Source organism: Neorhizobium sp. JUb45, assembly GCF_004343585.1.
Classification (GTDB): Bacteria; Pseudomonadota; Alphaproteobacteria; order Rhizobiales; family Rhizobiaceae; genus Neorhizobium.
Genome location: NZ_SLYW01000003.1, coordinates 115,343 through 173,013 on the forward strand (window position 1 = coordinate 115,343; position 57,671 = coordinate 173,013).

Annotated in this window: 42 protein-coding genes (2 of these 42 running past the window's edge); 13 read left to right on the top strand and 29 right to left on the bottom strand. The window is 60.7% G+C overall.

Annotated features, from left to right (window positions below; genetic code table 11):
* The 7 genes from EDF70_RS13265 to EDF70_RS13295 form a co-directional block, all read left to right on the top strand.
* Positions 1-16, top strand: the end of a protein-coding gene (locus EDF70_RS13265; protein ID WP_132274069.1) for an ABC transporter permease. The gene continues 875 nt to the left of window position 1, outside the view; 16 of the gene's 891 nt are visible here — the last part of the coding sequence; its start codon lies off the left edge, out of view; the stop codon is at positions 14-16.
* Positions 16-1,668 carry an ABC transporter ATP-binding protein gene (locus tag EDF70_RS13270; RefSeq protein ID WP_132274072.1) on the top strand — a complete coding sequence of 551 codons (1,653 nt, stop codon included), beginning with the start codon at positions 16-18 and terminating at the stop codon, positions 1,666-1,668. The genes EDF70_RS13265 and EDF70_RS13270 overlap by 1 nt, the downstream gene beginning before the upstream one ends.
* Complete coding sequence (locus EDF70_RS13275; RefSeq protein WP_132274075.1) at positions 1,665-2,702, top strand: putative FMN-dependent luciferase-like monooxygenase; 1,038 nt, start codon at positions 1,665-1,667, stop codon at positions 2,700-2,702. Before EDF70_RS13270 ends, EDF70_RS13275 begins: the two co-directional genes overlap by 4 nt.
* Before the next feature lie 16 nt (positions 2,703-2,718).
* Positions 2,719-3,315: a CMD domain protein gene (locus tag EDF70_RS13280; protein ID WP_132274078.1), complete on the top strand. Its 597-nt coding sequence runs from the start codon at positions 2,719-2,721 to the stop codon at positions 3,313-3,315.
* 14 nt (positions 3,316-3,329) lie between these two features.
* Positions 3,330-3,932, top strand: a complete 603-nt coding sequence (locus tag EDF70_RS13285) for an alkylhydroperoxidase domain protein (RefSeq protein WP_132274080.1) — start codon at positions 3,330-3,332, stop codon at positions 3,930-3,932.
* 19 nt (positions 3,933-3,951) lie between these two features.
* The gene (locus EDF70_RS13290) at positions 3,952-4,815 is read left to right on the top strand and encodes a VOC family protein (RefSeq protein ID WP_132274083.1); all 864 of its coding nucleotides are present in this window, start codon (positions 3,952-3,954) and stop codon (positions 4,813-4,815) included.
* 63 nt (positions 4,816-4,878) lie between these two features.
* On the top strand, positions 4,879-5,817 hold the full coding sequence (locus tag EDF70_RS13295) for an aldo/keto reductase (protein ID WP_132274086.1): 939 nt from the start codon (positions 4,879-4,881) through the stop codon (positions 5,815-5,817).
* A gap of 142 nt (positions 5,818-5,959) precedes the next feature.
* Here EDF70_RS13295 and EDF70_RS13300 read toward each other — a convergent pair whose 3' ends face one another.
* The 12 genes from EDF70_RS13300 to EDF70_RS13355 all read right to left on the bottom strand — a co-directional run bounded on the left by EDF70_RS13300 (position 5,960) and on the right by EDF70_RS13355 (position 19,861).
* The gene (locus EDF70_RS13300) at positions 5,960-6,901 is read right to left on the bottom strand and encodes an ABC transporter substrate-binding protein (RefSeq protein ID WP_132274089.1); all 942 of its coding nucleotides are present in this window, start codon (positions 6,899-6,901) and stop codon (positions 5,960-5,962) included.
* A gap of 91 nt (positions 6,902-6,992) precedes the next feature.
* Positions 6,993-7,931 carry an ABC transporter substrate-binding protein gene (locus EDF70_RS13305; protein ID WP_132274092.1) on the bottom strand — a complete coding sequence of 313 codons (939 nt, stop codon included), beginning with the start codon at positions 7,929-7,931 and terminating at the stop codon, positions 6,993-6,995.
* A 24-nt stretch (positions 7,932-7,955) separates the two neighbouring features.
* On the bottom strand, positions 7,956-9,746 hold the full coding sequence (locus EDF70_RS30645; protein ID WP_132274095.1) for an amino acid ABC transporter permease/ATP-binding protein: 1,791 nt from the start codon (positions 9,744-9,746) through the stop codon (positions 7,956-7,958).
* Positions 9,747-9,757: 11 nt separating this feature from the next.
* Positions 9,758-10,297: a GNAT family N-acetyltransferase gene (locus EDF70_RS13315; RefSeq protein WP_132274098.1), complete on the bottom strand. Its 540-nt coding sequence runs from the start codon at positions 10,295-10,297 to the stop codon at positions 9,758-9,760.
* Positions 10,298-10,336: 39 nt separating this feature from the next.
* Positions 10,337-11,524: a M20 aminoacylase family protein gene (locus tag EDF70_RS13320; RefSeq protein WP_132274100.1), complete on the bottom strand. Its 1,188-nt coding sequence runs from the start codon at positions 11,522-11,524 to the stop codon at positions 10,337-10,339.
* A gap of 64 nt (positions 11,525-11,588) precedes the next feature.
* Positions 11,589-12,926 carry an LLM class flavin-dependent oxidoreductase gene (locus EDF70_RS13325; protein WP_165932022.1) on the bottom strand — a complete coding sequence of 446 codons (1,338 nt, stop codon included), beginning with the start codon at positions 12,924-12,926 and terminating at the stop codon, positions 11,589-11,591.
* Positions 12,927-12,946: 20 nt separating this feature from the next.
* Positions 12,947-13,942 (bottom strand): MsnO8 family LLM class oxidoreductase, encoded by a 996-nt coding sequence (locus tag EDF70_RS13330; protein WP_132275792.1) that lies wholly within the window; start codon positions 13,940-13,942, stop codon positions 12,947-12,949.
* Between the two features lie 224 nt (positions 13,943-14,166).
* The gene (locus EDF70_RS13335) at positions 14,167-16,251 is read right to left on the bottom strand and encodes a carboxy terminal-processing peptidase (protein ID WP_132274106.1); all 2,085 of its coding nucleotides are present in this window, start codon (positions 16,249-16,251) and stop codon (positions 14,167-14,169) included.
* Between the two features lie 134 nt (positions 16,252-16,385).
* On the bottom strand, positions 16,386-16,907 hold the full coding sequence (locus EDF70_RS13340; protein ID WP_132274109.1) for a winged helix DNA-binding protein: 522 nt from the start codon (positions 16,905-16,907) through the stop codon (positions 16,386-16,388).
* Positions 16,908-16,960: 53 nt separating this feature from the next.
* Positions 16,961-17,941 (bottom strand): TRAP transporter substrate-binding protein, encoded by a 981-nt coding sequence (locus EDF70_RS13345; RefSeq protein WP_132274112.1) that lies wholly within the window; start codon positions 17,939-17,941, stop codon positions 16,961-16,963.
* A 20-nt stretch (positions 17,942-17,961) separates the two neighbouring features.
* Positions 17,962-19,275 carry a TRAP transporter large permease subunit gene (locus EDF70_RS13350; RefSeq protein WP_132274114.1) on the bottom strand — a complete coding sequence of 438 codons (1,314 nt, stop codon included), beginning with the start codon at positions 19,273-19,275 and terminating at the stop codon, positions 17,962-17,964.
* A 1-nt stretch (position 19,276) separates the two neighbouring features.
* Entirely contained in the window at positions 19,277-19,861 is a 585-nt protein-coding gene (locus tag EDF70_RS13355) for a TRAP transporter small permease (protein WP_132274117.1), read from the bottom strand.
* Positions 19,862-20,059: 198 nt separating this feature from the next.
* Here EDF70_RS13355 and EDF70_RS13360 point away from each other — a divergent pair, with 198 nt between their 5' ends.
* Positions 20,060-23,695: a hydantoinase B/oxoprolinase family protein gene (locus EDF70_RS13360; RefSeq protein ID WP_132274119.1), complete on the top strand. Its 3,636-nt coding sequence runs from the start codon at positions 20,060-20,062 to the stop codon at positions 23,693-23,695.
* Positions 23,696-23,817: 122 nt separating this feature from the next.
* On the opposite strand, the gene EDF70_RS13365 is transcribed toward EDF70_RS13360, so the two are convergent.
* A complete protein-coding gene (locus EDF70_RS13365; protein WP_132274122.1) occupies positions 23,818-26,607 on the bottom strand; it encodes a bifunctional aconitate hydratase 2/2-methylisocitrate dehydratase in 2,790 nt (929 codons plus the stop codon).
* Positions 26,608-27,331: 724 nt separating this feature from the next.
* On the opposite strand from EDF70_RS13365, the gene EDF70_RS13370 reads away from it, so the two are divergent.
* From EDF70_RS13370 to EDF70_RS13380, 3 genes are all read left to right on the top strand, one after another.
* The gene (locus EDF70_RS13370) at positions 27,332-36,205 is read left to right on the top strand and encodes a BapA prefix-like domain-containing protein (RefSeq protein ID WP_132274124.1); all 8,874 of its coding nucleotides are present in this window, start codon (positions 27,332-27,334) and stop codon (positions 36,203-36,205) included.
* A gap of 132 nt (positions 36,206-36,337) precedes the next feature.
* Positions 36,338-36,922, top strand: a complete 585-nt coding sequence (locus EDF70_RS13375; protein WP_132274127.1) for a TetR/AcrR family transcriptional regulator — start codon at positions 36,338-36,340, stop codon at positions 36,920-36,922.
* Between the two features lie 27 nt (positions 36,923-36,949).
* A complete protein-coding gene (locus EDF70_RS13380) occupies positions 36,950-37,981 on the top strand; it encodes an NAD-dependent epimerase/dehydratase family protein (protein ID WP_132274130.1) in 1,032 nt (343 codons plus the stop codon).
* Here EDF70_RS13380 and EDF70_RS13385 read toward each other — a convergent pair.
* The gene (locus tag EDF70_RS13385) at positions 37,969-38,364 is read right to left on the bottom strand and encodes a MerR family transcriptional regulator (RefSeq protein WP_132274133.1); all 396 of its coding nucleotides are present in this window, start codon (positions 38,362-38,364) and stop codon (positions 37,969-37,971) included. The genes EDF70_RS13380 and EDF70_RS13385 overlap by 13 nt on opposite strands.
* A 70-nt stretch (positions 38,365-38,434) precedes the next feature.
* Here EDF70_RS13385 and EDF70_RS13390 point away from each other — a divergent pair, with 70 nt between their 5' ends.
* Positions 38,435-39,418 (top strand): aldo/keto reductase, encoded by a 984-nt coding sequence (locus EDF70_RS13390; protein ID WP_132274136.1) that lies wholly within the window; start codon positions 38,435-38,437, stop codon positions 39,416-39,418.
* A 27-nt stretch (positions 39,419-39,445) separates the two neighbouring features.
* Here EDF70_RS13390 and EDF70_RS13395 read toward each other — a convergent pair whose 3' ends face one another.
* Entirely contained in the window at positions 39,446-40,324 is an 879-nt protein-coding gene (locus tag EDF70_RS13395; RefSeq protein WP_132274139.1) for a LysR substrate-binding domain-containing protein, read from the bottom strand.
* A gap of 120 nt (positions 40,325-40,444) precedes the next feature.
* Here EDF70_RS13395 and EDF70_RS13400 point away from each other — a divergent pair, with 120 nt between their 5' ends.
* Complete coding sequence (locus tag EDF70_RS13400; RefSeq protein WP_132274142.1) at positions 40,445-41,149, top strand: SDR family oxidoreductase; 705 nt, start codon at positions 40,445-40,447, stop codon at positions 41,147-41,149.
* 68 nt (positions 41,150-41,217) lie between these two features.
* On the opposite strand, the gene EDF70_RS13405 is transcribed toward EDF70_RS13400, so the two are convergent.
* The 14 genes from EDF70_RS13405 to EDF70_RS13470 all read right to left on the bottom strand — a co-directional run.
* Entirely contained in the window at positions 41,218-41,697 is a 480-nt protein-coding gene (locus EDF70_RS13405) for a ribonuclease H (protein WP_245519162.1), read from the bottom strand.
* Positions 41,698-41,867: 170 nt separating this feature from the next.
* Positions 41,868-42,071 (bottom strand): cold-shock protein, encoded by a 204-nt coding sequence (locus tag EDF70_RS13410; RefSeq protein ID WP_132274145.1) that lies wholly within the window; start codon positions 42,069-42,071, stop codon positions 41,868-41,870.
* Positions 42,072-42,308: 237 nt separating this feature from the next.
* Positions 42,309-43,235 (bottom strand): ABC transporter substrate-binding protein, encoded by a 927-nt coding sequence (locus EDF70_RS13415; protein WP_132274148.1) that lies wholly within the window; start codon positions 43,233-43,235, stop codon positions 42,309-42,311.
* Between the two features lie 10 nt (positions 43,236-43,245).
* Positions 43,246-44,298, bottom strand: a complete 1,053-nt coding sequence (locus EDF70_RS13420; protein WP_132274151.1) for an iron ABC transporter permease — start codon at positions 44,296-44,298, stop codon at positions 43,246-43,248.
* On the bottom strand, positions 44,298-45,293 hold the full coding sequence (locus EDF70_RS13425; RefSeq protein ID WP_132274153.1) for an iron ABC transporter permease: 996 nt from the start codon (positions 45,291-45,293) through the stop codon (positions 44,298-44,300). The genes EDF70_RS13420 and EDF70_RS13425 overlap by 1 nt, the downstream gene beginning before the upstream one ends.
* Positions 45,290-46,129 carry an ABC transporter ATP-binding protein gene (locus EDF70_RS13430; protein WP_165932023.1) on the bottom strand — a complete coding sequence of 280 codons (840 nt, stop codon included), beginning with the start codon at positions 46,127-46,129 and terminating at the stop codon, positions 45,290-45,292. The genes EDF70_RS13425 and EDF70_RS13430 overlap by 4 nt, the downstream gene beginning before the upstream one ends.
* 2 nt (positions 46,130-46,131) lie before the next feature.
* A complete protein-coding gene (locus EDF70_RS13435) occupies positions 46,132-48,507 on the bottom strand; it encodes a TonB-dependent siderophore receptor (RefSeq protein ID WP_132274158.1) in 2,376 nt (791 codons plus the stop codon).
* Positions 48,508-48,671: 164 nt separating this feature from the next.
* Complete coding sequence (locus tag EDF70_RS13440; protein WP_132274161.1) at positions 48,672-49,139, bottom strand: Rrf2 family transcriptional regulator; 468 nt, start codon at positions 49,137-49,139, stop codon at positions 48,672-48,674.
* 35 nt (positions 49,140-49,174) lie between these two features.
* The gene (locus tag EDF70_RS13445) at positions 49,175-50,152 is read right to left on the bottom strand and encodes an AraC family transcriptional regulator (RefSeq protein WP_165932024.1); all 978 of its coding nucleotides are present in this window, start codon (positions 50,150-50,152) and stop codon (positions 49,175-49,177) included.
* Positions 50,153-50,219: 67 nt separating this feature from the next.
* Complete coding sequence (locus tag EDF70_RS13450; protein ID WP_132274167.1) at positions 50,220-51,482, bottom strand: MFS transporter; 1,263 nt, start codon at positions 51,480-51,482, stop codon at positions 50,220-50,222.
* 69 nt (positions 51,483-51,551) lie between these two features.
* Positions 51,552-53,828: a TonB-dependent receptor gene (locus EDF70_RS13455; protein WP_132274170.1), complete on the bottom strand. Its 2,277-nt coding sequence runs from the start codon at positions 53,826-53,828 to the stop codon at positions 51,552-51,554.
* A gap of 158 nt (positions 53,829-53,986) precedes the next feature.
* Positions 53,987-54,973 (bottom strand): AraC family transcriptional regulator, encoded by a 987-nt coding sequence (locus EDF70_RS13460; protein ID WP_132274173.1) that lies wholly within the window; start codon positions 54,971-54,973, stop codon positions 53,987-53,989.
* Positions 54,974-55,178: 205 nt separating this feature from the next.
* Complete coding sequence (locus EDF70_RS13465) at positions 55,179-56,978, bottom strand: ABC transporter ATP-binding protein (protein ID WP_132274175.1); 1,800 nt, start codon at positions 56,976-56,978, stop codon at positions 55,179-55,181.
* Positions 56,975-57,671, bottom strand: partial view of an ABC transporter ATP-binding protein gene (locus tag EDF70_RS13470; protein WP_132275798.1) — the final stretch only. The gene runs 1,145 nt beyond the window's last position; the window shows 697 of its 1,842 coding nt (coding positions 1,146-1,842); its start codon lies off the right edge, out of view; it ends in the stop codon at positions 56,975-56,977. The genes EDF70_RS13465 and EDF70_RS13470 overlap by 4 nt, the downstream gene beginning before the upstream one ends.

Sequence of the window (57,671 nt, forward strand, 5' to 3'; positions counted from 1 at the left end):
TGGAAGGAGCGCATGATGAGCGCATCCGACAAACCCGTTCTCGAGGTCCGCGACCTCAACGTCTCCTACAGCCAGAGAGACATCCGCTCCACCGTGGTGCATGGCGTCTCCTTCTCCGTCAATGCCGGCGAAGTGGTCGCCCTGGTCGGTGAAAGCGGCTCAGGCAAAACCTCAACCGCGCAGGCCGTCATCGGTCTTCTGGCCGAAAACGGCCGCATCGAAAGCGGAGCGATCGTTCTCAACGGCGAGGATATTTCGCGCTGGAGCAATGCGCGGCTGCGCAACATTCGCGGCGCCGTCGTCAGCCTCGTGCCGCAGGACCCCGGCAATTCGCTCAATCCGGTCGCGACGATCGGCGAGCAGGTGCGGGAAATCCTCAGCATCCACGGTCGCATCAGCCGACGCGAGGCCGATCGCCGTGTCATCGAACTGTTGACGCATGTCGGCCTGTCCGAACCCGAATTGCGCGCCAAACAATATCCGCACGAGCTTTCCGGCGGCATGAAACAGCGCGTGCTGATTGCCATCGCCATTGCGCTGCGGCCGGCGCTGATTATCGCCGACGAGCCCACTTCGGCGCTCGACGTTACCGTGCAGCGCCGCATCCTCGATCTGATCGACGATTTGCGCCGGCAATACGGCACCGCGGTCCTCCTCGTCACCCACGATCTCGGTGTTGCAGCCGACCGCTCCGACAAAATCATCGTGCTGCAGGGCGGACGCATTCAGGAACAGGGCAAGACCGCCGATGTGCTGGCGGCCCCGCAAAGCGCCTATACCAGAAAGCTGCTGTCCGATGCCCCGTCTCTGGCAGCGGCGAAACCGCGCGCACCGATCGAGCCGGGCCGTCCGGCGGCGCTGACCATCAGCAATCTGGTGCAGGATTTCAATCTGCCGTCGGGCAAGACGTTTCGCGCCGTCGACGATATCTCCTTCACCGTGCCGCGCGGCACCACCCACGCGGTCGTCGGCGAATCCGGTTCCGGCAAGACCACGACGATCCGCGCGATTGCCGGTTTCCAGAAACCGACAGGCGGCCAGATCCGCATCGGCGATTTCGATGTCGGCAGCCTGAATTCGAAGGATCTGCGGCAGTTCCGTCGCAAGGTACAGCTCGTCTACCAGAACCCGTGGGCATCGCTCGATCCACGCCAGACGGTGCGGGCCATCATCGAGGAACCGCTTTTGAATTTCGAGCCGGTTGCCCGCGAGGAACGTGACCGTCGTGTGGCTGCGATCGCCGATCGCGTCGGCCTGCCGACGACCCTTCTGTCACGACTGCCGCACGCGCTTTCCGGCGGCCAGCGGCAGCGCGTGGCAATCGCCCGCGCTCTGGTTCTGGAACCGGAAGTGGTCGTTCTCGACGAAGCGGTTTCGGCCCTCGATGTCACCGTGCAGGCGCAGATCCTCGATCTTCTCGCCGAACTGCAGCGCGACCTTGGCCTCACTTACGTGTTCGTTTCGCACGACCTCGCCGTGGTGCGCCAGATCGCCGACACCGTCTCCGTGCTGCACAACGGCCGTCAGGTCGATTACGGCACGGTCGAGCAGGTCTTTTCAGCCGCCTCCAGCGACTACACGCGCGAGCTTATCGACGCCATTCCCGGCGCGAAATTTCCGCATGCCGACATTTCGCGACATGCTTTTTCAGCAGGACCATTGTCATGACAAACACCATTGCCAAAAAACGCCTGGGCTTTTTCACACGCCTTCTCGATGACGTGCCGGCCGGCGAACGCTATCGCCTCGCGGCTGAACAGATCATCCATGCCGAAGAAAACGGTTTCGACAGCGCCTGGATTGCCCAACACCATTTTCACGCCGACGAAGGCGGCCTCCCCGCGCCCGCGGTTTTCCTCGCGCATGTGGCGGCTCGCACCTCCAGAATTCGCCTCGGTACCGGTGTCATCACGCTGCCGATGGAAAATGCCATTCGCGCCGCCGAAGACACCGCCGTGCTCGACCTTTTGTCGAACGGACGTCTCGAAGTTGGCTTCGGCACCGGCGGCACACGCGAATCCTTTGACGCTTTTGGCATCGATTCCGATCGGCGCGGCGAGGTTTATGCCGAAAATCTGGCGATCGTGCGCGATGCCTGGGCCGGCAAGGCCTTCAAGGCTGGCAACGTGCTTTATCCAGATGCCCCGCACCTGCTCGACCGCGTCTGGCTGGCCACCTTCTCCGCCAATGGTGCCCGCCTGGCAGGCCTCAGCGGCGACGGACTGATGCTCTCGCGCACCCAGCCCCGCCCCGCCGACAAGCCGGATGCGACACTGGACGAAATCCAGAACCCGATCATCGACGCCTATCTTTCAGGGCTGCCGGAAGGCCGTGCTCCCCGTATTCTCGGTTCGCGCAGCCTGTTCGTCGCCGACGACCGCAAGCGCGCGCTGGCCTTTGCCGAAACCGGCCTGCGTCGCGTTGCCGACCGTTTTGCGGCAGCAGGCCACCGTATTCCGGGCGAGACCGTCGAGGATCTCATTAAGGCGCTCGATAGCCATGTCGGCACGCCGGACGACGTGATCGCCTCGCTGAAGGCCGACACCGCGCTCGCCCGCTCCACCGACATCGTTTTCCAGGTCCATTCCATCGATCCGCCGCATGCGGAAATCCTCCGCTCGATAGAGCTGATCGCGGCCGAAGTCGCCCCCAAGCTCGGCTGGGATCGCTCTTCCGAACCCCGCCTTGTCGCTGCCCAGTAACAGAGAAAAGACTGTCATGACCGATACGATCGACATCATCGACCATCTGGTCGGCGTTACGCCGGATTCGAAGGCCGAAGGCCTGCGCGCCCGCCGCCCCATCACTCGCGAACATGCCCAGAAAAGCTGGCTTGCCTTGTTCGAGCCGGCCGATGTGAGCCAGGTCTCTCTTGCGGAGCGCTTTGCGGTTGCGACATTCGTCGCTCTTCTGCATGGGCAGACGGACATCGCCGACTTCTACGCAGGAAAACTGGCAAGCCTGGACAATGGCACCACGCTCCTCTCAACCGTCAAGGGACTGGCCGAGCTGAACGGCGCCAACGGCCCTTATGGCCATTATCCGGCAGGCCCGCTGAGCTCCGAAAACAAAGATGGCCCGGCTCTGAACATCACCCCTGCCGATCGTGATGTGCTTGGCGAGAAGCTGGCGGCGGCACTTTACCATGCGCACCTGCTGGTGTTCCGTCCGCGCGAGGCAAGCCCGGCCGCGTTGCAGGCACTGCTTTCCGCCGGCTGGAGCACGACCGGCATCGTCACGCTGTCGCAGCTCGTGTCCTTCCTTGCCTTCCAGATCCGCGTCGTCGCGGGCCTGAAGACGCTCGCCGCAGCCTGACGGAGTTTCTTGACATGACCGATACCGTTATTGAACCAACCATCGAAAATCCGCCCGTCGCCTTCACGCAGGAGCATATTGGCTGGACCGCGTGGCTACCGCCACTTACCGAAGACGAGCTGACCGACCGCCACTATGAAGCGCTGGTCGACAAGGCGCGCGCCAAGAACGGCTATTTCGCATTGCTGGTGCGCGATCCAGACATTCTGGAAGCGCGCACCAAGACCGACAACGACATCTTCTACAACACCAAGGACGGCCTGCCGCGTGCCGAACGCGAACTGGCGGCCACCGCCGCCTCGCGCCTTAACGGCTGCATTCTGTGCGCGTCAGTGCATTCCCGTTTCGCCTCGCAATATTCGAAGCGCACCGAAGACGTTCAGAAACTTCTGGACGACGGCGTTTCAACAGATCTGGGCGAACGCTGGAACGCAATCGTTGCGGCCTCGGTCGCGCTCAGCGCCACCCCGCCTGCTTTCGGAAGCGAGCATGTGAAACGCCTGCGTGACGCAGGTCTTGCCGACGAGGAGATTTCCGACGTCGTTCACGGCGCCTCCTTCTTCAACTGGGCGAACCGCCTGATGCTTTCGCTCGGCGAGCCGACACCTGCCGCCTGACCGACCGAGGAAAACACCCATGACGCATCCCGTTCTTGGCGTGGATCACACCTATCTTCTGGTCCATGATCTCGATGCCAGCGCCGAACTCTATCGACGGCTCGGCTTCACGCTGTCTCCACGCGGGCTGCACAGCCCGCAAAAGGGAACGGCCAATTACACGATCATCTTCACCGATGATTATCTCGAACTGCTCGGGGTGGTGAGCGAAACCGAGTTCAACATCCCGCAGCGGCAAAGTCTGGCAAGCCACGGCGAAGGACTGCAGGCGATCGCCAACCGCACAGCAAGCGCGGATGCCGCCAAACCGGCGCTGGATGCACTTGGGCTCAAAACGGGCGATGTCAGCGCCTTTTCCCGCCCGCTCCCCTTGCCCGGTGGTGGCGAAGGCATAGCCAGTTTCCGGACACTGACCTTTGATCCGCAGGAAGTGCCGCTGGGGCATTTCTTCCTCTGCCAGCACGAAACCCGCGACATGGTGTGGCGACCTGAACTGCAGCAGCATGCCAATGGTGCGGTAGCACTTGGCGGCATCGTCGGTATCAGCGAGACACCACGAAAGACCGCAGAAACCTATGCGCGGTTCTATGCGGCAGGTGAGGTGAGCGAGGCAGAAGGTGGTTATCGCGTGATAACCGGCGAAAACTCGGCACCGCTTCTGTTCCTCGACAGGGCGGCTGCGCAGAAACTCTTTCCGGGCATCGATATTTCAGGCACGCCGGCCAACGGTTTTGCCGGACTTCGCATCAAGGTCCGCGACCTCACGCGAACGAAGGACGTGCTCCTCAATCACGGTGTTCCGTTCGAGACGACACCGCGCGGCGGCATTGCCGTGAAACCGCATGATGCCAGCGGCACGATCATAGAGTTTTCCGAAAACTAGGGAGATAGCCACGGCGGTGACGGATGCGCTCGCCGGCGCGCCGTCACCGTTTGGCTGCATCGCATGACATCCATACGCAAAAGAAAACACCCGCGTCACGAGGCCTGGTTCAGCGAACTATCTCTCGGCAATTCCAGCTGGAGTGGGCTCGCAGGACGTGAAGGGGACAAGCAGTCAGAAGACATCCTGCAAAAGGCATGGGATGCCGGTATCCGTTATTTCGATACCGCACCCTATTACGGCAGCGGTCTGTGCGAGCGTCGCCTCGGTCATGGTCTCGTCTGGCAACAGCGTGAAGATTATCTTCTCTCCACCAAGGTCGGCGTCAATCTCGACCCATTTTCGCGCAAGCCGGGCGTGACACGCCATTACCCGCATCATGCAGGTTTCACACCTGTTTGCGACTACAGTGCAGACGGCATCGCCGCGTCTTTCGAAACATCGCTGCACCGGCTTGGCATTCCGTCAGCCGACATCGCTTACATGCACGGACTTTCGATCTGTGACGGCGGCATGGAGGCGGCGCTTGAAACCGGCATGCCGGCATTGCTCGACCTGCGCGAAGATGGTCGTGTCAGGATGATGGGTGTCGGGGCCAACACGCCGGAAATCGCCATGGCATTTCTGGAGCGCTACGATATCGATCTTCTGCTGTTTGCCGGCGGCTTTTCCTTGGCCGATCATGCAGGAGCAGAAGCCGTCATCTCGCTTTGCCAGGAGCGTGGCACGGGCGTGATCGCCGCCTCTCCTTTTGGCAGCGGCCGTTATTTCACGCCCGAAAACGAACCGTTTCGCCAGAAACTCCAGGCCCGATGCGCCGAGTTTGGCATATCGGAGAACGCCGCCGTCCTGCAGTTTGGAATGCGATACCCTTCCGTGCTGTCCGTTCTGTGGTCGACCAAGACGCTTGCCAAGGTGGAGCCGACAATAGAGGCAAGCCGGCAGCACATTCCGGACGGTTTCTGGGATGCACTCGTGCAGGATGGCATCATCAAGTTTTGAGCATCATCATTGCGCCTATGTGATCAATTGCCCCTTTTGTAGAATTGTCCGCATCCGATCAGATCGAGACGGCAGCCTGCTTGACTGCCGTCTTGTTGGCGATTTTGTCTCTAGGAAAGCTTACTGTTTCCCGAGACGCGGCTCAGCTTTTAGGCAGGCCCGGAGGGTTAGTGCGTGACTCCGGCAAAGCTTCTTCCGCGAGCTGCCAGCGATCGAGAATTTTGGCATAAACACCATTCCTGATCAGATTGTTGGTCGCCAGCGTCAGCGCATCCGCAAGCCCTGATCCCTTGCGGGTGGCGATGGCGACATCCGAGCGCTCCGGCCAACCGGCCGATAGCGTGCCGACCCGTTTGATGCTCTTGTCGCGCGCGGCGATGTAGACCAGCTGCGCATGCGGCTGCACGATCACGTCGACACGCCCCGCCTGCAACGCAATCACACGTGCTGCCTCGTCGTCATGATATTGCAGTTCGATCGGCTTCAGGCCGGCCGCAACATCTTCCTCACTCCATTTGAGCAGGATGCGCTCCTGATTGGTGCTGGCGCCAACGGTGATGCGCAGGCCGGCGGCATCCTTCGGCTCATTGATTTCTTTGATGGCGCTATCCGCTTTCACGAAAAAACCGTGCAGGCCTTGCCGATAGGTGGAGAAATCGAATTTTTCCTTGCGCAACTCGGTCACGCCGACATTGGAAATGACCGCATCATATTTGCCGGATGCAAGGCCGAGCGGCCAATCTGCCCAGGCCACCGGCAGCAATTCCAGTTCGAGGCCAAGGCTGTCGGCAATGGCGAGCGCATAGTCCGGGTCTGCCCCGACGACCGTTTTTGCGTCCGTGGCATAGGTCGCAAGCGGCGGGCCGCCCGGCGAGACGGCGACCGTCAGCCTGCCCGGGTTGACGAACTTGAAATCGGCGGCAATCGCGGCGATCGCCGCCGGGTCTTTTTCCGCGCGCACCCGCCCGGCCTGGGTCGGCGAGAGATCGAAAATGTCGCCCGCGGCCAAGGCGCCATGGGCCAGAAGCGGCAGCGTGAGGAGGCCGGCGACAATCGCCCGGCCAATATTCCTGTGAAGCGTCATGATTGTTCATCCGATTAAAGGATTGGGGCGCCGGCCGAAAGAGAGCCCGCACCCCGTCAGGCCGTGTCCCCCGACCCGGACATTGTCGGCATCAGCTCTTGGGCAGACCCTGCGGGTTGGTGCGCGACTGCTTGATCGCTTCGGCCGACAGGTTCCAGCGGGCCAGAACCTTGGCGTAATTGCCATTCTCGATCTGGGCATTCAGCGCGGTGGTGATCGCCTCTGCAATGCCGCCATCCTTCTTGGTGGCGACGGCGATTTCTGCGGTTTCCGGCCAGCCGCCGGAGAAGGTGCCGACCTGCCTCGTCTTCTGTTCCTGTGCCGCCTTGAAGGCCGAGGTGGCGTTCGGGCCGAGATAGGCATCGGCGCGGCCGGACTGCAGCGCCACGTCGAGCACGGCCTCATCGTCGTAATACTGCACTTCGCTCGGAGCGAGGCCCTTGGCCTTGTTGGCTTCGATCCAGCGCAGCAGAATCTGTTCCTGGTTGGTGCCGGACGAGACGATCACCTTCAGGCCGGCGACATCTTCCGGCTTGGAAATGCTCTGAACCTTGCTGTTGAGCGGCACGTAAAAGCCGATCAGATCGGTGCGGTAGGTCGAGAAATCGAATTTCTGCTTGCGCTCCTCGGTAACGGTGATGTTGTGGATCGCCGCATCGAAACGGCCCGAGGTGACGCCGAGCGGCCAGTCGGCCCAGGCGATCGGCACCAGTTCCAGCTCCAGCCCAAGACTGTCGGCAACCAGCTGGGCGATGTCCGGCTCGCTGCCGACCGGGGTCTTGTTGTCATCCGCATAAACCGCGAACGGCAGGCGACCGGGGATGGAGGCGACGGTCAGTTTTCCGGGCGTCACGAATTTGAAATCGGCGGGGACCAGCTTGGCTGCGGCCTCGACCTTTTCGGCGCGGACGCGGTCTTTCTGTTCAGGAGAAAGATCGGGGCCTTGCGCATGTGCGGTCGTGGCAAGCGCCGCCGAAAGCGACAGGAGGCCGCCGGCGGCAATGCTGAGAAGTCGTGTTCTGTATGACATCCTGAGTGTTTCCTATTGTTTTGATTAAAGGACTTTGGCGAGGAAGGCGGCCGTGCGCGGATGATCCGGCTGGCCAAAAACCTTGTCCGGCGTGCCGGTTTCAAGGATACGGCCCTGTTCCATGAAGACGACCTGATCGGAGACTTCACGGGCAAAGCCGATTTCGTGGGTGACGATGACAAGCGTGGCACCGGAACGGGCGAGTTCCTTGATGACGTCGAGCACTTCGCCGACCAGTTCCGGGTCAAGCGCCGATGTCGGCTCGTCGAACAGCAGCACTTTTGGCTTGAGCGCGAGCGCGCGGGCGATGGCAACACGCTGCTGCTGGCCGCCCGACAGCTGACGCGGATAGGCATGAGCCTTGTCGGCCAACCCGACGCGGGCCAGCAGATCGAGCGCCTCAGTCTCCGCCTGCCGGCGCGGCAGGCCGCGCACCGTGACCGGCGCCTCGACGATGTTTTCCAGCGCCGTCAGGTGCGGGAAGAGATTGAAATTCTGGAACACCATGCCGACTTCGACGCGGCGTTTCAGGATGTCCTTCTCCTTCAGCTCATAAAGCGTTTCGCCATCCTGCCGGTAACCGATCAGCTCGCCATCGATGGCGATGAAACCTTCATCGACGCGTTCCAGATGGTTGATCGAGCGCAGCAGGGTGGATTTGCCCGAACCGGACTGGCCAAGAATGGTGGTGACGCTGCCGACAGGGATGCGCAAAGACACGTCGTCGAGCACTTTCAGCGGCCCAAAGCTTTTGGAAACGCCATGGATCGTCACCTCGCCGCCATTGGCATGCAGCGGGTTGCGGCCGACAGGTTTTGTTGCTGCCCGTACCACCGGTTCGTCGCTGGCCGTTACGGCAGCGCGTGCCGGGATGAAGCGGCGGGACAGCGCCGAAAAAATCGATGGCGGTGGGTTGCGCAGCGCACCGCGCGAATAATGCCGCTCGATATAATGCTGGATGATCGACAGGACTGTGAGGATCACCAGATACCAGACGGTGGCCACCATCAGCAGCGGAATGACTTCCAGATTGCGGCGGTAGATGATCTGGATCGTATAGAACAGTTCCGGCAAAGCGAGGATGTAGACCTGCGACGTGCCCTTGGCGAGGCCGATGATATCGTTGAAGGCGGTGGGCAGAATGGAGCGCATGGCCTGCGGCAGGATGATGCGCGATGCCTGCCGGTGGCGCGGCAGACCGAGCGCCGAGGCCGCCTCCAGTTGGCCCTGATCCACCGACAGAATGCCGCCGCGGATGATTTCCGATGCGAATGCCGCCTGATTGAGCGTGAGGCCGAGAACAGCGGCGGCAAACGGCGTGATCAGCTGCGTGGTGTTCCAGCTGATGAAGTTGATGCCGGTATAGGGCACGCCGACGGTGATCGTCTCGTAGAGATAACCGAGATTGTTGAGGATCAGCAGCAGCACGATCAGCGGGATCGAGCGAAAGATCCAGATATAGGTCCATGACACGCCGGCCAGAAGCGGCGAGCGCGAGACACGCGCCAGCGCCAGCCCGGTGCCGAGCACGAAACCGAACAGGGCGCCCAGCGCCGTCAGCAGCAGCGTGCGGCCGAGGCCGACCAGAACCGGTTCGGCAAAAAACCACTCGGCAAACACGTCCCAGCCCCAGCGCGGATTGCCGAGAACGGAATGCACGGTTGCGGCGATGACCAGAAGCGCAAAAACGGTTCCAATCGTGCGGGCCGGATAACGGGCAGGCACAACGCGGTAATGGGAATAATCGCCGCGTTTGACCGCCGCCTTGCGGTTTTCATCCACCGGGATGTCGTTGAAATCCGTCGTGATCGTCATCGTGGGTTTCCTTAAGCGCCGTGCAGGGCGGATACCCGGCCGGTCGGCGCGGCGGCAAAATTGCCGGCTGTCAGATGCTTTTCGAAAGGAAGCTGGCGAACTGTCTCGGGATCGGCGGTGGTGTCGTAGAGCGCCGTGTAGCCATTGGTGAGATAGAGGCCGACCGCTTCCGGTTGGCGAAAGCCGGTCGTCAGGTAGATGCGGTTATAGCCTTGCCGAGCAGCCTGCTCTTCCAGTTCCACCAGCACGCGTTTGGCCAGCCCCTGGCGACGAAAACCGGAATGGGTCCAGACACGTTTGACCTCAGTCGTGCCCTCATCCTGGTGGCGCATGAAGGCACCACCGGCGATCGCCTGACCATCGCGCAGCAGCAGCACGAAATTACCGTGCGGTGGCGCAAAAACCTCCGGTCCGTAACGGTTCATCTCCTTGGTCGCGCCTTCGGCATGGAAGAACGTGCCGTAACGGCTGTCATATTCGAAGGTCAGTTCCTCGATCAGCGGCCGCGCCAGCGGATCGATCAGCGTCGTGTAATAAAAGCGATCACTCACAGGTCGCACTCCCATGTTTCGAGCGATGGTTTCGGGCGCTCACGCCAGAAAGGTCTCGGCCAGCCGCGCCCAGTAGCGGGCGGCGGGCGCGATGATGTCGTCGTTGAAATCGTAAAGCGGGCTGTGCAGCGGCGCGCTGTCGCCATTGCCGACGAAGAGATAGGAGCCAGGGCGCGCCTGCAGCATGTAGGCAAAGTCTTCGCTCGCCGTGCGCGGCCGGAAATCGACCGCCACCTGATCCGCCGGAAACGCATCCTCTGCGACGCGGCGGGCGAACCGGGTTTCCTCGACATGGTTGATCACGGGCGGAAAACCCCGGCGGTATTTGACATCCGCCTCCGCCCCAAAACTTTCGGCCTGGGCGCGGGCAAGCGCAGGCACCCGCTCTTCCAGCCGGTCACGAACGGCCGGCGAATAGGCGCGCGCCGTCAGCTTCAGCTCGACGCTGTCGGGAATGACATTGGAGGCCGATCCGCCATGGATCGATCCGACCGTCAGCACCGCCATTTCCAGCGGATCGACATTGCGGGCGACGATGCTCTGCAGGGCGGTGATGAAGGAGGCCGAGGCGAGAACCGGGTCCACCGTTTCATGCGGCGAAGCGCCGTGGCCGCCTTTGCCGATGATACGGATCAGCGCCTGATCGACCGATGCCATGGCCGGGCCCTCGACAAATCCGAACTGCCCTGCCGTCACGCCCGGCCAGTTGTGCAGTCCGAAGACTGCATCGACCGGAAACCGCTCGAACAGCCGGTCCTCGATCATCTTTTTCGCGCCGGCTCCCACCTCTTCCGCCGGCTGAAAGATCAGCGTCAGCGTGCCGGAAAAACGGCCGTGTTCGGCAAGGTAGCGGGCAGCCCCCAGCAGGATGGTCGTATGACCGTCGTGTCCACAGGCATGCATGACGCGCGGATTGTGACTGGCATAGGGAAGATCCGTCGCCTCTTCGATCGGCAGCGCGTCGATATCGGCGCGAATGCCAAGCCGCTTGTCGCCATTGCCGCGCCGCAGCGTGGCGACGACACCGTAACCGCCCACACCCTCCGTCACCTCGTAGCCGTAGGAGAGCAGATATTTGGCGATGACCTTTGCAGTGCGCCCCTCGTGAAAGGAGAGTTCCGGGTACTGGTGCAGATCACGCCGGATCGCCACCAGTTCATCGATGAAGGCAAGGATCGACCGTTCGGCGTCGTCGCTATGACGCGCGCCGTCAATATGGATATTCATGATTTTCGCTTTCCGAAGGTTGGTGCCGACGGTTTGCCGCCGGCTGGTTCACCTTTTCAGAGTGTTATGCGCGGGCTTTTTCGACCTCGCCGCCGGCTCCCGCATAGACGCTCTGGCGGTATGGAAGGCCGAGGTTTTCACGCAGCGTGCTGCCCTTCAGTTGTGGGTCGAAATAACCGCGCTCCTCCAGGATCGGCAGAACGAAACGGGCAAAATCGTCGAGCCCCTCGGCAATCACCGGGAAACCGAGGATGAAGCCATCGGCCGCGCCGTTTTCGAACCATTCGATGAGTTTCGAGGCGACCGCATCCGGCGTGCCGACAAAACCTTCGCGCGGCGTGGCGGCTGCCAGCGCGGCTTCCCGCAGCGTTTGCCCCTGCTCTTTCGCCACCTGCTTGATGCGGTCGGTCGTCGAGCGAAAGCTGTTTTTGCCGATATCACCGAGTTCCGGGAACGGCGCATCGAGATCGTAGACGCTGAAATCGTGGTGATCGAAGAAACGGCCAAGATAGGCGAGTGCCTCGTCGATCGAGATCAGGTTGCGGATGACCTCGTATTTTTCTTCCGCCTCGGCCTGCGTCCGGCCGATGATCGGGCCTATGCCAGGGAAAATCTTGACGTCATCGGCAGAGCGCCCCTGCGCCACCGCCGACTGTTTGACCCGGCGTGAAAAACTTTGGTTGTCTTCCAGCGAAACGCCGTTGGTGAACACCGCATCGGCGTGTTTGCCGGCAAGTCCCACACCTGCATCCGAAGACCCGGCCTGAAAGATGACCGGCTGGCCCTGCGGCGAACGCTGGATATTGAGCGGGCCTTCCACCTGGAAGAACCGGCCCTTGTGACCCAGTGTGTGCAGTTTCTCCCGGTCGAAGAACTTTCCGCTGTCGCGGTCACGGGTAAAGGCATCGTCATCCCAACTGTCCCACAGGCCACGAACGACTTCCAGATATTCGTCGGCGATCTCGTAACGCAACGCATGTTCCGGGTGGTTGCGGCTGTAGTTTTTCGCGGTCCCTTCCAGCGGCGTCGTCACCGCGTTCCAGCCGCCGCGTCCGCCGCTGATCAAATCCAGAGAGGCGAACTGTCGGGCGATGGTGAAAGGGTCGCTATAGGAGGTGGAGACCGTGCCGGCGAGGCCGATCCTGCTTGTCACTGTTGCCAGCGCCGAGAGGATGGTGAGCGGCTCGAAACGGTTGAGGAAATGCGGGATCGACTTTTCGTTGATGTAGAGCCCATCGGCAACGAATGCAAAGGCAATACCCGCCGCTTCCGCCTTCAGGGCGTTCGTCTTGAAGAAATCGAGGTTGACGCTGGCATCGACCGGGCTTTTGGGGTGACGCCACGCATTCATATGGCCGCCCGCGCCCTGCAGCATGATGCCGAAAGTGATCTTCTTGGTCATCAGATGTCTCCTTTTGGAAGTCAGGCTGCAGCAGACAGAGGCTTGCGCGCCAGAAGCTCGATGGATGCCAGTCGCCGGTCGGTGCCGACGGCCGGCGGTTCGAGGATGAATTCCTTGATGCCGTGGAGTGAGGAAAGGCGTGAAAGTTCGGCGTGGATGCTGTCCGGCGTGCCGTGCAGCACGCTCGGCTTGCGCTCCTCGATGCGGAAATCCTTGGCTCCGGCCTGCCGCGCAAACTCTTCCGCCTGCTCACGACGGCCGAGGCTGACCGATTGGCCGTTGTCGAGAAACACCTTGAAGATTTTCAGTTCCGACACCCGCGCTGCCGCATCCTCGGCACTTTCTGAGGCGTAGGCCGCCAAAGCCAGGATCGGCGACCTGCCGCCGCTCTGTTCACGGTAGGTCTTGAGGCTGAGCGCCAGATTTTCCGGGTCGCCATTAAGGTGCCCGGCAAAAACGAAATCCCAGCCATGCGTCGCTGCCAGTCGTGCGCTGTCCGGGCTGGCACCCAGCAGAAAACGCTCGGCCGCCACCAGCGGCTGCGGGCCGGAAAAGGCACGCTCTGCCGACCGCTGCGCATCCAGCGCATGCGCGAGATATGCCTGCAACTCGGCAAGCTGCGCCGCGAAATCCGGTTTTTCGGCGCGATAGGCCTGCAGCGCCGAGGTCGATTGCGGCAGCCCTCCGGGCGCCTTGCCGACACCGAGATCGACGCGCCCCGGCGCCAGCGAAGACAGCACGTTAAAAACCTCGGCCACCTTGTAGGGACTGTAATGTTGCAGCATGACGCCGCCGGAACCGACGCGGATGCGCGAGGTGTGCGACAGGATCCAGGCGATCAGCACTTCCGGCGCGGAGCTGGCCAGTTCGGTACTACCGTGATGCTCGGCCACCCAGAAACGGTGATAACCGAGTTCTTCCGCCCGCTTTGCCAGCTTGACCGTGTTGGCCAATGCCACGACCGCGCTTTCTCCGGAAAATATCGGGCTCTTGTCGAGCAGGCTCAATGCATACATCGTCGCCTCGTTGGCAGTTTCGATCATGCATCTATTTGTCTACTGATTTAGTGTAATATGAAGGGCGTTAATTCCGATTGACGCGGCAAGGAGAGAAAATCCTTTTCTCCATGTCGGATTGAACGAGCAATTTGGAACCGGCAAAACGGAACAGCGGACGAAAGCCGCTTCTCGCTGTGACGCCTGGACACGCCATGGCACAGCAGGAAGCGGCCTCCCTGCTTTTATGGGCGCTTAGTGGCTCCCGAGAGATCCGCCTGATCCGCAACGATGGCAACCGCCTCATTGCGAAGCACGTCCTTGGCGTTCTTGCGCGCATTTTCCATCGCCAGATCCGCACTCAAGCTGCGCTCGTTCGACTGCAGGCCGTCATCGTCCTGCGGCGGCGTGCCATCGGCCTGCTGGCGCGCCTTGAGACGCTCCGTCAGGGCAGCCATTTCCTTGCGGCGCTCCGTCTCATTGAGCGAGACGGTGCGCTTTTCGCGCTGGACCTTGAGTTCGTTGGCATCCTCGACAAAGCGCTGGAAATCAGCGTCCGATTTAACGCGTGCGTCATGGCGTTCCTGCAATTGCGGCACCAGCGCCTTCAAATCGCCTGAGGCCTTGTGCTTTGCGGGCTTGATCTGCGTCCATGGCAGAGCATTGTCATAGCTCGCCTCACCAAACGCCTTCGGGTCTGCCAGCGCCGGCAGATTGATATCGGGGGTCACGCCGCGCAACTGCGTCGTGCCACCATTCACGCGGAAAAACTGCGCGATGGTCAGCTTCAGTTCACCGAGATCAGCATCGCTGTTCTTGACCATGCGGTCCAGATTGACGACGGTCTGAACGCTGCCCTTGCCGAAGCTCGGATCACCGATGACCACGCCACGACCGTAATCCTGTATCGCCGCTGCAAAAATCTCGGAGGCGGATGCAGAGCCACGGTTGATCAGAACGCCGACCGGGCCGGTCCAGGCGGGCTTTGGCAGATCGTCACTTTCGATCCTGATTTCGCCTTCGGCATTGCGCTGCTGGACCACCGGCCCCTTGCCGACGAACAGGCCCGTCATTTCGACGGCCTCGGAGAGCGAGCCGCCGCCATTGTCACGCAGATCGATCAGAACGCCATCGACATTTTCCTGCTTCAGCTCCTCAAGCAGCTTGGCAACATCACGGCTGGCGCCGCGATAGTTCTTGTCGCCTTTCTGCCGTGCCTCAAAATCCTCGTAGAAAGCAGGAAGCGTGATCACGCCGATCTTGCGCGCGACACCATTGTCTTCGACAGGCAAAACGGCCTTGCTGGCCGCCTGTTTTTCGAGGCTGATCTTTTCACGCACCAGGCTGATGACACGGTGCGTGCCGCTTTCACCAGCGTCGGCCGGCAGAACATCCAGCCGGACAACGGAATCTTCCTTGCCGCGGATCAACTGCACGACTTCATCGAGGCGGGTGCCGACGACCTCTTCGATCGCGCCCTCTTCGCCCTGGCCGACACCGATGATGCGATCACCGACCGCAATCTTGCCGGACAGCTGCGCCGGACCACCTGCAACAAGCTCGCGGATCGTCGTGTAACCATCGCGGTCCTGCAACACCGCACCGATACCAACCAGCGAAAGCTTCATCGAGATATCGAATTCGGCAGCCGCCCGCGCGCCGAAATAGTCGGTGTGCGGATCGACGGACGTCGTATAGGCCGCCATGAACGACTGAAAGACGTCGTCGCTCTTATAGGTGTAAATGCGGTCGAGAATGTTCTGGTAGCGCTTGTTGAGCGTCTTGCGAATTGTTTCTTCGTTCTGGCCGGCAATTTTCAGCCGCAGCCAGTCGCTCTTGACGCGTTTGCGCCACAGCTCATGGCTTTCCTCCTCGGAACCGGCCCAGGCAGCATCTTCGCGCAATATCGAAAACTCTTCCTGCACGGTGAAATCAAAATCCTGTTTCAGCAGGTTCTGCGCATAGGTCATGCGATCGACGACACGCTGGGAATAGGTTTTGAAGATCGAAAACGGGATCGACAGATCTTCGCCGAGAATGGCGTCATCCATCTTCGTGCTGTCGGCCATGAACGCATCGATGTCAGCCTTGGCGAACAGCATCCTGTCCGGATCGAGCGACTTGATGAACTGGTTCATGATCTTGCCCGACAAGGCATCGTCGAGCGGAACCGATTTATAGGCATAACGCGTCAGGAATTGCGCGCTCAGATGGGCCGCCTGCGCCTGTCGCTCCACCGGCGCCAGTTCCGGCAGCTGCTTCGGTTCCAACGAATAGGCGGGCGTTGCAAGCGAAAGAATTAAGCCGATAAGACCGTATCGTATTTGCATTCAGCTATGACCTCGTTTGCAATATCGGGATTGTCCTTGAGGTGTAGGTGGAGCAATTGGGGCGTTTTGGCAACTCACGAAAGGGAGCGCACGCAGGCTATCCATGACGAGATCCGATGAAATCACCTTGAAAATCAGAGCGAGGCGGCAGCACGGGCGGCCTGATCATAATGACCGGAGAGTGCACGCAGCCGTGCCGCAACTTCCGAAAGCGCCTCGGCAGACACTTCCGTCGCCAGCAATGACTTGACCAAAAGGCTTTCTCGCGTCGACTTGTAGCGGGCACAGGCCTGCGATCCGGCTTCCGTCACCATCACCAGCTTTTCCTTGCCGCGACGACCGGATTTGATCAGCTTCAGCCGCTCCAGCTTTTTCAGCGCATAGGTCACGACATGCGTATCCTCGATGTTGAGGACGAGCGCGATGTCGGCCAGCGTTTTTGGCTTGTTGCGGCTATTGATGTTGTGCAGGACGAGAATATCGACCGGTGACAGATCAGGCACGCCCGCCGCCGCCATACAGCGCACCATCCAGCGGCTGAAAGCATGGTTGAGCATGGTGAGGCCGAACTCGATCTCGGAAAGGGCTGGAAGCGCACCGCTCGCCAGATGCTCCGAAGAGACGATCGGGCCGAGTGTGTCGATAGGTTTGGACATGATCTCCTCCGGAAAAAACGGAAGCGCCGCCACTATAGCAGCGGCGCCCCGGCTTACTTCTTGTATGCGTCGAGAATGGCCTGACCTTCGGCACCGGCCTTCTTCGACCAGTCTTCCGTCAGCTTGGCGCCCACGCCCGACAGGCCGGTCTTCAGCTCAGTGCTCGGCTCCAGAACCTGCATGCCGTTTTTCTTCAGCGTCTCCATGTAGGACGCGGTCCGTTCGACGGCGAGCGCCCAACCGCGGGTTTCGGCGGCAGCCGCAGCATCCGTCACAGCCTTCTGCGTGGCTTCATCGAGCGCGGTGAAAGCTGCCTTGTTGACGAAGATGACGTTCTTCGGGATCCAGGCCTGGGTGTCGTAATAGTGGGTAAGCGATTCCCAGATCTTGGAATCGACGCCAGTCGCCGACGAAGTCATCAGTCCGTCGACGACACCAGTCGCCAGTGCCTGCGGCAGTTCTGCCGCCTGGACGGTGACCGGTTGGGCACCAACCAGCTCGGCGATGCGAGACGTGCCGACGTTATAGGCGCGCCATTTCAGGCCCTTAAGGTCGGCAACGCTGTTCACGTCCTTCTTGGTGAAAATACCCTGCGGTGGCCATGGTGTCGTATAAAGGAGTTTCAGTCCCTGCTTGTCGAGCGCCTGTTCGATGGCAGGCTTGGAAGCGTCCCAGAGCTTCTTCGACTGGTCGAAGCTGGTGGCAAGAAAGGGGACGACGTCGAGGCCGAAGATCGGGTTCTCGTTCTCGTGCAGCGACAACAGCACTTCGCCGGCCTGCGCCTGGCCTGTCTGCACCGCGCGCTTGATATCCGGTGCCTTGAACAGCGAGGCGTTGGGATGAACCGTGATCTTCAGCTCGCCCTTGGTCGCCGCATCGACGTCCTTGGCGAACTGGTTGAGGTTTTCGACGTGATAGTTTGCCGGCGGATAGGCGGACGGCAGGACCCAGTTGGCTGCAAACGACGACGCCGTCGTCGACAGAAGCGCTGCCGCGGCGAAGCCGAGACGGGCAATTTTCCCAGTTACGTTCATGTGTTCAGTTCCCTCTCTTGTTATCCCGGAAACGCCATTCTCGGCAGTACCATCACGATATCCGGGAAAACCGTGATGATGGCGACTGTCGCCACAAGCAGGAAGAAAAACGGCAGCGAGGCCTTCGCTACCGTCAGGCTGTCGCGCCCGCTCATCGTCTGCAGGACGAAGAGGTTGAAACCGACCGGCGGCGAAACCTCCGCCATCTCGACGATCAGCACCAGGAAGATGCCGAACCAGACGAGATCGAAACCCGCCTGCTGGATCATCGGCAGCACGACGACGGTCGTCAACACGATCATCGACAGGCCATCGAGGGCTGCACCGAGCAGGATATACATGACGGTCAGCACGGCGATCAGCGCGAAGGGGCTGAGGTTAAAACTGTCGACCCAGGCCGCGAGCGCGTTCGGGATGCCGGTATAACCCATGGCGATCGACATGAAGCCGGCGCCGGTGAGGATCAGCATGATCATGCAGGTGAGACGGGTGGCGCCCATCACGCTGTCCCAGAAGGATTTCCAGGTGAGCGAGCGCGACCAGGCGGCAATGCCGAGCGAGCCGAGCACGCCCCATGCTGCGCATTCCGTCGCCGTTGCCCAGCCGAGCAGCAGCGTTGCGAAGACGAGGATGATCAGCAGCGTCACCGGGATGAGGTTGGCGGATTCCTTCAGCTTCTCCTTGAAGGTCATCTTCGGCGGTGCGGGCGGCGTCTTGTCGGGGTTGAGCAGCGACCAGACGGCGATATAACCGCAGTAGAGCACCATGACGATCAGGCTCGGCAGAAAGCCGGCGAGAAAGATCTGGATGATCGAGACGTTTGCCGCCACCGCATAAACGACCATGGTGATCGACGGCGGAATGAGGATGCCGAGCGTACCGGCGCCGGCCAGAGAACCGAGGCTGACCATTTCGTCATAACCGCGCTTCTTCAGTTCCGGCAGGGCGATCTTGGCGATCATCGCCGTCGTGGCGGCCGACGATCCGGAAATCGAGCCGAACAGGCCGCAACCCAGCACGTTGACATGCATCAGCCGGCCCGGAAGCCAGCCGAGCCATGGCGCCAGACCGCGAAACATCTCTTCCGACAGTTTGGTCCGAAACAGGATCTCGCCCATCCAGACGAAGAGCGGCAGGGCCGCGAGCGACCACGAGGCGCCGTTGCTCCACGAATTGGTGGCGAGCACGGCGCCGATCGGGATGCCGGGCATGAAAAGCATGGCGATAAAGCCGCAGATCAGCAGCGAAATGCCGATCCAGACACCGGCGGCAAGCAGGCCCAGAAGGGCCACGAGAATGATGCCGGAGATTTCGACGAGTTCAATCGTTCCCATATCAAGCCCCGCTCTGCATGGCGCGTTCGATGACTTCTTCCGCAGTCTCCGGCGCCGGCTTTTCGTAGCGCGGCATCCCTCCGAAGATCACATGAATAAGCTCGTCGGCCATGGCGATTGCGAGGATGATGAGCCCGCCGGAAAAGCCGATCTGCGGGATCCACAGCGGCATGGCGACGACGCCCTGTGCGAGATCGTTGAACTGCCAGGAGGTGCGGTTCATGTCGAAGGCGTACCAGGCGAAATAAACCGCAGCAGCAGTACCGATGAAAAGCGCCACCGCCTCGAAACTCTGGCGGGTGCGACCGTTAAATCGCTCGATCAGCAGGCCGACGCGGATCATCTCGCCGGAGCGGAATGTGTGGGCCAGACCGAGGAATGCGGACGCGGCCATGCACCAGGAGGCGAAATCGTCGCCGGCCGGAACGTCGATGCCCAGAGGCCTGCCGGCCGACAACGCCAGCATGATGACGAAGATCGCGATGAGAAAACCACCGGCCAGCCAGCCGGATACGAGATACAACCCATCCAGCCCCTTGCGGAGCCATTCGGGGAAAATGCTATGGTGCGGATCAGCGGCGGACATGGCTTGTCCTCCGCTCGTTCGTGCGGAAATCGCTCATGTGGCTTCCCCTCGGTTGCCGTTGCGGGCGCGGCTCTGTCGGCCACTTTGCCCTTTCGATAGGCATGATGATGCAATAGGCAATTTCTTGTCAATCAATCATTGACGTTTTATCGACGAACTGTTTTCGTTGGGTCAGATCGACTGTTACGGGGGCATGACATGGCGAACGGCAAATGGGATTTCTGGATCGATCGTGGCGGCACGTTCACCGACGTTGTGGGCAGAAAACCGGATGGAACGCTCGTTGCGCACAAGGTCCTGTCGGAGAATCCGGAGGCGTATAGGGACGCCGCAGTCCAGGGCATCCGTGAGCTTCTCGGCGTCTCTGCCGGCGCGCCAATCCCATCCGGAATGATCGGCGCGGTGAAGATGGGCACGACGGTTGCCACCAATGCGCTGCTCGAGCGCAAGGGCGAACAGACGCTGCTCGTCACCACACGGGGTTTTCGCGATGCGCTGGCGATCGGCTATCAGGCTCGCGCTGACATTTTTGCCAAGAAGATTATCAAACCCGAATTGCTCTACAGCGCCGTCATCGAAGTCGATGAACGCGTGCGCGCCGACGGCACTGTCGAGGCGGAGCCCGACGAAACGGCAATACGCGCTGACCTGCAGGCGCAGTTCGATGCCGGCATCCGCGCCGTCGCGATCGTTTTCATGCATGCCTATCGTTACCCGGCCCATGAACAGCGCGTTGCCCTTATCGCCCGCGAGATCGGCTTCACCCAAGTCTCTGTCAGCCATGAGGTTTCGCCGCTGATCAAGCTGGTCGGCCGTGGCGATACCACCGTCGTCGATGCCTATCTGTCGCCGATCCTGCGCCGTTATGTCGAGCAGGTGGCGAGCGAACTCGGCGCTGACGCGAATAACGCCGGAGAAGACGGCCCGCAGCTGATGTTCATGCAGTCTTCCGGCGGACTGACGGCGGCGCGGCTGTTCCAGGGCAAGGATGCAATCCTGTCCGGCCCGGCCGGCGGCGTGGTTGGTGCGGTGGAAACCTCGCGGCTTGCCGGTTTCGACCGGATGGTCGGCTTCGACATGGGCGGCACGTCCACCGACGTCTCCCATTATGACGGCGAACTGGAGCGTTCCTTCGAGACGGAAGTGGCCGGTGTGCGCATGCGCGCCCCGATGATGTCGATCCACACGGTGGCCGCTGGCGGCGGCTCGATCCTGCATTTCGAGAACAGCCGTTTTCGCGTCGGACCCGATTCCGCCGGTGCCAATCCCGGCCCCAAGGCCTATCGCCGCGGCGGACCTCTGACCGTTACCGACGCCAATGTCATGCTCGGCAAGCTGTCGCCCGATCTCTTCCCGAGGATTTTTGGACCCAACCGTGACCAGCCGCTCGATGCCGATGCCGTGCGTACCGCTTTCGAGGACATGGCCAGGGTGGTCGGTGACGGCCGCACGCCGGAACAGGTGGCCGACGGTTTTCTCGCCATCGCGGTGGAAAACATGGCCAATGCGGTGAAGAAGATCAGCGTCCAGCGCGGTTATGACGTCACCCATTATGCCCTCACCTGCTTCGGCGGCGCCGGCGGCCAGCATGCCTGCCTTACCGCCGATGCGCTCGGCATCTCGACCGTGTTGATCCATCCTTTCTCGGGCATTCTTTCCGCCTATGGCATGGGGCTTGCCGATATCCGCGCCACCCGCCAGCGCACGGTGTCGGAGGGGCTGGAAACCGCCCTCGCCGCACTTGGCCCCGTTCGCGACGAGTTGACGGCAAGCGTGCTGGACGAGATGGCGAGCCAGGGCGTCGCCAAGGCCGATACCGACGTCGCTCACCGTGCGCATCTACGCTATCAGGGCACGGACACAACCCTGTCCGTCACCGTCACCGATGCGGCCGAGATGACCGCCGCTTTCGAGACGGCACATAAAAAGCAGTTCGGCTTCATCTTCGAAAACCGCGAGATCATCTTCGAAGCCTATGAGGTCGAGGCGATCGGCGGTGGCGCGGATTCCTCCGAGCCCGAATTTGCGCTCGACGCCGCCGCGCCGAAATCCGCGGAAAGCTCGAAATTTTTCTCCGGCGGTGCATGGCGCCAAGCGCCGATCTACCGCCGGGCGGAGATCACGCCGGGCGCCCGTGCCGTTGGCCCCTGCCTGATCGTCGAACCACATCAGACGATCATCGTCGAAGACGGCTGGGCTTTCGAGATCACCAAACTGAACCATGTCGTGTTGAAGCGCGTCACCGAGCTTTCCCGCATAAATGCCGTCGGCACGCAGGCCGATCCGGTTCTGCTCGAAGTGTTCAACAACCTGTTCATGTCGATCGCCGAGCAGATGGGCGTGACGCTGCAGAATACGGCATCCTCCGTCAACATCAAGGAACGCCTCGACTTTTCCTGCGCCGTGTTCGACGAGAACGGCGCGCTTGTCGCCAATGCCCCGCATATGCCGGTGCATCTCGGTTCGATGGACAGGTCGGTCGAAAGCGTGATCGCCCAGAACCAGGGGAAAATCCGGCCCGGTGACGTGTTCGCACTCAACGCGCCCTATAACGGCGGCACGCATCTGCCCGATATTACTGTGGTTACCCCGGTCTTCGACGATGCAGGCCAGAAGATACTATTTTACGTCGCCTCGCGCGGCCATCATGCCGATGTCGGCGGTACGGCGCCGGGGTCGATGACGCCACTGGCCACCACCGTCGACGAGGAAGGCGTACTGTTCGACAACGTGCTGCTGGTCGATCGCGGCCGGTTCGACGAGGCAGGCATTACCAGCCTGCTCTCCAACCATCCCCACCCGGCCCGCAACGTGCCCCAGAACGTCGCAGACCTTCGCGCCCAGATCGCCGCCAACGAAAAGGGCGTGCACGAGATGCGCAAGATGATCGCGCAGTTCGGGCTTCCCGTGGTGCAGGGCTATATGGGCCATGTGCAGGACAACGCGGAAGAAAGCGTGCGCCGGGTTCTGGAAAAGCTTGGAGACGCCGAGTTTGCCTACACCACCGATCAGGGCAGCACGATCCAGGTGAAGATCACAATCGACAAGGAAAGCCGCGAGGCCACCGTCGATTTCACCGGCACCAGCGAGCAGCAAAAGAACAATTTTAACGCTCCGGAACCGGTGACGCGCGCCGCCGTGCTCTATGTCTTCCGCGTCATGGTGGAAAGCTCGATCCCGATGAATGCCGGCTGCCTCAAGCCGATCCGCATCATCGTGCCGGAAGGCTCGATGCTGAAGCCGCAATATCCGGCGGCGGTCGTTGCTGGCAATGTCGAGACCTCGCAGCATGTCACCAATGCGCTGTTCGGCGCGCTTGGTGCGATCGCCGCGAGCCAGGGAACGATGAACAATCTCACCTTCGGCAATGCGACCTACCAGTATTACGAGACGCTGTGCTCCGGCTCACCTGCTGGCCGGTTCAACGACGGCAGCGGTTTTGCCGGCACGGATGCGGTGCATGTCCATATGACCAATTCGCGCCTAACCGACCCGGAAATCCTGGAGACGCGCTATCCGGTGCTGCTGGAGGATTTCCACATCCGCGAAAACTCCGGCGGGACGGGCACATTTCCGGCCGGTGACGGCACGAAAAGAACGATCCGCTTTCTTGAAAAGATGGATTGCGCCATCCTTTCCTCGCACCGGACGATCCGCCCGCATGGATTGGACGACGGCGGCGAAGGCGAACTCGGCCTCACCACCGTTCGACGTCTCGACGGCACTTTGGAAGAACTCGCAGGTTGCGCCCAGACACTGATCGAAGCCGGCGAAGCGGTCACGGTCGTCACACCGACGGCCGGCGGTTACGGCAAGCGGGTTGATGTATCCTGAGACCCACCGGTGATGCCCCGGAGAAATTGAACGCCTGAGACAGAAACGGCCCGAAAATCGCAATGGATTTTCGGGCCGTTTTTTTTAAATCTCAGGGCGTTAGAGCGCCCGGAAACCTGTTTTTAGTACTGAACCGACAGGGCGTCGATCTTCGGCGTCTGCGGCGGTGCGAACTTGGTCAGGTCGATACCGACGACAGCGGCCTTATATTCTTCCGCACTTGGTGTGCGGCCAAGGATCGCCGACAGCACCACGACAGGGGTCGAAGCCAGCAGCGATTCACCCTTCTTCTCGGCCGTGTCTTCCACGACGCGGCCCTGGAACAGGCGTGTCGAAGTCGCGAGAACGGTATCGCCCTTCTCGGCCTTTTCCTGGTTGCCCATGCATAGGTTGCAGCCCGGACGCTCGAGATAGAGAATGTTCTCGTATTCGGTACGGTTGGCCGTCTTCGGCTTCAGGTCGTCGAATTCGAAGCCGGAATACTTCTGGAGAATCTCCCAGTCGCCTTCGGCCTTGAGTTCATCGATGATGTTGTAGGTCGGAGCAGCGACGACGAGCGGCGCCTTGAACTCGACCTTGCCCTCGGCCTTTTCGATGTTCTTGAGCATCTGCGCGACGATTTTCATGTCGCCCTTATGCACCATGCAGGAACCCACGAAGCCAAGATCCACCTTCTTGGTGCCGCCGTAATAGGAAACCGGGCGGATCGTGTCATGGGTATAGCGCCTCGACACATCGGCATTGTTGACGTCGGGGTCGGCGATCATCGGCTCGTCGATGATATCCAGATCGACGACGACTTCAGCGAAGTATTTCGCATTGGCATCCGGCGTCAGCGCCGGCTTTTCGCCGGAACGGATCTCGGCGATGCGGGCATCGGCCTTGGCGATCAGGCCCTTCAGCGTCTGGGCAGCGTTGTCCATGCCCTTGTCGATCATGATCTGGATGCGCGACTTGGCGATTTCCAGAGACTCGATCAGGGTCGCGTCCTCGGAGATACAGATCGACGCCTTGGCCTTCATTTCGGCCGTCCAGTCGGTGAAGGTGAAGGCCTGGTCGGCAAGCAGCGTGCCGATATGGACTTCGATGATACGGCCCTGGAAGACGTTATCGCCGTGCTGCTTGAGCATCTGCGCCTGCGTCGCGTGGACCACGTCGCGGAAGTCCATATGCGACTGCATCTTGCCCTTGAAGGTGACCTTGACCGATTGCGGGATCGGCATGGTCGCTTCGCCGGTGGCAAGCGCCAGCGCCACGGTGCCACTGTCGGCACCAAAGGCAACGCCCTTGGACATACGGGTATGGCTGTCGCCGCCGATGATGATCGCCCAGTCATCCACGGTGATATCGTTCAGCACCTTGTGGATGACGTCCGTCATCGAATGATAGGCGCCCTTCGGGTCACGCGCGGTGATGACGCCAAAATTGTTCATGAAGGACATCAGCTTGGGAATATTGGCCTGAGCCTTCTTGTCCCAGACGGATGCCGTGTGACAACCCGACTGATAGGCGCCATCGACCAGAGGCGAAATGACGGTTGCCGCCATCGCTTCCAGTTCCTGCGCGGTCATCAGACCGGTCGTGTCCTGGCTGCCGACGATGTTGACCGTCACACGAACGTCGGAGCCGGCGTGCAGCACCTTGCCCGGCGCGACGCCAACGGCGTTGCGGTTAAAGATCTTTTCGACCGCGGTCAGGCCCTGGCCTTCGACCGAGATTTCCTTGTTCGGAGCGAAAACCGGCGTTGCCTCGACGCCCAGCGTCTGCGCGGCAAACGTCTGCAGCTTCTTGCCGAATACGATCGCGTAGGACGAGCCGGCCTTCATGAACTCCATTTTCTGGGGCGTGAAGGCAGACGCGACATCGACCAGTTCCTCACCGTTCTCGTCGCAGAGCTTCTTGTTCTTGGCGTCGATCTTCAGAACGGTACCGGTCGCAACCGAGTATTTCTGCTCGAGGATCGGGTTGCCTTCGTTGTTGAGGATCGGCTTGCCGTCTTCACCGGTCTTCTTGACCCAGTTCTTCAGGTTGACGCCGATGCCGCCGGTCACGTCGACCGTCGTGGCAAAAATCGGCGAGATGCCGTTGGTGCCTGCAACGACGGGGGCAAAATTGACGAAGGGAACATAGGGGCTGGACTGCTTGCCGGTCCAAAGCGCCACGTTGTTGACGCCGGACATGCGCGACGAGCCGACGCCCATCGTGCCCTTTTCGGCAATCATCATCACCCGCTTGTCGGGATGCTGCTTCTGCAGCGCGACGATTTCCGCCTGCGCTTCGGGCGTGATCATACACTGGCCGTGCAATTCGCGGTCGGAACGCGAATGCGCCTGATTGCCGGGGGAAAGAAGATCGGTCGAGATATCGCCTTCGGCGGCGATGAAGGTCACGACCTTGATCTCGTCTTCTACGTCCGGCAGCTTGGTGAAGAACTCGGCCTTGGCATAGCTTTCCAGCACGCCCTTCGCGACCGTGTTGCCGGCCTTGTAGGCGTCGCGCAACCGGAACATGTCGGCATCATACAGGAAGACCTGGGTCTTCAGCACGTCGCCCGCCTGTTCGGCGATCACCGCATCATCGCCAAGCGCGATGTCGAGCAGCACGACGATCGAAGGACCGCCCTTCATATGAGACAGAAGCTCGAGTGCGAAAGTGGGCGTGATCTCCGGGACGATTGTTTCGCCGAGGATGATCTGCTTCAGGAAGGCCGCCTTGACACCCGCGGCGCTGGTTGTGCCTGGCAGGGTGTTGTAGATGAAGAATTTGAGGGCATCAGCCCGGTGCTCGCTACCGGTATCCCGGATCAGGGCGATGATGTCGCCGACAAGCGCGCCATCGTCAATCGGTTTGGGAGCAAGTCCCTGGTTTTCTCTGCTTTTGATCTCGGCCAGGTAATCCAAGTAAAGGTTCATTGCAGTCCCAACGTCATGATGATTATGGCGCTGAAACGCAGCACCATCGAACGATATGATAATAGGCCGCAAGGCCTGTCGGTCTGGAGTACGTCAACCAGGACCGTGTGACAAGATACCGCATTCCAGTAAAAAAGTGGTATTCTTTATTCAGGTATCGAGGCTGAGAACGCCGATTTGCGTGCCCACGCAATCGCATGCCGCACTCAATCGATTTACCCCGCCTGTCCGATCCAATCAGGCCAAGACAAAAACTTTTCCGTGTCCCTGTCTCTGCGGCCGGCAATCCGGCGACAGGACTTGCGAAATGCTAAAATAGACTGGTGGAAAATCCGAAAAAACGATCGGAAGCGTCGAGACCGCCCGAATCGTATCGATCCTTCCGGGGAAATTTCCGGTCAGCTCGACCGGGAGGCAAAAGCCATGCGGACGGCCGGCCGAAAGATTGGCCCAGCGGCAACCACCATGCCTCCATCACCAGAAATGATTGAACCCCTTGGTGCAAAGGGGAAGCGCACCACCATACGGTCAGCAATCCTGTCGTGATCGCCGCCGCGCCCAAAGCGAAATCTGTGTGCTCTCGATTTATTTATTTTAGCACTTCATTATTTTAGTACTTTCTTATCGAATGTTCCGTCTTCTCGGAGCTGTCGAAAAATCGGCGCGGCACGGAAGACGACAGCCTTTCGAGCAATGACAAAAAAATGCGAGGAGACGTATTGAGATGGTTGCAGTTGTATCGGACAAAGTCAGTGGTGAAACATCTACAGTCGCCACAAACGAAATTTCCATAACCCGCCCCAGCACGATCAAGCTTAAGCTTTCCCCGAAAGACATATCCGCAACGTCGCGCTCCGGATCAGACCTCATCATCAACCTGACCAATGGTGAGCAGATCCGTATCGATGGCTTTTTCACTGGAGAAGGCGACAAGCGGAGCGAACTCATTCTCGAGGACGAGTTCGGTAATCTCTGGAATGGCGAATACACCGATGCATTTGCCGATCTGCAGTTCGAGCCGCTTTCAGCCGTCGATCAGATGGTCGGAGGTGCAGCGGCAGCCGGTGCCGGCTCGGCGTTCAGTATTCTTGGCCCCTTGGCTCTGGCTGGCGCCGCCCTTGCAGCTGTCGGCGCAGGCGGCGGCGGTGGTGGCGGCAACAATGGCGGCGAACCCGGCACACCTGCCCCCGGCGCCCCGGCGGTCAGCCTCGGCAACGGCGATGGCTTTCTGAATGCACAGGAAACGGCCGGCGGCTCCGTGGTCGTAAGCATCAATCTGGCAGGCACAGGAGCGGTTGCAGGCAACACGCTGACGGTCAATGGCACGACGGTGACACTGACCGACGCCCAGATCGCAGCGGGCGTCGTCGAAATCAATGTCCCCGCGCCAGCTGACGGTCAGACGCTGACCGTGACCGCATCCTTGACCGACGCAAACGGCAATACATCGCCGGTGACAACGATATCGGCCGTCGTGGACACCACGGCTCCGGGTCTTCCGAGCGTATCGGTGGGGAATGGCGACAACGTCATTTCAGGCGGTGAAGTCACGAACGGGCAGGTCAAGGTGACGGTCAATCTTGCCGGTAGTGGCGCCGTTGCCGGCGACACACTGGTCGTCAACGGAACTGCAACCGTGCTGACGGCGGCGCAAATCGCAGCGGGTGTCGCGGAAACGACCGTGCCGGTGCCGGCCGACGGCCAGACACTGACGGTAACGGCGTCGTTGACAGATGCCGCCGGAAACTCCTCGCCGGCCGCAACCATATCCGCGCAGGTGGACACGACAGCACCAACCGCTCCTGTACTGACGGTCGGCAATGGCGACAACATCATCACAGGGGCTGAAATTTCGAATGGCGCGGTAACCGTCAGGATCGACATTGTCGGGACCGGTGCCGTCGCCGGTGACACCGTCACCGTCAATGGTAGCGCAATCGTTCTGACCGGCGCGCAGATCGCTGCCGGTTTCGTCACCACGACGGTGACAGCTCCGGCGAGAGGAGAGACGCTCAACATTTCGGCGTCCCTTACCGATGCCGCCGGCAATGTCTCGCCGCCTGCAACACTGTCTGCAGTGGTGGACCCCAATCTCCCAGGCACACCAACCGTCACCGTCGGGAATGGCGACGCCTATATCAATGCCGCTGAAGCCGTCGGCGGGGTGGTATCGGTTTCCATCAGCCTCGCCAATACTGGCGCTGTTGCCGGCAACACCCTGACTGTCAACGGCAACACGATCGTATTGACGGGCGCGCAGATTGCGGCCGGCCTTGCCCAGACGACTTTGCCCGTCCCGGCGGACGGCGAGACACTGACGGTGACGGCATCGTTCACCGATAGCTCCGGCAATACGTCACCAGCGACCACGATCAGCGCGTTGGTCGACACGATCGCCCCTAACCTGCCCGGCTTGACGCTCGGCGATGGCAACGGCCCGATCGGAAGCGGCGAAATCTCTGGCGGATCCGTTACGGTTTCCGTAAACCTTGCCGGCACGGGAGCCGTGGCCGGCGACACGCTGATCGTCGGTGGCATACCTGTCACGTTGACGGCGGCGCAAATTCAAGCAGGCACCGTGACGGTAGCGGTGACCGCTCCGGCTGACGGCCAGCCACTGTTCGTTTCGGCGACGCTCACCGATCCAGCCGGGAACAGTTCACCCATTGCGACGGCTTCAGCTCTTGTCGACACGACAGCTCCCGGTCTGCCCACAGTCACGCTTGGTAGTGGTGGACCCTTTCTGGGACCGAATGACATCACAGGTGGCGTCGTTGACGTTACGATCGGCCTTGCCGGCACAGGTGCCGCAGCAGGAGACATACTGGCTATCAACGGCGATACGTTCGTATTATCGGCTGCCGATATCAATGCTGGCACAGTCACGAAACCGATCCCGGCACCGGCCGAAGGCCAGACCCTCACGGTCACGGCAACCCTGACGGACACGGCCGGCAATCCTTCCCCGGCGGCAACGGTTACAGCGATTGTCGACACGACGCCTCCGGGGACACCCGGCATCATCCTTGGCAATGGCGATGGTGTCATTGAAGCTGGCGAACTGGTCAACGGCTCCGTTCCTGTCAGGATCAGTCTTGCGGGCACCAACGCTGCGGCCGGCGACACGCTGACCGTCGGGAGTGTATCGATTGTACTGACTGCCGCACAGGTCGCTGCAGGTGTGGTGGACACGAGTGTGCCTGCCCTCGCCCAAGGCGCCCAACTGACCGTTTCAGCCTCGCTGCAGGATGCCGCCGGCAACAGTTCAGGCACCGCAAATGCTTTGGCGGTAATGGACACAAACCTGCTCGGCACGCCCAGCATGACGCTGGGTGACGGCGATGCCTATCTCAATGCTGCGGAGGTCATCAATAATCTGGTGACAGTAACATTCAACATTACAGGCACCGGCGCTGCGGCAGGCGATACTCTGACCGTGAATGGCACTCCGATCACACTGACCGCCGGCAACATTTCCACCGGCACCGTTTCAACCCAGGTGACGGCGCCGGCGGATGGCTTGACCTTGTCGGTGACGGCGCAACTCACCAGCACCGGTGGCTACACCTCGCCAACGGTCACAGCCTCGGCACTGGTCGACATCAGCCCACCCGGCACCCCCGTCCTGACCTTGGGCGATGGCGACGCTTACATCAAGGCGAGCGAGGTCACCAACGGAACGGTAAACCTTCGCATCACCATCACGGGCACCGGCGCCGCTGAAGGCGATACCCTGATGGTCAACGGCAGCCCGATCGTATTGACTGCCGCCAATATAACAGACGGCTTTGTGGCAATGACGGTGCCGGCACCGGCCACGGGACAAGCGCTGACAGCCCATGCTTCGCTGGTTGATATCGCCGGCAACAGTTCGCCGATTGCGACCGCATCGGCAGACGTCGATACGGTGACGCCAGGCCAGCCAGCTGTGACAATCGGCAACGGCGACGGCTTCATCAACGGTAGCGAGATCACCAACAACCAGGTTGAGGTTTTCGTCGATCTCGCCAATACCGGCGCGGCTGTGGGAGACAGGCTGACGGTCGCCGGCACAACCATCGTGCTGACGTCTTCGATGATCAGCAACGGCGTCTTCGTCAATGTAAACGCCGTTCCGGATGGACAGGCGCTGTCGGTTTCGGCCTCAATAACCGACATTGCCGGCAACACCTCGCCGGTCACGACAGTCACTGCTAACGTCGATACCACAGCACCTAACCAGCCGGCCGTGACGCTTGGTGATGGCAACGCCTATATCAATGCCGCAGATGTTGTTAATGGCGCGGTTTCCGTCAACGTCAGCCTTGCCGGCACCGGTGCTGCTATCGGCGACAAGGTGAACATCGACGGCACCATCATCACATTGACGGCTGCGCATATCAGCGCAAACGCCGTATTGACGACGGTGCCCGTGCCGGCAACAGGCGGCACATTGACTGTCAACGTTTTCATCACCGATGCGGCAGGTAATAACTCGCCGACGGCAACCGTGTCGGCGCCGGTCGATACGGATCAATTCGGCACGCCCGTGATTACCATCGGCAACGGCGACCCCTTCGTTATCGCCAACGAGGTAACCGGCGGCAATGTCGCGGTGTCAATCAACATCAGTGGCACAGGCGCACTCGCAGGTGACAGCCTGATCGTCAATGGACAGACCATCGTTCTGAATGCTCAGCAAATAGCGCTGGGGCATGTCGACACCAGCGTCCTCGTTCCCACAGACGGTTCGCCGCTGACGGTTACGGCAAACCTCACCGATACCGCAGGCAACACCTCTCCTGTCGCAACTGCGTCCGCCGCTGTGGACCTCGACGTTCCAACAGCTCCGGGGGTTATCCTTGGCACGAATGGCGACCTTTATATCAACGCGGCAGAAGCGGCCGGCGGTGTGGTTTCCGTCAGGATCAGCATTCTCGGAACCGGTGCGGTTGCAGGCGACAGTCTGATCGTTAACGGGGCCAGGATCGTGTTGACCAGCCAAGAGGTCATTGCGGGTGTGGTAACGACGACGGTATCGGCCGCGGCAAATGGTCAATCCCTGATCGTAACAGCCCAGTTGCAGGACGTTGCCGGCAACGAGTCGGTGGTGACCACCGTCACTGCCTTGACCGACACGATAGCGCCGACCGCACCCGTCCTGACCCTGGGCAATGGCGACGGATTCATCAGCATCGTCGAAGTCAGCAATAATGCGGTTGCTCTCAGAATAGACATCAGTGCGACCGATGCCATTGCTGGCGATACACTGACCGTCAACGGCAACGCCTACGTCCTCACCGCCACCGACATTACCAATCGCTATGTCGATACGACCGTTGGCCTTCCCGCTGTCGGCAACACTCTGGAGGTCGACGCATTCCTGACTGACATTGCCGGTAACACATCAGCGGTCGTCGAGGTCAACGCAACGGTCGATATAACTGCGCCGACGTCGCCGATAGTGACGATTGGCAGCGGCAACGGCTTGCTTGGGATAGCCGACGTGACGGGCGGAGTGGCGCAGGTATCCGTCGATATCCGAAGCACGGGCGCCGTTGCAGGCGACATTCTGACGGTCGGCGGGCAGTCTATCGTCCTGACAGCATCGCAAATCAGCAATGGCATCATCACGACAACGGTTCCCATCCTCAATTATGGTCAACCGCTGCAGGTGACCGCAGTTCTCACCGATGCAGTCGGCAACGCATCGGCACCGACGACGGCTTCCGCAACAATCGACATCACAGCGCCCGGAATTCCTCTCGTCACGCTTGGTGATGGCGATGCCTTCATCAATGCGAGCGAGGTGACTGCCGGCAGAGTCGAAGTCAGGATTTCTCTTGCCGGCACAGGTGCCGTGGCAGGCGATACCCTGCTCATCGATGGACAGGCCACCATCCTCACCGCCCAGGACATCACCGACGGCCTGACCACAGGCATCGTCAGAACGGTTCCGGTTGTGCCCGATGGCGACCCCTTTGCGGTCGCCGTGTCACTGCGGGACCAGGCCGGCAACGGATCGCCGACAGCGACGGTCACAGCATCAGTAGACACGCAGGCTCCGCTGGCACCCACGGTTCAGCTTGGTGACGGCAATAATTTTATCATCGCCAGCGAACTGGTCGGCGGGGCCGTTCCTGTCTCGATCAGTCTTGCGGGCACCGGTGCCGCGATCGGTGATACACTGACGGTGAATGGCACGACTATTGTTCTCGACGCGACGCAGATCGCCACGCAACTCGTTACATTGACGCTACCGGCACCTGGCGACGGCCAGACGCTGAACGTCACCACAACGATCACGGATGCCGCCGGCAACACGTCTATTCCTGTTACGGAACAGGCCGTGATGGATACCGACATTCTCGGCGCGCCCACACTGACGATCGGCAACGGAGACGGCTTCATCACGGCAACCGAAATCATCGGCGGTAACGTTACGGTACGCGTTGGCCTTGCCGGCACAGGTGCGGCTGCCGGTGATACCGTGACGGTCGACGGCCAGCTGTTCGTTTTGACGCCGGGCGACATCACTGCCGGCTACATAAACGCGCCAGTGCTCGCGCCCCTGGAAGGTCAGTCGCTGACAGTGACGGCATCGCTTACCGGTTTTGGCGGCAACCCGTCGCCGGATGGCACCGTGACGGCCGTGGTCGACACAGTTGCGCCGCCCCCCGTCACTGTGACAATCGGCAATGGTGACGGCTATATCGTCTCCGGTGAGATTTCCGGCGGGACGGTCGCGGTCGCAATCAACATTACTGGTGCCGCAGCCGGTGATACCTTGACGATCAATGGAACGAGCCGGGTTCTGACGGCTGCCGATATCACTGCCGGCACCGTACAGACCAACCTGTCTGCGCCTGCAAGCGGCCAGTCGCTGACGGTCGAAGCTTCACTCACCGATCCGGCTGGCAACATCTCGACGCCGACGACTGTGTCCGCACTGGTCGATACGATCGCTCCTGACCTGCCTGTCATCACCATCGGCAATGGCGACGGCTTCATCCTCCCTGCGGAAATAGTGGGCAACAATGTTTCCGTTGCCATCAATATTCGCAATACGGGTGCAGTCGCAGGCGATACGCTGATCATCAACGGTGTTGCAAATGTGCTGACGACACAAAACATCATTGACGGCGTTGTAAACAGAACCATCCTCGCGCCGGCCAACAACTCCACGCTGACCATCAACGCCTCTCTTGTCGACGCAGCCGGAAACAGTTCCGGAAACGCCTCGGCAAATGCGCTTGTCGATACGACGGTGCCGACGGCACCAACCATCACGCTCGGCAATGGCGACGCCTATATCAATGCCGCCGAGGTGAGCGCCGGGCGCGTTGCCGTGTCCATCAATATCGGCACGAGTGGCGCGGCTGTCGGTGACACGCTCAACGTCAACGGCACGACGATCGTCCTGACGGCGGCGCACATATCTTCCGGTACCGTCGCCACCACGGTTGCGGTGCCGGTCAGCGGACAGACGCTGGCCGTGACCGCCTTCATCACGGATACATCCGGCAATATTTCCTTGCCGGCAACCGCCAACGCCCTTGTGGACACAATAGTGCCATTGGCCCCGTCCCTCAGCCTCGGCAGCAATGGCGATGCCTATATCGGCATTGCCGAGGTCAATTCCGGATTGGTCAACGTCTCCGTCAGCCTGGCCGGTACGGGTGCCGTCGCGGGCGACCGGCTGAACGTCAACGGCACATTCATCACCCTGACCTCGGCGCAGGTTCTTGCCGGAACGGTCACGACGAGCGTGGCTGCGCCTGCGAATGGCTCGCTGCTGACGGTCAATGCGTCGCTGATCGACATTGCCGGCAACACGTCACCGATCGTGACGGCAACCGCCACCGTCGATTTGGTCGCGCCGACCGCTCCGATTGTAACGCTCGGCACCAATGGCGATGCCTATATCAACCTCAGCGAGGTGACTGCCGGGTCCGTGGCCGTTTCGGTCAACCTTGCCGGAACGGGTGCCGTTGCCGGCGACCGGCTGACGATCAATGGCACAACCACCGTGCTTAGCGCAGCGCAGGCAGCGGGCATATTCACCACCACTGTCCCCGCACCGGGAAGCGGCTCGACCCTGACTGTCAATGCAATCCTGACGGATGCCGCAGGCAATGCCGCGCCGCTGACCACCGCGATCGCCACCGTCGACACCACTCCGCCTGTTGCTCCAACCGTGGGTTTCGTGGTCGATAGCGGCACGATCGGCGACGGCATTTCGACAAACGGCGCGATCAGTGTCAGCGGCATCGAGCCGGGTGCGCGCTGGGAATACAGCACGAATGGCGGCACCAACTGGTTGACGGGTTCCGGCACGGGGTTCACGCTCGGTGTCGGATCGCATAACGTTCTCGTGCGTCAGATCGATGTGGCCGGCAATGCGACAACGCGGACCCTGGGGCCGGTGACGATCATCAACCTCGTCGCCAACGATGATGCGTCAACCATAAACCTCAACATCACGCCCTCGACCGTGACCCAGCCGAAACAGACCGGCGCCGTCGGCGGCGTCCTCAACCTCGGCCTGTTGGGCAATGCGGTTGACGTCTCGCTTCTCTCCGGCCAGAGCCCATTGAAGTTTACCGTTGCCAACAACACGACGCAGCAGGTGAGCGTGAAGGGCACGGGCGCCGCACTTGCAGCGCTGACGCTGGTCGGAGAACAGAACTACGATCTGATCGTCTACCGCGTCGAGAATGGACAGACGCAAGCCCAGCAGGTCCATGTGATCACTGACTGGCTGACCTTTAATCCCGGCATTCTGGGATTGCTGCTGCCAAGCTGGTCCGCCTCGTCCACGACACTGCCGCAATTCGAAGGCGGCGGCACCTATTATCTGGTTCTGGCCAATCCCGGCGGCCTTCTCAATCTTTCGGCGCTTGCCAACATGACAGTCGAGACGACTTCCAATGTCGTCACGGATTATCGCAACGTCAACGGATCGGTGGCCGGCAATGTGCTGACGGGTGATGCCACGGTTACGGGAACGATCGTCTCGAGCGTCGATCAGGCCGCAGTCGGCCCCACCGGTCTGGTGATCCATGGCGATCATGGAACGCTGACGATCAGCAGAGGCGGAGCCTACAGCTATGTCGCCGATCCACTGTTCACCGGTGCGGATGGCAGCACGGACGTCTTCACCTACACGATTACCTCACCGGATGGATCGACCTCGACCGCCAACCTGACGATTACGGCGGATTATGCGCATGGTCCGCAGGCTCTGATGAGCGCCTCCATCGAGGAATTGAACACGGACGACATGTTCTCGATGGCGATGTCCTTCGATAGCGACGCGCTTGATCCAGACAGCGCAAGTATCGATCTCGACAGCATAAATGCGCCGGACACGGATGGGACGGACTTTGCACCTGACCAACCTGTTTTCGCAGAGTTGCAGCTTGATCAGGGAGGGCAGGAGGTGGATCTCGCCGCTCTTGGCCTGTCGGCGGATATCGACCCGTCACAGACGCCCGACGCGCCATTCGACGATGCCGCGTTCCTGACTGCACGGATCGAGATCACCGAAGACCTGCCCATGGATCCATTTCCAGTCAGCCTACTTCCGGAGGATCAGTTGCATACGTCGGTCATATGACGCCGACGGGGCAATCCGAAACGATGGACTATCGCTTGCCGGCCATTTGATGATGGCCGGCAAGCGAAGGCTTGACAAAAAGAGACAGAAATAATTTATAACCATCTGGTTGGAAATAAATCGGATGAGTTCATGGGCAGGAAACGTGTCATCGATCAGCAAGCCGTGCTCGATGCGGCCGAGCGTGTCGTCGGGCGCGACGGCGCGGCAAACCTGACACTCGACGCCGTTGCCAGGGAAGCCGGCATCAACAAGGCGAGCGTGATCTACGACCACAAGACCAAACAGGCTTTGGTCGAGGCTGTCGTCGATCGCGCGTTCGAGCGCGACAACGCGCATCATGCCCGCATCGAAGACGGGATAGGCGAGCCGGAAGACCGACCTATCCGGGCTCGGATCACGGCTGCGGCCGAACCGCCGCCGGAGGAGTTTCGTGCCGTGGCCTTGAACCTCAGCGCGGCCCTGGCACTCGATGCCGGATTACGCCGGAAAATGCAGACGAACCAGGCCTCCACGATCACCCGCATTGTGGAAGCCTCACCATCCCCGCGGGGCGCGCTTCTCGCCTATCTCGCGCTCGAGGGGCTGAAATTTCTCGAACATCTCGATTTCCACCATTTCACCCGCGAGGAACGCGACAGGCTTCTTCGCGAGATCAACTGGCTCGTCACCGCCTCCCCGCGGGAGATCGACCTGCCGGACAGGCCGGCAAACTGAATAGCCAAACTTTTTAGGTAACATCACATGACCAATACCAGCATTGCCGCACCCGCCGCGGCCACGGACGAACACGTCCCATCGAAGCGGATATTTCTGACCGGAGGCAGTGGTTATGTCGGCCGCAACCTGATCCGGCATTTTGTCGCGCGTGGCGCAGACGTCGTCGCACTCGTTCGCAGCCAGCAGTCCGAGGAGAGTGTCCGGGCGCTGGGCGCAATTCCATGCCGGGGCGATATTCTTGTTGACGACCTCGCAACGGCAATGTCGGGTTGCGATAGCCTGATCCATGCGGCAGCCGATACCGGCCACGGACCGGCCACCGCCAGCCAGCAGCGTGTGAACGAGGATGGCACGCGGGCCGTCATGCAGGCCGCCCGTGCCGCGGGCATCCGCCGGGCGATCCATATCAGCACCGAATCCGTTCTGGCCACCGGCAGACCGCTGGTCGATGTGGATGAGAGCACGCCTCTGCCCGCGCGACCGGCGGGTGGTTACTCACGCAGCAAGGCCGCGGCCGAACGTATCGCTCTTGCATCCAACTCTGCGCAATTCGCCGTCGTCGTCTTGCGGCCCCGTTTCGTCTGGGGCCGTGATGATACGACAGCGCTTCCTGCCCTGACCGAAGCCGCCCGCTCGGGCAAGCTTGCCTGGATCGGCGGCGGTACATACCTTACCTCCACCACCCATATCGCCAACCTGTGCAGTGCCGTCGAACTGGCGCTCGCCAAAGGGCGCGGTGGCGAGGTCTATTTCATCTCGGATGGAGCACCCGTTGCATTCCGGACTTTCGTCTCGGCTCTACTGGAAACGCAGGGATTGGTGGCGCCGGAAAAATCCATTCCGCGCCCAGTGGTGAGGGCCATCGCGGCGATCGGCGATCTGCTTGCGGCAATCTCGATGGGACGCATCCACCCTCCCCTGACGCTGCAGTCCTATGCGACATCGGCCGTCGAAATTTCCCTGAACATCAGCAAGGCAGAACGGCAGCTCGGGTACAAACCGCTGATCTCGAGAGAACAGGGACTGAAAGAACTTCGCGCCGGTCAGCACTGGTAATCTTCAAGGCGGGGCGCATCATCGGGCTTTCCGACCTTGATCCAGCTGACCTTGCCGCGCAGGAAGGACAGCGCCGCATTCACGGCGGCCTGTCGTTCTTCCAGCCTTTTGATCTGCATCTGCAGAACATCGATCGTGCGTTCCGGCGAATGGGCGCCGGCGCGGTATTCCTCGTTGAGCGCCAGTATCTGCGCCAGCGAATATCCCAGTGTTTGCTGGAGACGGATCATACGCGCCGTCGTCACGTCGTCGGGACTGAACATCTGATACGGGTTCGAGCCGCCCTTGCTGCTGCGCTTAGGCTTCAGCAGCCCTTTGGTGATGTAGAAGCGGATCGTATCGATCGGAAGTTCGGTGGCTTTGGCAAATTCCGAAATCAGCATTTTTTGATCCTTGACCATGGAGTATGGTCAATACTTATAAGGCGTGCTTGTCGAAATATGGAGACCCGACATGACAAGCCAGATGATCACCATGCCCAAAGTTCAACTCGGCCATGATGGCCCGATGATCGGTGCCCAGGGACTGGGCTGCATGGGCATGAGCGAATTTTACGGACAGACGGACGAGGCCGAATCCCGCGCAACGCTTGAGCGGGCCGTTGAGCTTGGCATAAGCCTGTTCGATACCGCCGATATGTACGGGCTCGGTGCGAACGAGGAGTTTCTGGCGCCCTTCATCGCCAAGAATCGCGACAATATCGTCATTGCCACCAAATTTGGCTACACCCGCAGCCCGGAAAATCCGAACGACTGGAGCATCGACAATCGCCCCGAATTCATTCGCGCGGCCGTTGATCGCTCACTGAAACGACTCGGGGTCGATGTGATCGACCTCTATTATATGCACCGGCGGATCGACGCCGTTCCTCTGGAAGAGTCCATCGGAGCCATGGCCGAACTGGTGACAGCGGGAAAGGTGAGATGGCTCGGCCTTTCAGCGGTCAGCGCATCGGAATTGCGGGCGGCACACGCAATTCATCCAATCGCGGCGCTGCAATCCGAGTGGTCGATCTTCACCCGCGACATAGAAAAGGACGTGATACCGGCGGCGTCCGAACTTGGTGTGACGATCGTGCCCTATTCGCCGCTCGGTCGTGGCATGCTGACCGGCCAGACATTCGCCGGCGCATTGACGGATGACGACGCACGCCAGAACTTTCCGCGTTTCTCAGCCGAAAACCGCGAAGCAAACATGCAACTGGTCGCAAGGATCGAGGATATCGCATCCGCGAGGGGCATCACGCCGGCACAGGTGGCGCTTGCCTGGCTTTACGCGCAGTCCCGAAAGCTGAATGCGAAAACCGTCCCCATTCCCGGCACGCGAAAACGGAACCGCCTGCAGGAGAATGCAAGCGCTGCCACGATCATATTGTCTGACGAGGAGATGGCCGCACTGGAACCGCTGGCCGATGCGGTGCGCGGCATCGCGGTGTGATCTCCGCCTTGCGTCTGGGCATGCAGCCTATGTTTCGCCGGTGATCCAGACGCGAACCGTATCGAGCGCGTCCGACTTTCGATAACGTGGCCACACGAGATAGAAGTCGGACGGCCCGCGCAATGATCCGTCGAGGGCGCGCACGAGGCGCCCCTCGGCAATGTCGCGCGCGACGAAATCGCTGTTGGCGAGAACGATCCCCTGCCCGGCGATCGCCGCCTCGATGGCATGCGAGGTCTGACTGAAACTGATGCCCTTGAATGTCGTCTGCTCCCGGTGGCCGAACTGCAAATCGACGAATTCGGGCCAGAAATTGTGTGCATCGTGGAGCAGCATGTAATGGGCGAGCTGCTCGGCGTTTCCGGGCGTGCCGAGGTCGGAAAGCAGATGAGGGCTGCAGACCGCGATAATCTCCTGTTCGAAGAGAAGCTGATGCGCCAGTCCGGGTCCGAACGGTGGACGGCCGTATCGGACAGCAAGATCGACGCCATCCAGCTGAAAATTCGACATGCGCTCGGTCGCCAGAATATGAAGGTCGAGCTTGGGATGCCGAGCCGTGAAATCCTGCAGTCTCGGGATCAGCCATTTGGAGGCGAAGGTCGGCGTCGTGCTGATCGTCAGCTTCACCGGCTGCGGCCGAAGCTCGGTCGTCGCCTGCGAGATGATTTCGAGCGCGCGTCTGATGTCGGCGATATAACGCCTTCCCTCGCCGGTCAACACCAGCGTCCGCGGCAGGCGTTCGAACAAAGACACGCCGAGTTCGGCTTCCAATCCGCGAACCTGCTGGGCGACCGCGCCCTGCGTTACGCCGAGTTCCTCGGCCGCCAGCCGGAAATTGAGATGCCGCGCCGCCACTTCGAAGGCCTTGAGGCCATTGAGCGATGGGAGTTTTCCTAAAACGTCCATTTGTCGATAGTTTTTCTACTGATTGAGGCGCGGAGAACTCTCTCGTTTATGCGCAAAAACAAGGATATCCTGTTGTGGAAAATTCGGCAATCGAATGCCGCGGTAGAAAGGGATAGGAAAATGGCAGTAGAAAAAGTCGCAATCATCACGGCAGGCGGCAGTGGCATGGGGGCTGCGGCCGCAAAACGTCTGGCCGCCGATGGCTTCAAGGTCGCCATCCTGTCCTCTTCCGGAAAAGGCGAAGCCCTTGCCGAGGAACTGGGCGGCATCGGCATCACCGGCTCCAACCAGTCCAATGACGATCTCAAGCGACTGGTCGACACCACGATGGAGAAATGGGGCCGCATCGATGCGCTGGTCAACAGTGCCGGCCACGGCCCTCGCGCCCAGATCGTCGAGATCACCGACGAACAGTGGCATACCGGTCTCGATGTCTATCTGATGAATGTCATTCGCCCGGTGCGGCTGGTCACGCCGATCATGCAGGCGCAGAAATCTGGAGCGATCGTCAACATCTCCACCGCATGGGCATTCGAACCATCATCGATGTTCCCGACCTCGGCCGTGTTCCGCGCCGGTCTTGCCGCCTATTCCAAGATTTATGCCGACACCTATGCCGGTGACGGCATCCGCCTCAACAACGTGCTGCCCGGCTGGATCGACAGCCTGCCCGCCACCGAGGAACGTCGCGACAGCGTGCCGATGAAGCGCTACGGCACCAGTGCGGAAGTGGCGGCCACCATCTCCTTCCTCGTCTCGGAAGGGGCAGGTTACATCACCGGCCAGAACCTGCGCGTCGATGGCGGCATTACCCGGTCGATATGATCCGAAAGCGACACCGTGCGGCTCCATCCGATTGAAGAGCTGCACGGGTCGGTGGCAATAATGACCGGCTACTCGGCCGTTTCGGCCTCGCGCGCCAAAAGGTCGGCATATTCGTTTGCGGCGATGCCGGAATGGCCCTTGCACCAGCGCACAGAGACATCCGAATTGCGCTCCAGCAAATCATCGAGCTTCTGCCAGAGCAGCATGTCGGGGATGGCACGCCGCCTGGCGCGTGGATTGGGATTGACGCGTTTCCACCCGTTGTGGCGCCAGATTGCCCGCCAATGCCGGCAGCCCTCGACTACATGATGGGAATCGGTCCAGACCGTGACGTCGGCGCCGCGCACCTGGGCATCGACGAAGGACAGCGCCTGCAGCACCGCCAGAACCTCGAATGTGTTGTTGGTTTCCCCGGAGGCGACACCGTGGTGAGCGTGAAGCTGCTGTTCAGCCCGCATGACCACATAGGCCCATCCGCCCGATCGTGTCGCCGGGGTGAATGATCCATCCGTGTAGATATGCAATTCGCCAGCGATGTCGGATGCCATGAATTCTGCCTGTTTGATCAGGCTGGGCATAGCATGGTTGGCCAGGAATTTTTTTGAAATTTGCGGGAGGCCGCGGTCGGCGGCAATCGCCGAGTTTCCATTGCGCATGTCGCGCGTAGGGCATGCTTGCGGTCGGCCCGATCCATAACGGCCGGGCCGACCAGTATCAATTACAGAACAGTGACGTTTTCTGCTTTGGACTTGCCCGTCTTGCGGTCCTGGCCCACTTCGTAGCTGACCTTCTGGCCGTCCTGGAGCGAACCGCCGTATCCAACGGCCGAGATGTGAACAAAAACGTCCTGGCCGCCATCATCCGGAGTGATGAAGCCAAAGCCCTTGTCCTGAGCGAAAAATTTTACCGTACCAGTTGCCATAAGGTCCTCGTTGAGTGCTAGCGTACACCAAAGCATTAGCGTCCAAATCGGGACACGGCAACTTGCAGTGCAGATATCCCAGACCAATGCAGCAAAAATCGACACAAGTCGACTATATTTTCGCTTCGCCGCATCGGTATTTGCCCGCAGCATTCCAATCGACCGGCATGCCGCGCATATCAACCTGTTAAGATAGCTGTCTGACCTGGGTGATTCCTCTGATTTTCGACAGCGGTTCTAGAGCTGGTCCAGCAGGATATCCGCACCGCGAAAGCTTGGCGGATAAACTTCATAACGGGAGAAGCTGAAAATGCGCTTCGTTTCGTATGCGCGCAGAAAACCTTCATAACCCGGCGCGATGCGGGCGAGGTCGGTAAAGACGCTGCTTTCATTTTCTCCGTTTTCAGGAAGAAACGACGTGACGATGAGATCCGCATCGATTTCGCCGATGAGTTCGGCGCCGATCGTCATGCGGCTCTGACCGGTGGAAACAGCCTCGCTCAGGGCGATGCGCTTCATGCCAAGGTCATCGAGGACAGTGGTCAGCACGCCGTATTCCTTCAGAAGGGTGAGCGTGCCATCGCGACCATTGGTGAGAATGGCGGAATAGGTGCCAGACACGAAGGTTGCCGGCAGTTTTGATCGCGTCATGGCAATGCGCTTGTCGTAAGCAGCTTTCAGGGTTTCGAACTGTTCCGAGCGACCGATCCAGCCGGCATATTCGCGGTAGAGTTCGAACGGTGGCCGGCCATTCTCGGCGTCGAACATCAGGGTCGGCGCGATGCTCGACAACTGTTCCTGCAGAGCGTCGTAATCCCCGGCATTGGCGACGATGAGATCGGGCTTCAGGGAACGAATACGCTCGAGATCGGGCTTGCCATGGATCGACGCAAGCTCGATCTGGCTGAAATCCAGCCCGAACAGTTCGCGACCGCCACGGATGAATGTACTGCCATCCGGCGCAAGCCGACCACTGCTGGCAATCAGCGGCGCGCCGAGCTCCCGCGTCATCACCGTCAAGGTCCAGTCATGCAGCGAGAGTATCCGTTGCGGCGCATCCGGCACCTCCACCACATGCCCTGAATGATCGGTGACCGTGCGTGCGGTGGCAGCGGTGGCGGCAAAACCAAGGACGGCCGCCAGAACGAAGGTGGCGAAGCGCATGTGGGAACTCCTAATATCGTGTGCGGGAAAGGCGGGCGGCAACGAGGAAGGTCAGCACCCCGGCAATGGAAACGAGAATGCCGGCCGGCACGATAACCGGCAGAAAAAGCGTGCGGCCGACGGTATCGGCGGTGAGCAGGATGAGGGCACCGCACAGCATGGCGACCGGCACGACCGCAGTCGGGCGTTCACCGACAAGCCTGCGGGAGATATGGCCGGCGATCAGGCCGAGAAACGATATGGGACCGACGGCCGCCACCACCGGCGCCACCAGCGCCGCGGCAAGCAGGGTGAGACCGAGCGACAGCCGCCGCGGTGACGCGCCAAGGCCAGCCGCCTGCTCATGCCCGAGCAGAAGCGGCATCATTCGCCCCGAAACCAGCAGGCAGAGCGGCAGCAATATCGCCGCCCACAGAGCCATCATGCCCGTACTGGCAGGAGATGCAGCCGTCAGCGAGCCGTGTGACCACGCCAGCAGCCGGGCAAATTGCAGCATGCCGCCCTGCACCATGACGATCTCTATCGCGGCGCCAAGCACGATACCGACGGCGAGGCCGACCAGAATAAGTCCGGTTGCGGAAGCGAGGCGATAGGCGAGCGTCAGAACGATCGCGGCGGTCAGAAACCCGCCCAGCAGACCGACCCAGGCAAGCCATGCCGGCGACAGGCCGAACAACGCACCACCAAGGATGATCGCCGCCATGCTGCCCTGCGATATGCCGAGCAGGCCGGGATCGGCCAGACCATTGCGGGCAACCACCTGCAACAGATAACCCGAGACCGAAACCATGGCACCGCCAAGAATGGCCACGGCAATGCGCGGCCAGCGCAACCGCATGATCGAGGCGGTTTCCGGCTCCGTGGTTGTGAATGGGGCAAGCCAGTGCAGTACCTGCCCCAGGCTGATCGCGGTGGAACCGAGCTGGAGCGATATCAATGCGGCGAGAGCCAGGACAAGGCCGAGACCGAGGATAACGGCTGAAGATCTCAGCGCGATGGGCAGGTGCACGACACGGCCGATGCGGATGACGAATGCTGCTTTACGTATCGAAGGAAGCCGCATCAGGCCGCCCGCCGCCGCAAGGTGGTGAGGATGATGGCAAGGAATGCGACGCCGCCGCACAGCGCCATCACCGTTCCGACCTGCAGGAGTTGCGGGGCAAGCAGCGTGCGCGCGGCCATATCGGCCGCAATGACGATGACGGCACCGGTCAGAGCGCAAAACACCATCGTGCTCCGGCCCGTTTCACCAAGCAGAAGGCGCGCGACATGCGGCGCGATCAGCCCCACGAAACCGATCGGTCCGACAACACAGACGGCGGAGATGGCAAGCGGAATGGCGAGCGCCAATGCCCCGCCGCGCACGAAGCGTGGATCGGCGCCCAGTGTCGCGGCCTGTTCGGTGCCGAGCGTCAGCAGGTCGATCGGCCGGCATAACGCGAGCGCCATACCGATGCCCAGCAAACCGACGGGCCACAGATAGATAAGCGGCTGATAGTCGAAATTGCCGATGTCACCGACCAGCCAGCCCAGCAGTTTTCCAAACCGATCCGGATCGATCGAGATCACGAAGGTTGTGGCCGACGAAAACAATGTGGCGGTCATGGCGCCACCAAGAATGAGCGACAACGGATCCCGCGCGCCCTGGCGAACCAGACCCGCGGCGAGAAATGTTACCGCGACGGCAAAAACACCGCCCAGCAGGGCCGGCCAGAACAGCGCCGCGCCATCGAGGCCGAACGCATAGATGCCGAGCACGACAAACGTGACCGCGCCGCTATTGATGCCGAGTGTGGACGGAGAAACGAGATCGTTGCGCAACACCTTTTGCAGCAGCATGCCCGAAACGGCCAGAACCGCACCGGAATAACCGGCGACCAGCAGCCGTGTCAGCCGTTGCTTGACCACGACGACGTGCTGGTAGTTGCGCGGATCGTGGTTCAACAATGCATCCAGCACCACGCCCGGCGAGGCAAGGCGGGCGCCGGCCATCAGATGCAGGAGAGCAAGGGCGACCACCGCAACAGACAGCAAGGCAAGGCCGGAACCCGCCTTCATTTCCGTTCTCCGGCAGGCTGTCGTTTTTCGACCAATGCACTTTCCGGCAGGTGCACGACGGCGCGCCCAAAAGGCATTGCGACGGTGGAAATCCCGTAGACTTCAGCCACGTTTCCGGTGGTGAGAACATCTGCCGGAGGGCCTTCAGCCACCACTTTTCCCTTCGCCATCAGGATGATGCGGTCGGCATAAAGGCTGGCATGGGTGAGATCGTGCAGGACGGCGATCACTGCGCGGCCTGATGCCGCCTGCATGCGCGCCGTTTCCAAAAGCGCATATTGGTATCGCAGATCGAGATGGTTGGTCGGCTCGTCGAGAAGCAGAATGCCGGCATCCTGTGCCAGCGTCATTGCCATGCGGCAACGCTGCAACTGACCGCCCGAAAGTTCCCCTACGCGGCGCTCGGCAAGGTCGCAAACCTCCATGATATCCATGGCCGTCTGCACATGCCGCAGATCCTCCGGCGAACCACTGCTGAGCCAGCCCTCATGGGCAAAGCGGCCCATGCCCACCAGATCGCGCACGACCATGCCTTCCGGCGCCTCGTTGGACTGCGCCAGCATGGAAAGTTTTCGGGCGAGTTTTTTGCGCGATGTTCCCGCGAGTGGCGCGCCCTCGACCAGAACTGCGCCCTGGCTCGGCTGAAGCAAGCCCGCCATCACTTTCAAAAGCGTGCTCTTGCCACAGCCGTTCGGCCCGACCACCGCCACGAACTGACCACGGGCAAAGTCGAGCGAGATGGCGTCCAGCACGGCGCGACGGCCATAGCTGAACCCGACATCTTTCAGTGACAGGGCCAGTGCGCCCTGCCCGTTTTGCGGCGCGGCGGCAATCAAAGTCAGAACGACGCCTTGAGCGCCGCCATGAAATTGATCGGCGCGCCGGCATGGTTTTCTGTACGGCTGGCGGTGCTTTCGATATAGCGCTGGTCGGTCAGATTGCGGCCGATAAGCGAGAAATCCAGATTGTCGTTGATCTTGTAGGAAACCGACGCATCGACGCGGTAATATCCGTCGACATAGAAACTGTTGTCCAAGTCGCCGGTGCGCTTGCCGACGGCGGTCACGCCGGTGCCGAGCTTCAGGCCTTCCAATGTTCCCGTCTGGAACTCGTAGGTCGTCCACAGGCTGCCGCTCCACCGAGGTGCGCCGACCAGCCGGTTGCCGACCTGATAGTTATCATCCTTGGTAATTTCCGCATCCACATAACCAAGCGAGGCAATGACCTGCCAGCCGTCAGTGATCTCGCCGGTAATATCGAGTTCGGCGCCGCGCGACCGCTGCTCACCTGTCAATATGGAGTAATCCTCGCCGGCGACATCGACAGCGACATTGCTCTTTGTGATCTGGAAGACGGAGAATGTCGCGGAAATCCTGTCGGTGAGGTCAGCCTTGATGCCCGCCTCGATCTGCCATCCTTCCTGAGCGTCAAGCGCCGTATTTCCGACACCGAATCCATTCTGCGGCATGAAGCTGGTCGAGTAGCTCGTGTATAGCGATGTCGTGTTGGTCGGCTGATAGACGAGACCGATGCGGCCTGTCATGGCAGAGTCATTTGTTGCAGGTTCACCTGAGCCAACGCGGACACCCATTTCGCTTTCAAAGGTATCGTAGCGCAAGCCGCCGAGCAGTTTCCACTGGTCGCTGATATCGATCTGGTCCTGAAGGTATACGGAGGTTGCCACGATGTCCTGGATGTATTCCAGCGCGCCGGAGGTCGCCGGCAGCATGGGCGCACCATAGACCGGGTCATAGATGTTGATGGGAGCGACACTCGCGCGTCGACGCCAGAAATCCATCCGTGAATGCACACGCTCGACACCAGCCAGAACAGTGTGCCCGATATTGCCGGTGTCGAAGGTCATGATGCCCTCGAACTGGCCATTGAAGTTCTGCATGTCCTCGATGCGGTCGGTATAACGCCGGGTCATCAGGCTGCTGTCGTCTTCGTCCAGCCCCTCAAAATCGATGCCGGTATCGTGGGTAAGAGCAGCATCATAACGCACACTGCCTCGAAACTTCAGCCAGTCCAGCGCTTGGTGTTCGGCCGTCAGAGCGACGCGGGTCTTGTGGCTATCCACCATTGACCAACGTTCGCCGAGGAAACGTTCCGCCGGCCAATTGATCTCGTTGTCTTCCGTGACGATCAGACCTCGGTCGTAAGGCTGCTCCTGACGCGTATGATCAACGCTGAGCGAGACCTTCGTGTCCTCGTCCGGCGCCCATTCCAGCACCCCACCAATATACTGACGTTCGCTGTCGCGCCGCTCGTCGACAAATCCCTCTTCCCGCTGAGCTGCACCGGTAACACGGCCGGTCAACGTGCCATCTTCATTGAGGGCACCGCTGGCAGTGGCTTCGGCGCGACGAAAACCAAAACTGCCGACCTGGGTTTTCACTTCCGCTGTCGGAGTGGGTGTGGGGCGGCGGGTGACGAGGTTGATCAGGCCGCCGGGCTCGCCGCGACCGTAAAGAACCGAGGCAGGGCCCTTCAGCACCTCGACGCGCTCGATGCCGGCGAGATCAGGATTGACCTCTGGACGGCTGCCGGTGGCATTGAGGACCGAGCCGTCGATGGCATACGTGTTGGAGGCAAAGCCACGGGTAATATAGGTGGCGGCGCGGTTGCCGGCGGTGGAGCTTTCACGCACGTTGGACACATTTTCGAGCGCTTGCGTCAGCGACGTCGCCTGCTGGTCCTCGATCACGCTGCGCTTGACCACCTGGATGGACTGCGGCACGTCGCGCAATGGCGTATCGGTCTTGGTGCCGACGCTGCTGTCGCCGGCCACATAGCTGCGACCGGATTCGCCTTCGACAACGATGGCACCGAGCACGGTAGTGCCGTCTGCCGAAACGGCGCCGGTTACTGCCGGCGGTGCGATGATGGTGACGGTATCGTTTGCACCAAAACGGAAGGTCAGTCCGGTGCCGGACAGCAATTGCTGCAAGGCCTGCTGCTCCGACAGACGGCCGGCAACGGCCTTGCTGCGGGCATTGCCCGGCAATGTGCCATCATAAACGACGCTGAAGCCGGTCAGGGCAGAAAAGCGCACCAGAGCGGAGGCGACGTTTTGGGCGGGAATGCGAAACTCGTGGGTGCGAACCGTTTCCTGAGCCTGCGCCACAGCGACAACCGCAAACATGCTCGTCGTCGTCATCAGGGTAAAGCCAAGTCCGAGCCCGGCCAACCGGCCGCCGATTTTTTCCAACATATCCCATGCCCCTCAAGATCGTTCATTGCGGGCCTGATCAGCGCCGCTCAGTCCCCATACGATCTGGAAACACGAAAACCTGAGTTCCTAAGACAAATATTTTAAAAAAATTCTGGCGGCGAGTTGCACGATTGCCGAACAGGCGATCGCCGCCGCCGGCAGGGCTAAATTCCGGCGCCTTCGGCCACACGCGACATCGCGGTCATGGAGGGCGCCACACGTTTCGGTTTGGCAATCGAAGCGTTTCCGGGACAGTTCTCGACAAGATCCGCGATCGAATAACAGTCCAGAAAATCATGAACCGCCGTGCTGGCATCGACGAGAACGGAGACCAGAGATCTCTCCATTGTTTCAGATGCGCACGGCGCCGGCTGAAAACTGGCCGGCTGCATGGTCCTGACAATGTCGCCGAGCAGGAGTTGATCAGCATCCACTGCCAGGCTCAAACCGCCTCCCCGTCCGCGACGCGTCTCTATCCATCCAGCCCGCACCATGGCCTTCAGCACCTGCGCCGCGTGATCCTTCGTGGTGTGAGCCTCGGCGGCGGCAAACTGTGTGTCGATCAGCCTGCCGCCTCTGGCACAGGAGATGAGGATGCTGATGGCAATTTCCGTCTGGCGGGTCAGCCGCATGTAAGCTCTCCTCTTTTCAAAATTGCGCAGGCGACCTAAACGGCCGCCCCACCCAAAATTCCGCCATCCCTGACCGGTTTGCCGATCTGTATGCGCGATACTTTTTTCATCGCCTTCGGTGTCGTGCCGAACTGTTTGCGGAAGGCGGCGGCAAAGTGGCCGAGATTGGTGTATCCGACCTGGTTTGCGACCGTCGTCACCGACTGTTCACCCTTCATCAGGGCGCTGCGCGCGGCAATCATCCGGCGTTCCTTCAGATAACCGAACGGGGTGTTGTCAAAGAGCATTTTAAAGCCCTTTTTCAGCTTGAAGTCGTTGATCCCGACCTCATGCGCCAATGCGATCAGTGACGGCGGATCACTGAGATTTTCGCTCAGAATGTCGCGCGCACGCTTCAGCCGCTCCACATCCGCCGGTGTCAGCCGGCAATCGCAGTTTTCGATGCTGAGGCGTTCCAGTCCAAGCGCCACCAGTTCATAGGTCTTGCTGGTGAGGAAAAGCGAGCGCAGGGAGATGCCGACCGGTGCGGCCGACATCTGGTGCAATACCGACTGGATCGACGCGCAGGACGGGATCTCGCGATAGACCCTTTCCGAGGGATCGTTTTCGACAAACGACCGCAGCCCTTCCGGGCACAGCTCCGCAAAAACCTTGGTCATGTAGACGCGCGGCAATTCCACGAAGACCGCCGATAATTTCTCGGTGGCGGACAATATCGTGGGACCGAAGGCAAAACCTGCGGATAGCAGGCCCGCATCTCCCGCTCCGAGAACGACGCGGCCCTGCGGCACCTTGGCGGCAAGACTGACCGTGCCGGCCGCAACGAAAACCATGGTCAGCGCATGACGGCGCAATGGCAGAGGAAACTTGCAATCCTCGGCAACCTCGCCTTTGACCACCGTGAGCTTGATCCCATGATCGAGTTGCATGATTTCGGCGCTCAGGCCGTCTTCCGTCTCGTTATCAAGACCCGCGACATGAATGTCGTCAAACTGTCTGATCTGTTGTTTCATGAAACACCCGATGCTGGCTGGAAACCTTGGACAGTGACTTTCCTCTTGCATTGAAATCTGCACGCGATCAGCCGCGTGCCTGTACGGCTGCCTGATGTACGGCTGTTTGAAAGGTGTTGACGGCAACATCATCGCACGGCGCGGACTGCGGGCTTGCGCGATAAAGCCGGATGGCGAGCAACCCGGCGACCACGGCCAGCACGGCAGCGATTGCCACCATTACCGGATAGCCGGCAGCCCCTGCCACCTGAAGAGCAACCGTGCCCGACAGGAAACCCATAAAACTGTAGAGACTGTACTGGACGGTAAAATCCGTTCCCTCACTGCCGGTGGCGGTGCGGTCCATCATGATCGTCAGCATGACGGTGGCGACCGGATTGTAGATGAGGAAAACCAGCACCACGCCGGGCAGGATGACAGGCATTGTCGTTGCGCCGTAGGCCAGCGGCAATACGCTGAGAATGATGGCGGCCTGGATGAAGGCGGCGGCGACAAGGATCGGCCGGCGACCGAATTTCCGGATCAGGACGCCGGTTGCGGCGACCGCCGCAAGACCGACCAGCGACCCAACGATATTGAGTGTGAAGCCCACCGCCTCCAGAGACCAGCCGATATCGACCAGCATCGGGCTGAGCATGGCAAAGATCATGCCCACGCCGAGCGGAACGATCATCATCAACAATGCCCAGGTGCCCATGCCCGGCTCGCGCCAGATGCGCCAGATACGGGAATACGGCACGCGCTGCTGCGTGATTTTCTCTGTAGATGGTTCACGGAAAAACAGGATCTGGGCGAGGCATATGCCAACCACTGCGGCCATCAGAAGGAAGCAGCCGGCCCAGCCGATGTGGGCGTAAAGCGCAAGCGTTGCGCCGCCACCGAGCATGATGCCGACCAGGCCGCCTGCGACCTGAATACTGTTGCCGATGCCGCGATTTTCAGGCGTCAGCAGGCGGCATGTGATGGCATCCGTGGCGATATCCTGCGTGGCAGAAAACACGGTCAGGATAAGGCCGAGGATGACGAGCAGCGGAAAGTTGGCCAGACCATCGATCTGGCTGACAAGCAGCAGCATGCCGACCATTGCCGTCTGCATGGCAATCAGCCAGCCGCGATAGTGGCCGAGACGTCCGAAGGACACACGATCGACAAGCGGCGCCCAGAGGATTTTGAACACCCAGACGAAGCCCAGCAGATAAAGCGCGCCGATTTCCTCGAGCGTCTTGCCCTGCGCCCGCAGAATTGCCGGCAAGCCCATGAAGAAGAACGAGACCGGAAGGAACTGGGTCACGTACAGGCTGGCAATCAGTATCCAATGGGCTGGCTTCATGGGGTATGCTTCTCCTTGGGAGTGGCCGGCAATTCGCTGCCGGCCATTTTTCGACGGTTCGCAGCGCGATCAGAACTTGGCGGTCATGCCGATACCGATGGTGCGTCCGCGCGAGACGAGGACCGAATTGATGGAACCGGTCATGTTGGCGCCCTGCTGCTCGAGCCTTTCGCCGACCAGATTTTCACCGAACACATAGAATTCCGTCTGATCGATCGTCAGACCGATACGCGCATCGACGACGTGCTGTGCATCCAGCTCGAAATTGTTGCCGGTATCGCCGGCGCGCTTGCCAACGTAGCGATAGCCGAGATAACCGGAGAGTTCCGGGTCGCTCGACATCTGCAGGAAATCGGCAGGCCCGCGATAGGCGATGCCGAGATTGCCCGACCAGCGCGGCACGTTCGGCGTTTCGTTGCCGACGGCAGCCGCCAGTACACCATTTTCCGGAATGCCGGTGATTTCCGAATGCGTGTAGGTGACCCCACCGACAAGACTGAAGCCGTTGTCGAATTCCTTGCGGGCTTCGAGTTCGAAACCGTAGTTTTCGAGATCGAAATTCTCGATCGGGAAGGTGGTGGTCATCGGATCATAGCCGAAGATCGCCTCGTCCTTCACGTCGTTGTAGAAACCGGCCAGCGAGACGGTGGTGCCGGCATCCGGGAACTGCGCCTTCCAGCCAAGCTCATACGCCCAGATGGAGGTGTCATCGTAACCGTCTTCCGGCAGGCCGATGGCGGCGTTACCGGTGAAGCGCGGATAACCGCCCGCCTTGTTGCCGCGGCTGATGCTGCCATAGACCAGGCTATCTTCCGTCAGCTTGTAGCTGAGCGACATGCGGCCCGACAGCATATCGAAATTGCGCGAGCTGTCCTGCGCATAACTTGCGACCGTCAATGGCGAGGTACCGGTAAAGAGCGCATCGATGCCCTTGCGCTCGTGGGTGTAGCGCAGGCCACCGCCTATCTCGAATTTTTCGCCGAGCGGCTGGGCAATATCGAAGAACACGGCAGAGGAAGAGGAGGTCAGGTTGACATCGCGCGTACCGTTGATCGACGCGGACATGCTGGAGGTGCCGTAGGTGCTTTCGTTGAAGTCGTTATAGGAAAACACTCCGCCGACGACCCACTTGGTATCCGCGCCTTCCAGCGACTGCAGGCGGACTTCCTGGTAGAACTGGTTTTCCCGCTGGTCGGTGATGTTGACGTCACCGTCATAGGTATAGGCGGAGACCGGAACCGGCATGCCGTAAGCGCCGAACGTGGCGCTGTTGATGTAACCGTCCGAATTGTCGGTCCAGTTGTAGATGTCGTAATGGGTGAAGCCGGTCGTCGTCTTCAGCGCAAAGTTTTCGAATTCATGCGACACATTGAGCGTGGTGTAGGCAAGGCTGCGGCGAAATTCCGGCGTTTCCTGCCAGGCGTTTCCGTCACGCAGCAAATAGGGATAACCCGTCTCGCCGACGTAACGCTCGTAACCGAGGCTGAGCTTGACTTCGGTGGCATCGCCGGGCGTCAGCAGGAAAGTACCCTTTACCGCGCCGAGATCGAACCCGCCGATATCTTCCTGACCGGGGTGGTCGTTGGTGACATAGGCGCCGCGGCTGAGATAACGCATCGAGAAGCGCCCCATCAGCTCCTCGTTGATGGCGCCACCCAGCAGAAATTCACCCTTGCGATACCCTTCAGTACCGATTTCCGCGGTCACCTGACGGATCGTTTCGTCCGTGGGCGTGACGCTGAATACGTTGATGGCACCGCCGGTGGAATTGCGGCCGAACAAGGTGCCCTGCGGCCCGCGCAGGACCTCGACCTGGCCGACATCCAGCAGCTGGCCATTGGCCGCAAAGGCTGGCATCGGCACGCCGTCGACGATTGTCGGCGCCGTGCTGTTGTCGGGCGACAGCATGGTCGACAGCGTGCCGACACCGCGCACGATGGGCTGAACGGTACGGGGATCATCACCATAGTTCGGCATCTGCAGGCCGACGGCCTTGTTGGCGAGATCCTGGATCTCGTTCAGCCGCTCTTCCTGGATCTTTTCCTCTCCGACGACGGAAACGCTGACAGGCACGTCGATCGGATTTTCTCCGTAGCGACGGGCTTCGACGGTGACGACATCGAGCACCGTGGTGCCATCCGAAGACTGTTCCGATGCGGCAACCCGATTGACCTTGTCTTCCTCTCTCACATCCTGCGCATACACCGCACCGGCAGCCGCCATCGACAGGGAGAAAGCAACACTCGCCATCAGGCGGGTGCGCCGCGAAACCGTTTCGCAAGCCGCGGATTTCGACAGGGTACGGACCGGGGCAAGGCTCTGCGGGTCATGGTATGCGGACGACATTCGATACTCCAGTCGAACGGGCGAGCAAAGCCATTGCGGGCCGAGAGGCCCACAGTGACAATCACCAGCGGTTTGAAATCAAAGAGAGATTATTGTTTCAGTGCGGTCGCGGCCATAGGGCGGGCCTATGCGAGCGGACAGATTGCTTATGCGGGGAGCTAAATCTCTCCCCGCGCCAGATGGCCCGGAGAATAACCGAAATAGCGATGAAAGGCGGTCGAGAAATTGCTGCCATGGCGATAGCCTGTGAAATGCGCCGCCTGGCTGACCGTCCAGCCTTCCCGTTCGATGCCCTGCCGCGCCCGGTCCATGCGGACGTCATGCAGAAAGGCGAATACGGACTGGCCATAGATTTCGCGGAACTTGTTTTTCAGGCTGGAAACACTGACGCCCGCCTCGCGCGCCAGAGACGAAAGGCTGTGCTCCGTACCCGGCTCCGCCAGCATGAGTTCCCGGATGCGCGCCATGCGCATACGGTCATTTCCCTTGACGCTCGCAGCATGGTCAGGGCTGCGGCGCCCGGCCGCCTCGATCGCCCGCGCCACCAGTTCCAGCGTGTAGCTCTCCATCAGGAGGCAGCCGACCGTTCCACAAAGACCGGGATCGAAAAGCTGCCCGCACAACGCATTCATCCGCACATCGGCGGCAAAGCTCAGGATTTCGCTGCTGCGCGTGCGCGTCTCGACGAAATCGGCCAGATTGATTTCGGAGATCAGGTCGGGCCGCAACTGGATCAGCATCGACTTGCAGCGATGGCCGCAACTGTAGCGTCCGGTGGTGTGCGCATCGTCGGAAAAGCTGAAAAAGGCGGCCTCGCCGGGCTGCAGCGTCATCGTCCGGCAACCGTTGCCGGCATTGAATTCCGACGGCCGCCCCTCGAGAGACAGGACGATGCTCAGCGAGCGGGGGAAAATGGCGGAATGGTCGCTGTCGCTCAGCGCCGTCATCTGCGCCGTGCTGACATTGATACCGGTGCTGAGCCGACGGAAGCCGAGCGTGCCTTCGAAAAGCGGATTTTCCTCGTCACCGCCAGCCTTCGAGGTGAGCAGCGAATAGTCATCGCAAAACACCATGGATGCCTGTGAAAAGTCCCTTGCCGACACCGCCGAAGAGCGTGCCTGAGAATGGTCCGGCAACTGCGTCATCGCAACAACCCCATCAATGAAGACCCCACCAATGCAGACGCAACATATTGCGGACACGCGCTATGCGGCATCCGACACTGAAGCACCATGCTTTCGACGCGAACACTAAGTGATGTTTCTCAAATTGGCAACAAACATGACAAAAAAAGTCATGATTATGCAGTCCGCCGCAATTTTCTGCCTTAGAACTAGCAGATCTGCAGGTTCACGCATCCTCTTGGACGCGGCCTATCTGCCAGCATGAAGCCTGACTGCGCAGGTTCCAGAGATGCGCATACAGCCCATCGCCGGCCAACAGGTCTTCATGCCGTCCCTGTTCGGCAACGCGGCCATGATCCAGAACGACGATCTGATCGGCATTTCTGATCGTCGACAGGCGATGGGCGACAACCACAAGCGTCCTGTTTTCCACCAACCGTGCCAAGGCCAGCTGGATCGCTCGCTCGTTGGTGGGATCGACGGCGGCGGTCGCCTCGTCCAGAAGCACGATCGGTGCATCCTTCAGCATGGCGCGTGCAATCGAGATCCGTTGTCGCTCGCCGCCGGAAAGCGTGGCACCGGCCTCCCCTACGCGGCTGGAATAGCCATTCGGCAAAGCCATGATGAAATCATGCGCCTGCGCCTGACGCGCAGCGTTCTCGATTTCCCCAAGGGTAGCACCGGGCTTTCCGGCTGCGATGTTATCGGCAATCGTACCGGAAAAAAGATATACGTCCTGAAAGACGACAGCGATTTTTTCAGCCAGATTTTCGAAACGCATGTGGCGCAGATCCGCCCCGCCGATCGTGATACGGCCTTCCTCGACGTCCCAGAACCGCGACAACAGGTTCAGGAGGGTGCTTTTGCCGGAGCCGGACGGCCCGACGATTGCCGTCATCGACCGCTGCGGCACGGCAAAACTGACATCCCGCAAAACCGGCTTTCCCTGCACATATGAAAATCCGACATTCTCGAACCGGATATCGAAGCCGTCAGGCGTCGCAGGCACTGCCGGTTCCGCAAGAGGGGCGGCGTCGAAAATGCGATCGATACGGTCGAGCGCGCTTTCGGCAGAACGCGCCGTTTCCATCACGCCAGCGATCGAGAGGATCGGGAAATACAGGGATGTCATCAGGCCGAGCGCAACAACCACCGAGCCGCTTGAGACACTGCCGCCGAAATGGCGATAACCGACAAATGCCATCAGCAAGGGCAGGCCGAGCATCACGACCGCCGAAAAGCCGATCATCGGCACGGCGAGTGCGGTGATCATTCGCACCGAAATGGCATGGAAACGATCAAGCGCGCCGCGAAACCCCGTCCAGCCGTCGGCGACACGGTTGAAGGCGTGGATGACCTTCATTCCCTGCACGAATTCGATCATCCGCGTGGCGGCATCCGCCTGCATGGTGCTTCGGCTGGCGGAGAGTGCGGCGAGACGGCGGCTCGACCAGAGAAAGAACGGCCGACCGCAGGCGATGGACACCACGCTCACAAGCGCGGCCGGCCAATCCGTCACGACGAGCAGACAGAATGCGGCAAGCGGCAGGCCCAGCGCATGGGCAATGCGCGGAAATCCATCGGCAAAAAAGGCCTCAAGCATCTGGATGTCGGCCGTCACGGCGGTCACGGTCTCACCCTTGTCGCGGCACAGGTGAAAACCCATGGGCAGATGACGAAGACGTTCCAGCATGGAAAGCCGGAGATCGCCGCCGAGATGATGGCTGGCAAGCCAGCAGGTCTGCATAGACAGGATGCCGAAACCGACCTGCCCGACAAGCGACAATGTCATCAGCAGGGCGGCCTGCCAGATCATCCGAGACGAAACGGCAGGCTCTTCTGCCAAGGTCGCCAGCGCCCATAAAACGACGGCAAAGGCTGCACCGAGACAGATGGATTGCAGCAGGCGAAGGGCAAGGCCGAACAGAAGGCGACCGCGCCATCGCCCGGCAAGGGTCAGCAATCGCCTGACGGCATCGATATCGGAGCGGATGGTAACGTTTGCCGTCTGGATATCACTGCTCACGACGCCTGCTCCATCGCCGCTCGCCCCGACACAGGCCTGACGGCCGTCGTGCGCACAGCCTGCCAATCCTGCCACAATCGCCCATAAACACCCTGCGGGGACACCAGTGCCTGATGATCACCCCGTTCGACAATTCTACCACCGGACAGGATGAGGATCTGATCGGCGGTCGCGATCGTGTGAAGCCGGTGAGCGACGACGATCAGGGTTCGCCCCTTTGCTAGGGCGGCAATCGCCTTCTGGATCAGCGCCTCACTGTCGGGATCGCAGAAAGCGGTCGCCTCATCGAGAACGATGACTGGTGCATCCTTTAGGATGGCGCGGGCGATCGCGATTCTCTGACGCTCCCCACCTGACAGGTTTATGCCGGATGCCCCGATGCGCGACTGATACCCTTGCGGCAGGTCCGAAATGAAATCATCGGCCTGCGCAGCGCGCGCGGCGGCCTGTATCTCTTCCTCGCTTGCACCGGGTTTCCCGAAGCCGATATTGGCGGCAATCGTATCATCGAACAGAAACACATCCTGAAAAACGAAGGATATTTCCCGCATCAACTGTTCGCGGCCGATGTCGCGAATATCCACCCCGCCGAACAGGATACGCCCCGAGGCGATATCGCTGAAACGGGCAACGAGCGACGCCGCCGTGCTTTTGCCGGAGCCCGAAGGCCCGACCAGAGCGGTCACCGTGCCC

Excerpts from the sequence above, each read along its gene's own strand:
- EDF70_RS13270 (WP_132274072.1), top strand. The coding sequence starts at position 16 with ATGAGCGCATCCGACAAACCCGTTCTCGAGGTCCGCGACCTCAACGTC.
- EDF70_RS13275 (WP_132274075.1), top strand. The coding sequence starts at position 1,665 with ATGACAAACACCATTGCCAAAAAACGCCTGGGCTTTTTCACACGCCTT.
- EDF70_RS13280 (WP_132274078.1), top strand. The coding sequence starts at position 2,719 with ATGACCGATACGATCGACATCATCGACCATCTGGTCGGCGTTACGCCG.
- EDF70_RS13285 (WP_132274080.1), top strand. The coding sequence starts at position 3,330 with ATGACCGATACCGTTATTGAACCAACCATCGAAAATCCGCCCGTCGCC.
- EDF70_RS13290 (WP_132274083.1), top strand. The coding sequence starts at position 3,952 with ATGACGCATCCCGTTCTTGGCGTGGATCACACCTATCTTCTGGTCCAT.
- EDF70_RS13295 (WP_132274086.1), top strand. The coding sequence starts at position 4,879 with ATGACATCCATACGCAAAAGAAAACACCCGCGTCACGAGGCCTGGTTC.
- EDF70_RS13300 (WP_132274089.1), bottom strand. The coding sequence starts at position 6,901 with ATGACGCTTCACAGGAATATTGGCCGGGCGATTGTCGCCGGCCTCCTC.
- EDF70_RS13305 (WP_132274092.1), bottom strand. The coding sequence starts at position 7,931 with ATGTCATACAGAACACGACTTCTCAGCATTGCCGCCGGCGGCCTCCTG.
- EDF70_RS30645 (WP_132274095.1), bottom strand. The coding sequence starts at position 9,746 with ATGACGATCACGACGGATTTCAACGACATCCCGGTGGATGAAAACCGC.
- EDF70_RS13320 (WP_132274100.1), bottom strand. The coding sequence starts at position 11,524 with ATGAATATCCATATTGACGGCGCGCGTCATAGCGACGACGCCGAACGG.
- EDF70_RS13325 (WP_165932022.1), bottom strand. The coding sequence starts at position 12,926 with ATGACCAAGAAGATCACTTTCGGCATCATGCTGCAGGGCGCGGGCGGC.
- EDF70_RS13330 (WP_132275792.1), bottom strand. The coding sequence starts at position 13,942 with ATGTATGCATTGAGCCTGCTCGACAAGAGCCCGATATTTTCCGGAGAA.
- EDF70_RS13335 (WP_132274106.1), bottom strand. The coding sequence starts at position 16,251 with ATGCAAATACGATACGGTCTTATCGGCTTAATTCTTTCGCTTGCAACG.
- EDF70_RS13340 (WP_132274109.1), bottom strand. The coding sequence starts at position 16,907 with ATGTCCAAACCTATCGACACACTCGGCCCGATCGTCTCTTCGGAGCAT.
- EDF70_RS13345 (WP_132274112.1), bottom strand. The coding sequence starts at position 17,941 with ATGAACGTAACTGGGAAAATTGCCCGTCTCGGCTTCGCCGCGGCAGCG.
- EDF70_RS13350 (WP_132274114.1), bottom strand. The coding sequence starts at position 19,275 with ATGGGAACGATTGAACTCGTCGAAATCTCCGGCATCATTCTCGTGGCC.
- EDF70_RS13355 (WP_132274117.1), bottom strand. The coding sequence starts at position 19,861 with ATGTCCGCCGCTGATCCGCACCATAGCATTTTCCCCGAATGGCTCCGC.
- EDF70_RS13360 (WP_132274119.1), top strand. The coding sequence starts at position 20,060 with ATGGCGAACGGCAAATGGGATTTCTGGATCGATCGTGGCGGCACGTTC.
- EDF70_RS13365 (WP_132274122.1), bottom strand. The coding sequence starts at position 26,607 with ATGAACCTTTACTTGGATTACCTGGCCGAGATCAAAAGCAGAGAAAAC.
- EDF70_RS13370 (WP_132274124.1), top strand. The coding sequence starts at position 27,332 with ATGGTTGCAGTTGTATCGGACAAAGTCAGTGGTGAAACATCTACAGTC.
- EDF70_RS13375 (WP_132274127.1), top strand. The coding sequence starts at position 36,338 with ATGGGCAGGAAACGTGTCATCGATCAGCAAGCCGTGCTCGATGCGGCC.
- EDF70_RS13380 (WP_132274130.1), top strand. The coding sequence starts at position 36,950 with ATGACCAATACCAGCATTGCCGCACCCGCCGCGGCCACGGACGAACAC.
- EDF70_RS13385 (WP_132274133.1), bottom strand. The coding sequence starts at position 38,364 with ATGCTGATTTCGGAATTTGCCAAAGCCACCGAACTTCCGATCGATACG.
- EDF70_RS13390 (WP_132274136.1), top strand. The coding sequence starts at position 38,435 with ATGACAAGCCAGATGATCACCATGCCCAAAGTTCAACTCGGCCATGAT.
- EDF70_RS13395 (WP_132274139.1), bottom strand. The coding sequence starts at position 40,324 with ATGGACGTTTTAGGAAAACTCCCATCGCTCAATGGCCTCAAGGCCTTC.
- EDF70_RS13400 (WP_132274142.1), top strand. The coding sequence starts at position 40,445 with ATGGCAGTAGAAAAAGTCGCAATCATCACGGCAGGCGGCAGTGGCATG.
- EDF70_RS13405 (WP_245519162.1), bottom strand. The coding sequence starts at position 41,697 with ATGGCATCCGACATCGCTGGCGAATTGCATATCTACACGGATGGATCA.
- EDF70_RS13410 (WP_132274145.1), bottom strand. The coding sequence starts at position 42,071 with ATGGCAACTGGTACGGTAAAATTTTTCGCTCAGGACAAGGGCTTTGGC.
- EDF70_RS13415 (WP_132274148.1), bottom strand. The coding sequence starts at position 43,235 with ATGCGCTTCGCCACCTTCGTTCTGGCGGCCGTCCTTGGTTTTGCCGCC.
- EDF70_RS13420 (WP_132274151.1), bottom strand. The coding sequence starts at position 44,298 with ATGCGGCTTCCTTCGATACGTAAAGCAGCATTCGTCATCCGCATCGGC.
- EDF70_RS13425 (WP_132274153.1), bottom strand. The coding sequence starts at position 45,293 with ATGAAGGCGGGTTCCGGCCTTGCCTTGCTGTCTGTTGCGGTGGTCGCC.
- EDF70_RS13435 (WP_132274158.1), bottom strand. The coding sequence starts at position 48,507 with ATGTTGGAAAAAATCGGCGGCCGGTTGGCCGGGCTCGGACTTGGCTTT.
- EDF70_RS13440 (WP_132274161.1), bottom strand. The coding sequence starts at position 49,139 with ATGCGGCTGACCCGCCAGACGGAAATTGCCATCAGCATCCTCATCTCC.
- EDF70_RS13445 (WP_165932024.1), bottom strand. The coding sequence starts at position 50,152 with ATGAAACAACAGATCAGACAGTTTGACGACATTCATGTCGCGGGTCTT.
- EDF70_RS13450 (WP_132274167.1), bottom strand. The coding sequence starts at position 51,482 with ATGAAGCCAGCCCATTGGATACTGATTGCCAGCCTGTACGTGACCCAG.
- EDF70_RS13455 (WP_132274170.1), bottom strand. The coding sequence starts at position 53,828 with ATGTCGTCCGCATACCATGACCCGCAGAGCCTTGCCCCGGTCCGTACC.
- EDF70_RS13460 (WP_132274173.1), bottom strand. The coding sequence starts at position 54,973 with ATGACGCAGTTGCCGGACCATTCTCAGGCACGCTCTTCGGCGGTGTCG.